The 57,224-nt window shown below is 28.1% G+C and carries 57 protein-coding genes, 1 tRNA gene, 2 pseudogenes, 1 riboswitch and 1 other annotated feature; of the genes and pseudogenes, 12 read left to right on the forward strand and 48 right to left on the reverse strand.

All coding sequences use genetic code 11. From position 1 onward, the window contains the following. The 7 genes and pseudogenes from HUU89_RS09275 to HUU89_RS09305 all read right to left on the reverse strand — a co-directional run. Positions 1-493, reverse strand: a pseudogene (locus HUU89_RS09275) (3-deoxy-7-phosphoheptulonate synthase); the annotation flags it as partial. Positions 494-531: 38 nt separating this feature from the next. After that, positions 532-764 (reverse strand) — a binding site (T-box leader). Between the two features lie 29 nt (positions 765-793). Continuing rightward, a complete protein-coding gene (locus tag HUU89_RS09280; protein WP_147579688.1) occupies positions 794-1,459 on the reverse strand; it encodes an HAD family hydrolase in 666 nt (221 codons plus the stop codon). Between the two features lie 172 nt (positions 1,460-1,631). Then, positions 1,632-2,201 carry a histidine phosphatase family protein gene (locus tag HUU89_RS09285; protein ID WP_175301596.1) on the reverse strand — a complete coding sequence of 190 codons (570 nt, stop codon included), beginning with the start codon at positions 2,199-2,201 and terminating at the stop codon, positions 1,632-1,634. Positions 2,202-2,211: 10 nt separating this feature from the next. Then, complete coding sequence (locus tag HUU89_RS09290) at positions 2,212-3,075, reverse strand: hypothetical protein (RefSeq protein WP_175301597.1); 864 nt, start codon at positions 3,073-3,075, stop codon at positions 2,212-2,214. A gap of 77 nt (positions 3,076-3,152) precedes the next feature. Next, on the reverse strand, positions 3,153-9,494 hold the full coding sequence (locus HUU89_RS09295; protein ID WP_175301598.1) for a collagen binding domain-containing protein: 6,342 nt from the start codon (positions 9,492-9,494) through the stop codon (positions 3,153-3,155). Positions 9,495-9,587: 93 nt separating this feature from the next. After that, a riboswitch (cyclic di-GMP riboswitch) is annotated at positions 9,588-9,669 on the reverse strand. A gap of 164 nt (positions 9,670-9,833) precedes the next feature. Then, positions 9,834-10,004 (reverse strand): 4Fe-4S binding protein, encoded by a 171-nt coding sequence (locus HUU89_RS09300; RefSeq protein WP_032091706.1) that lies wholly within the window; start codon positions 10,002-10,004, stop codon positions 9,834-9,836. A gap of 71 nt (positions 10,005-10,075) precedes the next feature. Then, positions 10,076-10,603: a histidine phosphatase family protein gene (locus HUU89_RS09305; protein WP_175301599.1), complete on the reverse strand. Its 528-nt coding sequence runs from the start codon at positions 10,601-10,603 to the stop codon at positions 10,076-10,078. 85 nt (positions 10,604-10,688) lie between these two features. On the opposite strand from HUU89_RS09305, the gene HUU89_RS09310 reads away from it, so the two are divergent. From HUU89_RS09310 to HUU89_RS09325, 4 genes are all read left to right on the forward strand, one after another. Next, complete coding sequence (locus HUU89_RS09310; protein ID WP_032091708.1) at positions 10,689-12,095, forward strand: amidophosphoribosyltransferase; 1,407 nt, start codon at positions 10,689-10,691, stop codon at positions 12,093-12,095. 90 nt (positions 12,096-12,185) lie between these two features. Continuing rightward, complete coding sequence (gene pyrB / locus HUU89_RS09315) at positions 12,186-13,115, forward strand: aspartate carbamoyltransferase (RefSeq protein WP_147579692.1); 930 nt, start codon at positions 12,186-12,188, stop codon at positions 13,113-13,115. Beyond that, positions 13,115-13,537 carry an aspartate carbamoyltransferase regulatory subunit gene (locus HUU89_RS09320; protein WP_175301600.1) on the forward strand — a complete coding sequence of 141 codons (423 nt, stop codon included), beginning with the start codon at positions 13,115-13,117 and terminating at the stop codon, positions 13,535-13,537. The genes pyrB and HUU89_RS09320 overlap by 1 nt, the downstream gene beginning before the upstream one ends. Positions 13,538-13,558: 21 nt before the next feature. Continuing rightward, positions 13,559-13,634 (forward strand) — tRNA-Thr (locus tag HUU89_RS09325). A 46-nt stretch (positions 13,635-13,680) separates the two neighbouring features. Here HUU89_RS09325 and HUU89_RS09330 read toward each other — a convergent pair. From HUU89_RS09330 to HUU89_RS09440, 25 genes are all read right to left on the reverse strand, one after another. After that, positions 13,681-14,043: a PD-(D/E)XK nuclease domain-containing protein gene (locus HUU89_RS09330; RefSeq protein WP_175301601.1), complete on the reverse strand. Its 363-nt coding sequence runs from the start codon at positions 14,041-14,043 to the stop codon at positions 13,681-13,683. 72 nt (positions 14,044-14,115) lie between these two features. Next, a complete protein-coding gene (locus HUU89_RS15040; protein WP_254697747.1) occupies positions 14,116-14,286 on the reverse strand; it encodes a hypothetical protein in 171 nt (56 codons plus the stop codon). A 93-nt stretch (positions 14,287-14,379) separates the two neighbouring features. Next, positions 14,380-14,514 (reverse strand): hypothetical protein, encoded by a 135-nt coding sequence (locus HUU89_RS15320; protein WP_256187806.1) that lies wholly within the window; start codon positions 14,512-14,514, stop codon positions 14,380-14,382. Positions 14,515-14,568: 54 nt separating this feature from the next. Further along, on the reverse strand, positions 14,569-15,333 hold the full coding sequence (locus tag HUU89_RS15045; protein WP_254697748.1) for an AAA family ATPase: 765 nt from the start codon (positions 15,331-15,333) through the stop codon (positions 14,569-14,571). A 394-nt stretch (positions 15,334-15,727) separates the two neighbouring features. After that, entirely contained in the window at positions 15,728-17,173 is a 1,446-nt protein-coding gene (locus HUU89_RS09340; RefSeq protein ID WP_175301602.1) for an LCP family protein, read from the reverse strand. Positions 17,174-17,349: 176 nt separating this feature from the next. Further along, positions 17,350-18,402, reverse strand: a complete 1,053-nt coding sequence (locus HUU89_RS09345; RefSeq protein ID WP_147579695.1) for a hypothetical protein — start codon at positions 18,400-18,402, stop codon at positions 17,350-17,352. A gap of 1 nt (position 18,403) precedes the next feature. Continuing rightward, positions 18,404-19,504, reverse strand: a complete 1,101-nt coding sequence (locus HUU89_RS09350) for a YaaC family protein (protein WP_117481246.1) — start codon at positions 19,502-19,504, stop codon at positions 18,404-18,406. A 64-nt stretch (positions 19,505-19,568) separates the two neighbouring features. Next, positions 19,569-20,150 carry a hypothetical protein gene (locus HUU89_RS09355; protein WP_147323161.1) on the reverse strand — a complete coding sequence of 194 codons (582 nt, stop codon included), beginning with the start codon at positions 20,148-20,150 and terminating at the stop codon, positions 19,569-19,571. A 267-nt stretch (positions 20,151-20,417) separates the two neighbouring features. Then, positions 20,418-20,666, reverse strand: coding sequence for a hypothetical protein (locus HUU89_RS09360; protein WP_147579698.1), 249 nt, complete (start codon positions 20,664-20,666; stop codon positions 20,418-20,420). Positions 20,667-20,867: 201 nt separating this feature from the next. Then, complete coding sequence (locus tag HUU89_RS09365) at positions 20,868-21,740, reverse strand: DUF5050 domain-containing protein (RefSeq protein ID WP_317992338.1); 873 nt, start codon at positions 21,738-21,740, stop codon at positions 20,868-20,870. Positions 21,741-21,939: 199 nt separating this feature from the next. Further along, positions 21,940-23,172, reverse strand: coding sequence for a nucleotide sugar dehydrogenase (locus tag HUU89_RS09370; RefSeq protein WP_147579699.1), 1,233 nt, complete (start codon positions 23,170-23,172; stop codon positions 21,940-21,942). Positions 23,173-23,175: 3 nt separating this feature from the next. Then, positions 23,176-24,339, reverse strand: a complete 1,164-nt coding sequence (locus HUU89_RS09375; RefSeq protein WP_175301604.1) for a polysaccharide pyruvyl transferase family protein — start codon at positions 24,337-24,339, stop codon at positions 23,176-23,178. A 6-nt stretch (positions 24,340-24,345) separates the two neighbouring features. Beyond that, positions 24,346-25,725 (reverse strand): lipopolysaccharide biosynthesis protein, encoded by a 1,380-nt coding sequence (locus tag HUU89_RS09380; RefSeq protein WP_158569611.1) that lies wholly within the window; start codon positions 25,723-25,725, stop codon positions 24,346-24,348. 4 nt (positions 25,726-25,729) lie between these two features. Beyond that, positions 25,730-26,956: an O-antigen polymerase gene (locus tag HUU89_RS09385; RefSeq protein ID WP_158569610.1), complete on the reverse strand. Its 1,227-nt coding sequence runs from the start codon at positions 26,954-26,956 to the stop codon at positions 25,730-25,732. Next, complete coding sequence (locus tag HUU89_RS09390) at positions 26,949-27,818, reverse strand: glycosyltransferase (protein ID WP_118347777.1); 870 nt, start codon at positions 27,816-27,818, stop codon at positions 26,949-26,951. The genes HUU89_RS09385 and HUU89_RS09390 overlap by 8 nt, the downstream gene beginning before the upstream one ends. After that, entirely contained in the window at positions 27,815-28,609 is a 795-nt protein-coding gene (locus tag HUU89_RS09395; protein ID WP_118347775.1) for a hypothetical protein, read from the reverse strand. The genes HUU89_RS09390 and HUU89_RS09395 overlap by 4 nt, the downstream gene beginning before the upstream one ends. A gap of 2 nt (positions 28,610-28,611) precedes the next feature. Then, the gene (locus tag HUU89_RS09400) at positions 28,612-29,382 is read right to left on the reverse strand and encodes a glycosyltransferase family 2 protein (RefSeq protein WP_118347773.1); all 771 of its coding nucleotides are present in this window, start codon (positions 29,380-29,382) and stop codon (positions 28,612-28,614) included. 9 nt (positions 29,383-29,391) lie between these two features. Continuing rightward, entirely contained in the window at positions 29,392-30,321 is a 930-nt protein-coding gene (locus tag HUU89_RS09405; protein ID WP_118306156.1) for a branched-chain amino acid transaminase, read from the reverse strand. Positions 30,322-30,334: 13 nt separating this feature from the next. Continuing rightward, positions 30,335-31,018, reverse strand: a complete 684-nt coding sequence (locus tag HUU89_RS09410) for a sugar transferase (protein WP_118306157.1) — start codon at positions 31,016-31,018, stop codon at positions 30,335-30,337. A gap of 12 nt (positions 31,019-31,030) precedes the next feature. Beyond that, entirely contained in the window at positions 31,031-32,242 is a 1,212-nt protein-coding gene (locus HUU89_RS09415; RefSeq protein ID WP_118347771.1) for a pyridoxal-dependent decarboxylase, read from the reverse strand. A gap of 2 nt (positions 32,243-32,244) precedes the next feature. Beyond that, a complete protein-coding gene (locus HUU89_RS09420) occupies positions 32,245-33,069 on the reverse strand; it encodes an aldolase/citrate lyase family protein (RefSeq protein ID WP_175301605.1) in 825 nt (274 codons plus the stop codon). A gap of 102 nt (positions 33,070-33,171) precedes the next feature. Continuing rightward, positions 33,172-33,615: an adenylyltransferase/cytidyltransferase family protein gene (locus HUU89_RS09425; protein ID WP_118347767.1), complete on the reverse strand. Its 444-nt coding sequence runs from the start codon at positions 33,613-33,615 to the stop codon at positions 33,172-33,174. A 43-nt stretch (positions 33,616-33,658) separates the two neighbouring features. Then, positions 33,659-33,913 carry a hypothetical protein gene (locus HUU89_RS09430; protein ID WP_254697750.1) on the reverse strand — a complete coding sequence of 85 codons (255 nt, stop codon included), beginning with the start codon at positions 33,911-33,913 and terminating at the stop codon, positions 33,659-33,661. 36 nt (positions 33,914-33,949) lie between these two features. Then, the gene (gene loaP / locus HUU89_RS09435) at positions 33,950-34,468 is read right to left on the reverse strand and encodes an antiterminator LoaP (RefSeq protein WP_175301606.1); all 519 of its coding nucleotides are present in this window, start codon (positions 34,466-34,468) and stop codon (positions 33,950-33,952) included. 112 nt (positions 34,469-34,580) lie between these two features. Continuing rightward, positions 34,581-36,458, reverse strand: coding sequence for a polysaccharide biosynthesis protein (locus HUU89_RS09440; RefSeq protein ID WP_175301607.1), 1,878 nt, complete (start codon positions 36,456-36,458; stop codon positions 34,581-34,583). A gap of 288 nt (positions 36,459-36,746) precedes the next feature. Here HUU89_RS09440 and HUU89_RS09445 point away from each other — a divergent pair, with 288 nt between their 5' ends. The 4 genes from HUU89_RS09445 to HUU89_RS09460 are packed head-to-tail and all read left to right on the forward strand — an operon-like array spanning position 36,747 to position 39,931. Further along, a complete protein-coding gene (locus HUU89_RS09445; RefSeq protein WP_175301608.1) occupies positions 36,747-37,433 on the forward strand; it encodes a YveK family protein in 687 nt (228 codons plus the stop codon). Between the two features lie 2 nt (positions 37,434-37,435). After that, the gene (locus HUU89_RS09450; protein ID WP_175301609.1) at positions 37,436-38,218 is read left to right on the forward strand and encodes a tyrosine-protein phosphatase; all 783 of its coding nucleotides are present in this window, start codon (positions 37,436-37,438) and stop codon (positions 38,216-38,218) included. Positions 38,219-38,220: 2 nt separating this feature from the next. After that, positions 38,221-38,931, forward strand: coding sequence for a CpsD/CapB family tyrosine-protein kinase (locus tag HUU89_RS09455; RefSeq protein ID WP_147579705.1), 711 nt, complete (start codon positions 38,221-38,223; stop codon positions 38,929-38,931). Between the two features lies 1 nt (position 38,932). Continuing rightward, the gene (locus HUU89_RS09460) at positions 38,933-39,931 is read left to right on the forward strand and encodes a hypothetical protein (RefSeq protein WP_175301610.1); all 999 of its coding nucleotides are present in this window, start codon (positions 38,933-38,935) and stop codon (positions 39,929-39,931) included. Positions 39,932-40,124: 193 nt separating this feature from the next. Here the strand turns inward: HUU89_RS09460 and HUU89_RS14745 are convergent, their stop codons facing one another. Further along, the gene (locus tag HUU89_RS14745) at positions 40,125-40,496 is read right to left on the reverse strand and encodes an NYN domain-containing protein (protein WP_199588523.1); all 372 of its coding nucleotides are present in this window, start codon (positions 40,494-40,496) and stop codon (positions 40,125-40,127) included. A 495-nt stretch (positions 40,497-40,991) separates the two neighbouring features. Next, the gene (locus HUU89_RS14750) at positions 40,992-41,141 is read right to left on the reverse strand and encodes a hypothetical protein (protein WP_217498466.1); all 150 of its coding nucleotides are present in this window, start codon (positions 41,139-41,141) and stop codon (positions 40,992-40,994) included. Positions 41,142-41,287: 146 nt separating this feature from the next. On the opposite strand from HUU89_RS14750, the pseudogene HUU89_RS15325 reads away from it, so the two are divergent. Together HUU89_RS15325 and HUU89_RS09475 are read left to right on the forward strand one after the other, a co-directional pair. Continuing rightward, a pseudogene (locus HUU89_RS15325) lies at positions 41,288-41,353 on the forward strand (hypothetical protein); the annotation flags it as partial. 48 nt (positions 41,354-41,401) lie between these two features. After that, a complete protein-coding gene (locus HUU89_RS09475) occupies positions 41,402-41,992 on the forward strand; it encodes a hypothetical protein (RefSeq protein ID WP_254697751.1) in 591 nt (196 codons plus the stop codon). A gap of 135 nt (positions 41,993-42,127) precedes the next feature. Here the strand turns inward: HUU89_RS09475 and HUU89_RS09480 are convergent, their stop codons facing one another. From HUU89_RS09480 to HUU89_RS09545, 14 genes are all read right to left on the reverse strand, one after another. Beyond that, complete coding sequence (locus HUU89_RS09480; protein WP_117827107.1) at positions 42,128-42,817, reverse strand: biotin--[acetyl-CoA-carboxylase] ligase; 690 nt, start codon at positions 42,815-42,817, stop codon at positions 42,128-42,130. A 48-nt stretch (positions 42,818-42,865) separates the two neighbouring features. Further along, on the reverse strand, positions 42,866-43,291 hold the full coding sequence (gene fabZ / locus HUU89_RS09485; RefSeq protein WP_022000687.1) for a 3-hydroxyacyl-ACP dehydratase FabZ: 426 nt from the start codon (positions 43,289-43,291) through the stop codon (positions 42,866-42,868). Continuing rightward, positions 43,291-44,532 carry a beta-ketoacyl-ACP synthase II gene (fabF, locus tag HUU89_RS09490; RefSeq protein ID WP_022000688.1) on the reverse strand — a complete coding sequence of 414 codons (1,242 nt, stop codon included), beginning with the start codon at positions 44,530-44,532 and terminating at the stop codon, positions 43,291-43,293. The genes fabZ and fabF overlap by 1 nt, the downstream gene beginning before the upstream one ends. Before the next feature lie 11 nt (positions 44,533-44,543). Next, positions 44,544-45,296, reverse strand: coding sequence for a 3-oxoacyl-[acyl-carrier-protein] reductase (gene fabG / locus HUU89_RS09495; protein ID WP_175301611.1), 753 nt, complete (start codon positions 45,294-45,296; stop codon positions 44,544-44,546). A gap of 1 nt (position 45,297) precedes the next feature. After that, positions 45,298-46,200: an ACP S-malonyltransferase gene (gene fabD / locus HUU89_RS09500; RefSeq protein WP_032091720.1), complete on the reverse strand. Its 903-nt coding sequence runs from the start codon at positions 46,198-46,200 to the stop codon at positions 45,298-45,300. Then, on the reverse strand, positions 46,197-47,240 hold the full coding sequence (locus HUU89_RS09505; protein ID WP_147579709.1) for an NAD(P)H-dependent flavin oxidoreductase: 1,044 nt from the start codon (positions 47,238-47,240) through the stop codon (positions 46,197-46,199). The genes fabD and HUU89_RS09505 overlap by 4 nt, the downstream gene beginning before the upstream one ends. A 1-nt stretch (position 47,241) precedes the next feature. Further along, positions 47,242-48,168, reverse strand: a complete 927-nt coding sequence (locus HUU89_RS09510; RefSeq protein ID WP_032091722.1) for a DUF561 domain-containing protein — start codon at positions 48,166-48,168, stop codon at positions 47,242-47,244. Positions 48,169-48,178: 10 nt separating this feature from the next. Continuing rightward, complete coding sequence (locus HUU89_RS09515; RefSeq protein WP_117851100.1) at positions 48,179-49,090, reverse strand: beta-ketoacyl-ACP synthase III; 912 nt, start codon at positions 49,088-49,090, stop codon at positions 48,179-48,181. A gap of 11 nt (positions 49,091-49,101) precedes the next feature. Continuing rightward, complete coding sequence (locus HUU89_RS09520; RefSeq protein ID WP_175301612.1) at positions 49,102-50,022, reverse strand: acetyl-CoA carboxylase carboxyltransferase subunit alpha; 921 nt, start codon at positions 50,020-50,022, stop codon at positions 49,102-49,104. 2 nt (positions 50,023-50,024) lie between these two features. Continuing rightward, the gene (accD, locus tag HUU89_RS09525) at positions 50,025-50,891 is read right to left on the reverse strand and encodes an acetyl-CoA carboxylase, carboxyltransferase subunit beta (protein WP_032091814.1); all 867 of its coding nucleotides are present in this window, start codon (positions 50,889-50,891) and stop codon (positions 50,025-50,027) included. Then, entirely contained in the window at positions 50,891-52,249 is a 1,359-nt protein-coding gene (locus HUU89_RS09530; protein WP_175301613.1) for an acetyl-CoA carboxylase biotin carboxylase subunit, read from the reverse strand. Before HUU89_RS09530 ends, accD begins: the two co-directional genes overlap by 1 nt. Further along, the gene (locus HUU89_RS09535) at positions 52,242-52,667 is read right to left on the reverse strand and encodes an acetyl-CoA carboxylase biotin carboxyl carrier protein (protein WP_175301614.1); all 426 of its coding nucleotides are present in this window, start codon (positions 52,665-52,667) and stop codon (positions 52,242-52,244) included. The genes HUU89_RS09530 and HUU89_RS09535 overlap by 8 nt, the downstream gene beginning before the upstream one ends. 103 nt (positions 52,668-52,770) lie before the next feature. Then, positions 52,771-52,998, reverse strand: coding sequence for an acyl carrier protein (acpP, locus tag HUU89_RS09540; protein ID WP_022000698.1), 228 nt, complete (start codon positions 52,996-52,998; stop codon positions 52,771-52,773). 161 nt (positions 52,999-53,159) lie between these two features. After that, on the reverse strand, positions 53,160-54,158 hold the full coding sequence (locus HUU89_RS09545) for a GtrA family protein (protein WP_175301615.1): 999 nt from the start codon (positions 54,156-54,158) through the stop codon (positions 53,160-53,162). Positions 54,159-54,316: 158 nt separating this feature from the next. On the opposite strand from HUU89_RS09545, the gene HUU89_RS09550 reads away from it, so the two are divergent. Further along, positions 54,317-55,339 (forward strand): YeiH family protein, encoded by a 1,023-nt coding sequence (locus HUU89_RS09550; protein WP_119362880.1) that lies wholly within the window; start codon positions 54,317-54,319, stop codon positions 55,337-55,339. Positions 55,340-55,436: 97 nt separating this feature from the next. Next, a complete protein-coding gene (locus HUU89_RS09555; protein WP_032091728.1) occupies positions 55,437-57,116 on the forward strand; it encodes a Na/Pi cotransporter family protein in 1,680 nt (559 codons plus the stop codon). The last annotated feature ends 108 nt before the right edge of the window (positions 57,117-57,224 follow it).

The following is a 57,224-nucleotide window of genomic DNA, read 5'->3' on the forward strand; positions in this document are numbered from 1 at the left end:
ATTCTGATACGATTGGTAATCCTGTTGCTTCTTTAGCTGCTACTAGAATATCTAACCCTGCTGATCCCATTCCTTGGAAAGCATATGGTGATGTTCTTGGTTTGAATGCTCCACCTCTTAATAGATTAGCTCCTGCTGCTTTGGCTGCTTTAGCGATTTCAATCACTTGTTCCTTGCTTTCTACTGAACATGGTCCAGCAATCACTGCTAGATGTCCTCCACCAATTTTAACACCACCGACATCGATAACTGAGTCTTCTGGATGAAAAGCTCTATTAGCTAATTTATATGGTTCTGATACATGCATGACCTTTTCTACAGCTGGATCAACTTCAATCGATTCTGGATCTACTTTTGTTGTATCTCCAATGAGTCCCATTATTGTTTGATTTTCTCCTTTTGAAACATGAACTTGTAGTCCTTTTTCTTCAATAGTTTTTTCAATTCTTGTCACATCTTCAGTTTTAGCATCTTGTTTTAATACAATAATCATTTTCTTTTTCCTCCTTTATAAACAAAAAAACTCATCCTATAAAGGACGAGCTCTATTCCCGTGGTACCACCTTTTTTCACTTAAAGGTCACCCTTTAAGCCTCATCAAGTACAATCATACTCTCATCATGTAACGGTGATCACCGGAGATGCCTACTCAATTCAACATTCTACTCATAGCTGTATTCACAAATGACGCCAAATCTTTTTCCACCACCCAAAGACTCTCTATATTTTAATCATTTGTTACTAGGTCTAGTCACTGTATTTATGTTTATTCTACTTGACATTGTTTCCTGTGTCAATCATTATTTAACTTCTTAACCACCTCTAATAATTCTTCATCACTATAAACAACAAAATCAATAAAAGAAGTATCCTTTTCTTGTTTTTGATGATTATACCAAATCGTCTTTACTCCTGCTTGATAAGCTCCCATCATATCTATTTCATAACCATCTCCTACATAGTAACTATCATTTCCTTGAATTAATTCAAAGATTTCTTTTTGTGGTTTTTGATAACCTACTTTTTCTGAAATTATAATAGGAAAATCAATGATTGGAAATAATGAATTAATTTTATTCATTTGTATTTTTTCTTTTCCATTAGTAATAATACCATAAGAAATATTCTTTTCTTTTAAGTAGTTAAAAAGTTCTTTCATTGTAGAAGATAATGTTAAATGTGCTTGTTGATCTTCATAGACTTTTTGAAAATCAAGTGCTTGTTGATTTGTAATGAATTGATGAAAATCTTTAAAAGCATTCTTTAAACGATAAGTAGATAATTCATCTTTTGTTATTAATTTATTTAAATATTTTGGGTAAATTTCATTACTATAGATTCTACTTTGTTTCCATAAAGCATATATATCAAGATCTTCATGAAATACTTTTTGATAAGCTTTATAAAAAGGATCATATAAACGATAAAGTGTATCGTCTAAATCAAAATAAATAACCATATCTCCTCCTAAAAGAAAAAACAGGTCACCCTGTTTCTTCTTGGTTGGTTCTCTTTTTATATTATGACAAGTGGAAAGTAAGTTTATATGAAGTAGCCAACCTCTACTATTTTTCTCACATTTATTTTACCTCTTTTGATTTAAAAAGTCTACTTTTTATCAATATTTTTTATTATGGTCGAATAATTTCAACAAACTTAAAAGTATCATTTTCAAATGTAAAATGTAATATACAACAATTAGTAAGACCTCCACTTTTTAATACTTCTCCAGGATCAATAACAGTGGATAGAAAACACATACAAGCACCAGCATGTGAAAGAGCAAGAACTGTTTGATGATCTTCTTTATCCATCACAGCTGTAAGTGTTTCTTTTAATCTTTTTTGTACATCTTCTCTTCTTTCTCCACCATAATGTGGAAATAAATCATCATAACCAAAATCATCAAACTTAGGGTTTAAATCTTCACTTTCTCCTTCAAATAAACCAAAATTTCTTTCTTTTAATCCCTTCAATCTTTTATAATAATGGTCTCCAATAATAAGTTCAATCGTATCGCAACATCTTTCTGATGTACTACTATAATAATGGTCAAAAGAAATATCCTTTAAGTATTCTTTAGCTTTTAAAGCTTGTTGTTTTCCTAATTCAGTTAATGGTGAATCACACCATCCTTGAATTCTTCTTCTAACATTAAATAATGTTTGTCCATGTCTCATTAAATATAAATCTTTTTTCATAAAAATTCTCCTATCCAAAAATTTCTTGAATGACTTCTAATAAATCTTTTTGTTCTTCATTCATGGGTATACAAGTATTAATTTCTTGATAATATTTTTTCAACAAATCATTATTTCCTATTTGTTGTAAAGTTGTCATTATTTTGTAATAAAGCATAAAGCGATATTGTGGATAATTCTTACAAAGCTCTTTTATTTCTTCATCTAAATTTTCTTGAGTATATTTTGTAAGGGTGCTTAAAACATCCATTTGAATTTCTACATATCTTAAAGAAAGAGCATACTCATTTTGTAGTTCTTTTAAAAGTGAATAAATTTTTGTAAGAAAAGAACCTTGATGTTCAACATAATCAATTTCTTGGAAAACACGTGTAAAAAATTGTTCCAAATCAATACCATAAGGACTAAACGTATTTTGTAAGTCTTGATTTTTTTCATGTTTCATTTTGATTAAACGCTTCATGATACTTTGTGTTTGTTCAAGCAAATCATAATAATCATGATCTTTTTGAATCAAATCAATAATATCACTAGCTATATAGTTTTTATCTGGAACTTGATGAATATCTTCATGATGTTCAATGACTTTAACAATATAATAAACAAGTGCATCATCGTCAAACATTTCATTTTTTTCACCTAATCGATCTAATTGTTGATCATATTTTTCATCAAAATATGCAATTGTTTCATCAGTATCTTTACAATCATTATAGTAATTTAAAACTTCTTCATAATTTATATCAATATCATTATGATGAAGTTCTTTTTCTATCATATGATATGTCAAATTTTGAAAAAGCTTTTGTTTTTCATTTAAGTAAGTTTGATTATCTTTGTATTCTTTTTTTAATGTATGTATTGTTGTCTTCATAAAAAACCTCCTGCACTATTTTAACACATTTAAAATAAAAAAAATACGATAAATCATTACCGTATTTCTTCTAAAAATTAAAACTCATTTTTTCTTCTATAAAATCTAAGTCCAAATAAAATTCCACCCAATGAAGATATCAATAACATAAGATTTTCTAAAATTTGTGTATCATCACCCGTTTTAGCTTTTTTAGATTCTTGCTTTGGAGTTTGATCAGATTTATTTTCTTTAGTTTCTATTTTGTTTTCTTCATAATTATTTGTATATTCAATAGTTGTTGTTTCATCTTTTTCTACATTGAGATTTGCTGCTACATCACCTTTTTCTTTTCCATCTATGATAGATACTATATGAGTAAGCTTGTATCCTTGAACATCATCAGTAAGCTCTTTGACTGTATATTTACCAGCAACTTTTGTTAACTCTAACATCCACTTTCCACTATTTTCATCATACTCAAAATCATTTAATGAATAGACCTTTTTATCTTGTGTATCTTTGTCTATGACTTCAAATTTTACAGATTTTTCTGCTTGTTCTTTTGAAATATTACCTTTTATAATTTTAGCAATCACAAGTTTACCTGGTTTAGCTTTATCTTTCATAATAATCTTATTGTTTTGATAGTCAACAACTTTACCATCTTCCCCAACAACAAATGTTATTGGCTTAGCTATTTCATAACCTTTTGGTACGTTTACTTCAATTAATGTATAAGTTCCAGGTACTAATTTTAAATTATAAGAATTTTTACCATCCGTTATCCAGTGAGCAATTTCTTCATTTGCTTGATTAATAACTTTAAGCTCTGCACCTGCTATTTTTTCATCATTTTCTTTGTCTACTTTATCAACTTTTACATCATAAGTTGTTAATTCATAAGTATTTTCAAAAGCTACTGTTGCTGCAGTTCCTTTTTCTACATCAATATCTACACTTTTACCTTCATTTACTTCATTTCCTATCATGTAGATTGTTTTTACAAGGGTATAACCATGTATATCATCAACAAGTTCTTTGACAGTATAACCTCCTGTATTTTCTTCTAATTCTAGAATCCAACGATTTCCATCATAAATAAAATCATTTAATGAATATATATGAGATTTTTGTGTATCATTTTGTGTTACTTCAAACTTTATTGAATCACCAATTTGTTCCTTTGATAAATTTCCTTGAATTGTTTTAGTAATAACCAATTTACCTATAGGTTGATCTTTCATGATAACTTCATTGACCACTTTATCATTGATTTTTACTTTTCCATCTTTTGTAACCACAAATTCGATAGGATTCGCAATTTTATAACCATCAGGTGCAGTTATTTCAGTTAAAATATAATTTCCATATCCAAGATTAACCTTTTGTCCATCCTTTGATGAATCTATACTAATAATTTCACCTGTATCCTTATTTTGGATTTGTAAACTAGCGCCCTCAATATCTTCATTATTTAAGATATCTTGTTTACGAATAGAGACTTCATATAATTTTGGAGTATAACTATTTTTAAAAGCTACATTTCCTTCACCTTGATCTTCAATTTGTATACTTTCTGTTTTTTGATCTTCTACTTCTTGTCCGTTTATTATATAAGTGGTTTTAACTGTATAACCTTCTATTGATGAATTTGTTTCTTCAACTGTATATTCTCCAGCTAAAACATCCAATTCTTTCGTCCAAATTTTTTTTACTTCATCATAAGAAAAATCATCTAAAGTATATTTATCTACTTTGTTTGTTTTTTGATTTGTTACTTTAAAAGTAATCTTTTGTGCATCTTTTTTGGGAATATCCCCTTCTATTGTTTTAGTAAGAATTAATTTAGCTTGTGTTTTTTCATCTTTCATAGTGATTTTATTTTCACTCATGCCTTCAATCTTACCATTTTCATTCACTGTAAAATCAATAGGATCCGCCACTCTATAACCATAAGGAGCTTCTTCTTCAATAAGAGTATATTTCCCAGGAGATAATTTTAATTTATGCGTTTTTTCATCATCTTGACCAGAAATCCATCTTTCTACTAGATTACCTTCTTCATCAATTACTTTTAACTTCGCACCATCTACTTCTTTTGTACCAGAAATATCTGTCTTATCTATTTCAACATCAAACACATTTAAATCATAATTATTTTCAAATTCAATAAATGTCGTTTTATCTTTTTTAACAGTAACCTTTTCTGCTATTTTATCTGTTACCTTTTCTTTTATTTCACCATTTTCATTTATTTGATATTGAGTTAAAGATAATTTATGCCCTTTTATAGACGTTACTAATTCTTCAACTTTATATCCTCCTGCAACTTGTATTAATTCCTTTGTCCATTTTTTATTACTTTCATCATAATTAAAGTCTTTTAATGAATACGTATTTACTTCTTTCGTTGAATTATTTGTTACTTTAAAACTTATAACTTTTTCAGCTTGTTCTTTATTGATTGAACCAGTAACACTTTTACTAATTACTATTTTTCCAGGTTTTGCCTCATCTTTCATGATGACTTTATTTGTTTTACTATAAGTACCATCCTTACCTTTTATAGATATTTCTCCATTTTTAGAAACTTTAAAATAAATATCATCTGCTTTTTTATAACCGTCAGGTACTACTTCTTCAATAAGTATATACTCACCAAACGGTAATGAAACAGTATGTGTCTTATCTTTTTCACTGACCCATGAAGCTACTTCTTCTTTTGTTTTTTGATTTACTATTTTAAGTGTTGCTCCAGCAATTTCCTTTTCATTTGTTAGATCTTGTTTGCTTATAGCTACTTCATATGGTTTTGGAGTGTAACTATTTTTAAAGGCTACAGTTACTTCACCTTGATTTTCAATTTGTATACTTTCAGTTTTTTTACCTTCTATTTCTTGTGTATCAATTTTATAAGTTGTTTTTACTGTATAACCTTCCACTGACGAATTTATTTCTTCAACTGTATATTCTTCAGCTAAAACATCTAACTCTTTTGTCCAAGTTTTACTTGCTTCATCATACGAAAACTCATCTAAAGTATATTTATCTGTCTTCTTTGTTTCTTGATTCATTACTTTAAATGTAATCTTTTTGGCATTTTCTTTAGAAATATTCCCTTCTACTGTTTTAGTTAGAATAAGTTTACCTTTTTCGATATGTTTGTCTTCCATGATTATTGTATTTTGATCATTGCCAACTATATTACCATCATTATCCACAACAAACGTAATATCATCAGCTACCATATATCCCTCTGGTGCTTTGGTTTCTTTTAAAACGTATGTTCCTGGTTCTAGTTTAACTTTTCCTGGATTATTATTTTCGCCAGTTATCCAACTTTTTACAGTTTCATTTGTATCTTTATTAATAATACTTAGGTGTGCGTTCTTCAATTCAGATTTCGTCTGTGCATCTATTTTACTAATTTCAATAGTATTTTCTTTTGTTGTTCCTTTTTCGTTAGAAATTGTATAAAAATGCATTGCTTGTGTTTTATCAATAAGTGTTACAGGATAAGTATTATCTCCTTCTTTAATAGCTTCAGGATAATTTTCTTCACTATTTCCTTTAAATATAAAATAATGTGGTGTAGCATCTAATTTATAATTATCAGGTGCTTCTGTTTCAACAATTCTATAAAGAACATTTCTACTCAACCCAGAAAAAGTAAGATAACCCGTTGGTAATGTTTCGCCCTCTGCTTTTAATTTTGTAGCAGTTGTTTCAAAATTATTATTATATGTTACTTCACTACAGCTAAATTTGGCTTTTTCTAAGGCTTTTGTTTGATCATCTTTATCACATTTATAAAGTTTTATACTGACGCCATTCCCTGTGGAAGCTCCTGAACTTTCAAGTACTTTTCCTTTCAAAGAAACATACGTCTCTAATTCAGATTGATTTGGTATTCCTTTTAAAGAACACTTATTGTAGGCATTTGTTTCATTTAATGCGCTACTATCTTCACCTACTGGTAAATTAATAGTTGCTTCATATTCAAGAACAACTTTCTTTTCATCAGGAATTATTATTTTTAATACATGTTTTGTTTCATCATAGCTTACTTGATTAGCCGTAGCTTTATTACCATTAATTGTTAAACTATTCATATAATAATCAAGAGCACTTCCCATTTCATCAACAAGTTCGATATCTTTACCCTCATTTAATTTAATTGCACCTTCATTCACCGTAATTTTATATCTAACATTTGGTGCTGTATCTTGATTATAAGTATATTCTTTCTTTAAAATATCGTTTTTTGATAACCCAAACCATCTTGTAGCTGTTGCTGTTGAAATATTGCCATCAATAGATAAAGACGCCTTATTGTCATAGGCTTTATCTCCTAGTGCTTTTGAAACATCTATAATGCTTGCTTTATATGTTAGATTTAAAGAATTTGTTTTCAAATAATCTAATGCTGCATTTGTAAATATAAACTTAACTTTTCCGTTTTCTTTTTCTACTTGAATATTCTTAAGAATCTCTTCATTTGTTATTTGACTATCCCATTTTTCAATTATATCTAATGAGTTATCTACATACTGTGTATTTTCAGGAAGTGTATCTTCAATAAAAACATTTTTTGCATCGGTTGGTACTTTTTTTACAATTAATTTCCAAGCCATTTCATCTTTATTACAAGAGCTACCCCAATAACCTTCTTTTTCAAGAAAAGTTTCAATTTTATAATCATAATTAGCATTACTTTCCCCTAATTTCTTTGTTTCATTAAAACATTCACCTTTATTTGCATAAGATGTTGTTGTTGATGGAATATTATCTAGAGATGTAATAACTTGTATAATAATAGTTCCTTCATTTACTTTTCCAAAGTCAAAAGTTAATTCTCTATCCTTTTGACTAAATATTGGTGTACCATTATATCCACTTTTAACTTGATATGATTTATAATTCATTCCTTCTGGCGTTGTATCTTTAACAATTAAATGATTTATACCATTTTCAGGAACATTAATTTTTATTTGCCATGCAACCTCTTGTGAATTTCTTATTGTTAGACAAGTTTTTTCAATAAATTGATAATTTTCTTTTCCTACTTTAAATGAATCTGTATAATCCGTGTTTTGTGTATTACCAAAAGGATTAATAGTGAACGTATTACTCTTTGTAATAGCTGGCGCATTACTAGGATCTTCACCAAATTTAGTTTGGTAAGTCATCTTATACTCCTTATCACATCCAGCAGGTACTTGGAAATTTCCAGTTGTTAAACTTTCCCATGTTAATCCTTCAATAGAAGGACTACATTTAAAACTTCCATCAATATATTCACCAATATTATCACCTAACGAGTCTTTAATAGTAGAACCACCAATATCAAAATTACCCCCAGGATTTAACGTAACTTCCCAATTGATAACCTTATTACTATCATCACCAGTAACACTATGCTTTTTTTCTGCCCAATTTTTCTTAGTATATTCTAATTTCTTATAAGAATTTTTTTCATTTGTTTGTGTATCACTCTTTACAGTTATGTTATTTCCAACTTTAGAATTCCAATCATCCGGATTATATGCAAAAACATCTTTTTTTACTTTTACTTTATATTTAGCATATAAAACTTCTTTATCATTCATACTTCCAATTGTATATTGAAATTTATTAGTTTCTTTTAAATTATTTGTAACTGTACCAGTATAAGAAATTGTACAGGCTTCATCTGTGTAAAATTGAACATCTCCATCTAATGTCATATTTTCATCCATTTGATCAGTCACAACAACGTTTGTTTGTGGACCAGTTGCTGAAACCTTTAATTTAAATTCTGCAGAAAGGTTATCCCCCTCACTTATAACTTTTCCACCTGTTTTTTCAATATCTACCTTATCGTTAGATTTATCACGATCCATATCAATGATAAATTGACCAACACCTGGTAAGTCTAGTTTCCCTTTTCCACCTTCATGATTGTTTGTAAATGAATCACTCAAAGTTCCATTGATGATAAGTGAACCATGTCTATTTGATTTACTAAAAAATAATTCACTTTGATCTCCTGCATTATATTTAACTGTAATTGTATTACCTTTTATTTCAAAATGTCCTACAGTTTCCGCACCTTCTTTTAGTTCCTTAATTCCTTCTTCCATGGTTATTCCATCAGGCAAAGTATAAACCATTGTATTATTATCTTTTGTTGGAAACTGATTATCAATAAATCCCCATACTAGTTTGATAGAAATTGCTGAACCATACGGTATTTTGTTTTCTATATTCGGCTGTAAAAGATGGTCTCCAATTTTAATATAACTTCTATCAACTACATCACTTGGTAGATTTTTATCAATAAATTGAGATAAATCTACCGATTCTTCAGCAAATGCACTAAATACATTTGTTGAAACTGCTGTTACTATCATGGCTATCACCAATAATAGTGAAAACAACTTCTTCTTTCTATTCATTATTCTTCCTCCCAATTTTACAAAACTATAAAAAAATATTGACGATAAATGATAATTATAAAAAAAGCCGCAAGAAAAGACTAAGTACACATCATCTGCAACTCAGCCAACTTCCTTACGGTTCAGTTCTGTAGCTTTGCGTCACTATTTTTCAATAGTTTTGCCTTTAAAATATATAATTTTTATAAACTAATATTATCACATAATTTCAACAAAAAATATCTTTTACGACCAAAATATGCTTTTTTTCGACCGAAAAATTTTCAACATAATAAAAAGGACTTTTTTGATATAACCATATATCATAAAAAGTCCTTTATAACTATTAAATTTATCTTATTATTCAGCTGAAATAGCTTCTACTGGACAAGTTCCAACACATGCTTGACATCCAATGCATGTATCTTTGTCACATTCCATTTTTCCTTCGTCATCAAATGCTAAAGCTTCTACAGGACAAACACCAGCACATGCTCCACATCCGATACAAGTATCTTTATCTACGTTCATATTTAACTCTCCTTTTCCTTTTTTCCTATAATTAGTATAACACTTTCCACTTTTCAGTCAATACAAAGTCACTATTTTTCATAGCTTTGAATACAACAATTTTCGGGTAACCATGTCATTAATTCTTCATTTGTCATATCATTAAAATAACTATGAATGACACGCACGATACCTCCATGACAAACAACTAAAATGTTTTTATCAGGATATTTATTTTCAAGTTCTTCTAAAAAACTATACACACGATGGACTACTTGAAATAAAGATTCTCCGCCTGGATAATGGAGTCCATGATTTTGTTTATAATATTGAAATTCTTCATTATTAACAATTCCTTCAAATTTGCCAAAATTGATTTCTTGAATTCTAGAATCTATTTTAATTTCTAATTGATGATTTTCATTTATGATTTTTGCAGTTTCATGTGCTCTTTGAAGTGGTGAGGCAAAAATCATATCTAATGAAATATCTTTTAATTGTTCACTGGCCATTTTAGCTTGTTGCTTTCCTAAAGATGTTAATTCCACATCCGAAATGCCACAAACTTTATTATCAATGTTATAACCTGTTTGACCATGTCTTACTATATATAATTTCATTTTTTTATGTCCTTTATCTTCATTTTGTTTTATGTTATCATATTTTTGGCATTTAGAGAACAAATGAAAAAGGAGAAAATTACATATGGGTGGTATGTTTGGCGTTGTCAGTCGTAAAGACTGTGTCACTGATTTGTTTTTTGGTATTGATTATCATTCTCATTTAGGAACAAAAAAAGGTGGGATTGCAGTTTATGGAGAAAACGGTTTTAACCGTGCAATTCATAATATTTCAAATTCACCATTTAGAACTAAGTTTGAAAATGATATTAAAGAAATGTCTGGAAAAATGGGGATTGGTTGTATTTCAGACAATGAACCTCAACCTCTTTTAATCAATTGTCGTTTAGGTAGTTATGCAATTGTTTCTGTAGGTAGAGTTGCAAATATGGAAGAATTGATTCAAGATGCTTTTGATAATGGGCATACTCATTTTCTAGAGATGTCTGGGGGAGAAGTGAATCAAACTGAATTGATTGCTGCAATGATCAATCAAAAGGATACTTATGTTGATGGAATTATCAATGTTTTAAGAAAAGTAAAAGGTTCTATTTCTTTTATGTTGATGACAAAAGATGGTTTGTATTTAGTACGTGATAAATTAGGAAGAACTCCATTAAATATTGGTAAGGGGGAAAATGGATTCTGTGCTTCGTTTGAAAGTCATGCTTATATCAATTTAGGCTATTCTTTATATAAAGAATTAGGACCTGGTGAAGTTTGTTTTATGACCAGTGAAGAAGTGAAAACACTTGTAGAAGCCAATGATAAAATGAAAATTTGTTCATTTTTATGGGTATACTATGGTTATCCAACAAGTTGTTATGAAGGACGTAATGTTGAAGAAATGCGTTATGAATGTGGTCGTTTAATGGCTCAAAGAGATGATATTAAAGATATTGATCTTGTAGCAGGTGTTCCTGATAGTGGAATTGCCCATGCGATTGGTTATTCAAATGAATCACATATTCAATATGGAAGACCTTTTATTAAATACACACCTACGTGGCCACGTTCATTTATGCCACAAATTCAAGCGGATCGTAATTTAATTGCAAAAATGAAATTAATTCCAATTGCTAGCTTGATTAAAGGAAAATCATTATTATTAATTGATGATTCAATTGTTCGGGGAACACAACTAAGAGATACAACTGAATATTTATATAACTCTGGAGCAAGAGCAGTCCATATCAGACCTGCTTGTCCTCCAATTATGTATGGATGTCCTTACTTAAACTTTTCAAGAAGTACAAGTGATATGGATTTAATTACACGTCGTGTTATTAGAAAACGTGAAGGAGAAAATGATATCAATATGTTAGAAACATATAGTGATCCAGATACTCCTGAATATAATGCAATGGTAGAAGAAATCCGTAAAGAACTTAATTTTACTTCTTTACGTTTTAATCGTTTGGATGATATGCTTCAAGCTATTGGACTTGATAGTGATAAGATCTGTACTTATTGTTTTAATGGTAAAAAATAATACGGAAAGAAATTTCCGTATTTTTTTAAAATATATTTAATAGCTTTCTAAGGAGTGCTATAATATTGAAGAAAAAAAAAGGAGACTATTATGAAATATTTAATTGACCCAATGGATTTAAGTGTAGAAGAAATTGATGAACTAATTGATATTGCGAATGATATTATTAAAGATCGTACACGCTATCAAGATGTTTGTCGTCATAAAATTCTAGCTACACTCTTTTTTGAACCAAGTACACGTACAAGACTTTCTTTTGAATCAGCTATGTTATCACTTGGTGGAAGTGTTTTAGGTTTTTCAAGTGCAAGCAATACAAGCGCTTCTAAAGGTGAAAGTGTTAGTGATACTATTAGTGTTGTTTCAAGCTATTGTGATATTATTGCAATGCGTCATCCAAAAGAAGGAGCACCTCTTGTTGCTACAAGAAAAAGTACAGTACCTTTAATCAATGCTGGAGATGGTGGTCATAACCATCCAACGCAAACTTTAACTGATTTACTTACTATTTATAGAGAAAAAGGTAGACTAGATAATCTAACAATTGGTTTTTGTGGAGATTTAAAATTCGGACGTACAGTTCATTCTCTTACAAAAGCAATGTCACGTTATAAAAATATTAAATTCGTGTTTATTGCACCACCTGAACTTAAAATTCCTGAATATTTAAAACATGATTTATTAGATGCTAAGAATTTAGATTATAAAGAAGTTGAAACTATTGAAGAAGTTATTGAAGATTTAGATATTCTTTATATGACACGTGTTCAAAAAGAAAGATTCTTTAATGAACAAGACTATATTCGTTTAAAAGATACATATATTTTAGATTTAAAGAAATTAGAAAAATCAAAATCTGATTTAATCGTTATGCACCCATTACCCCGTGTTAATGAAATTGCTATTGAAGTTGATGATGATCCAAGAGCTAAGTATTTTGATCAAGTTCAAAACGGACGTTTTATGCGTATGGCACTTATTTTAAAAATGTTAGGATTGGAAAATGAGGTAGAAAGATAATGAAGATAGATAGTATTAAAAACGGGATTGTTCTAGATCATATTACTGCTGGTAAATCTTTAGAAGTTTATAAAGCACTAGGATTAGATAAATTAGATTGTAGCGTTGCTATTATTAAAAACGTTAAATCTAATAAAATGGGTAAAAAAGATATTTTAAAAATAGATGAAGAGTTCACTTTAGATTTTGATGTTTTAGGATATTTAGATCCTAATATTACTGTTTGTATTATTAAAGATGGTAAACTTGTTGAAAAGAAAAAATTGCAACTTCCTCAAAAAATTATTAATGTAGAAAAATGTAAAAATCCTCGTTGTATTACATCTGTAGAACAAGGATTAGATCATGTTTTCTATTTAGCAAATAAAGATAAACGTATTTATCGTTGTCTTTATTGTGAAACAAAAGTTGAAAAAAAATAGAAGCAATGCTTCTATTTCTATGCTGGAGTAGCTCCAACGGTAGAGCAACTGACTCGTAACCAGTAGGCTGTGGGTTCAAATCCCATCTCCAGCACCATTATTAAAATCAACAAGCGTTGATTTTTTTATTATAATAACAAACATCAAATATAAACCTTTTCTTCCCATTTCATCATGACATCTTTACCATGATGCGCTAATCCTATATAAATCACTTTTCCTTTTAAATCATAGTCATATCTTCTATCTTTGATTTGTTGGATGGCTTCATTTGATAATTTATCCAATGCTTTTTCAAAATCTTTTTTATCTTCTTTGAAATACTTAAATTCAATAATAAACGATGTTTTCTTTTCATCATGAGCCTGGATAATGAGATCACATCTTCCTTTACATTCTTCTCGATTATAAATAACTTTATAGTTATCTGATAGACATAAACACATTCCTAACATCATCATATGATAACTGTTTTCATTATTTAAATCATGATAGCTTGGAATCATTAATACATTTTGATAATTTTTGAAAAAATCATTTTTGTTTTCAGCAATCAAATTGTCAACAATGCGATCATATTATCCATTGTTCATTCCTAGTTGATGTTCCGTTAATCTTATAAATTCTCTTCTTACCTCATAATTTGGTATCGCAATTCTAAACTTTTCTTTTTTTGAATCAATTGCTTTTACTACTGTTAAATATCCAGCACTTACAAACATCCCCCATAAGTTAGGTGTATTTGCCACTTCATAAAAGCTTGTTTGAAGGACAACTCTTGTTTCTAGATAGTTATTCTTTATAAGTTTTTCATATTGTTTTTTAAAGTCGTAGTCTGCTTTTTATATAGCTTGTTTAAGCATTGTATTAGCACTCGTATTGACCCAATAAGGAACAAGTACTTTTCTTCTTGCATAATTTAAAATAGACCATGGATTATAGATTTCTTTATCTCCCATTTTATAGCCATCATACATTGCTTTGACTTCATCATTTAATTCTAAATCATAATATTCAAGTAATTCTTTGGTTTATTCTATACTGAATCCAAAATATTCACTATAATCATTATCAATTACTGTATACACATCTAAATTATTTAAATCACTGAAAATATTTTCTTTAGCCACTCTTTGAATTCCTGTAAACATCGCATATTTTAAGCTGGTTGATGTTTTAAGAGAATTATGAAGCAATCCTGCAGGTCCTCCTCTTACTTCATCATAGAACCCTCCTGTATGTGCTTCTACAAATGGTGTATCATATTCATCTATAAATATCATAACTTCTTTTCCATAATAATCTTCCATTCTTGCCATCAAGAATGAAATTGCATCATCTATTCCCTTAAGATTATTCTTGTTATTATCAGCTAATACTTCATAAAGTCTTTCATAATTTGTTTTCCTAAATCCCTTAAGATTTTCAAATACAAAATCATATTTATCCCATTGATTTTGTATTTGTGTTCTTATCGTCGAAACAACTGTTTCTTTATCTCTTTTGGCATCCGCAAAAGAGATAAAGATTGTTGGATATTGATTGATTTCAGCTGCACAAGGTGTTTCCATGATTTTTGTACCTTTAAAGATTTCTTTAGAGTCTTTGGTAATATCAAAGAATTCAGCCATCATTGACATATTAATGGTTTTTCCAAATCTTCTAGGACGAGTAATCAATGTTACATCTGTTACTCTATCTAAGAACTCTTTGATCATCAAGATCTTATCTACAAAATAATAATTTCCTTCTACAAGTCTTGAAAAACTTTTCGTTCCTATTGGTATTTTCTTCATTTCTATCACCCTTTCTTTACATATTATAAACTATTTTAGAGATGTTTACTGATGAATATAAATTCAATTTTTAATTTGATCTATATTGAATATTTCATAGTTATGATTTTTAGCTTATCTAAATCTAATGGAAAATGGTAGTTGATCAAGTATATAGGAAAACTAGAGTAGAAAAATCACGATAACAATAAAAATAAAGGAGGAAAACCAAGACTGATCATCAGCCTAATTTTCCTCCTAAAAAACATTAGATATTTTAGAGGGGATATTGATTTCACATCAATATCCCCTTAATAATTTAAAGTGATTTTTCTAAAACACGCGATTATTTAGAGCGCTATATAATCAATGTTATCTATTATTACTCAACGATCACTTTTAGCAACTAAAATAACTATTTCCCATTTAAGACATCTTTAATTGCTTGTAGATTTTCTTTAACACTATCATCATTTGGAATCATATAATAAAGTTTGCTATCAGGCATGTAAGCTCCACCTGTTTGCATAACTCCTGTTCCAGTAAATTGTTTTTGTTTAAATGTCCATGAAGCATTATCATTTATTTGCATTTTGATTAAATCTGTAATATCACTAGCTGCCATATTTGTTTCAAAACATCCTGATACTGCAGTTAAAACACTTGTATAATTAGTAATAACAGCTGATGACATCATTTTATTAAGCATAGCCATTAAAACATCTTGTTGATGTTTTACACGTACATTATCTCCATCAGCAAATGAATGTCTTTCCCTTGAATAAGCTAATGCTTCTTTACCATTCATTTGTTGAAGACCTAATTTATAGGTATAACCACCCGCACTAAAATCTCGATCAACATTAACAGTAATACCACCCAATGCATCAACCATTGTGACCAATGATGTAAAGTTAACTCTTGCATAGTAGTTGATATCTGTTCCTAAAAACTGAGCCATTGTTTTAACCGTATTTTCAGGACCAGCAATACCTGAATGCGTTAACTTATCCTTTTTTTTCATATTTGCAAGAGTTACGTAGTAATCTCTTGGAATAGATGTTAATAAGATCTTCTTTGTATTTGGATTAACAGTAACGATCATATTAACATCTGATCGAGATACTGTTGTAATACTTCCATATGTATCAATACCACTGATATAAATAATAAATGGTGTATTTGTTACAGAAACTCTTGTTGAAAAGTCTTTGACTTTTGTTTCTATGTCACTTGTCCATATTTCTTTAACTTCATTTTGAAAATCTGGATGATTTTCTTCAAACATACCATTATATGCTGTATTAATTAATATAGCATTAACGGTATTATTATAAAGATCATCCCCTAGTTTTGAATATGTCATAGCAACATCAAAATTCAAGCTTGATTCTTTCTTTTTAGCTTCAGCAATAACTTGATTCATATCTTTTTCTTTATCATATTGTAAACAATATTCAATCGATTCATTTTGTAATTCAGATAAACTGTCTATTTTACTACTTTTTAATACAACAATTGCATAATGTGTAGATTTCGTATTAGAATTCGTAATATCATCTAATGTTGAATAACCTTTATTGATCATTACTGATCCAAATACCATTAATACACTTAATATTAAACTTAATACTTTTCCAATAATCTCTCTTGGTTTTGTTTTACGATGATGTTCTTTTTTATTAGGTTTCATTAATGCATAATTAATAAAACCTAATAAAACAAGTATCATCCCAACCATAACAGCATATGTTGTTGGTAAAATATTAAGCTTAAAAATAAAAAATAATAATACTACTGTTGTAATGACCTGTATTCCTAATATTACAGGCCAAGATATAATTTTCTTTATATTTTCCATAATTCATTTCCCTTTTATTTCTATGATGGTATTATTATACACATAAATAATTAAAAATTAAACCCTTTTATGATTCGTATACTTTGATATCAGCTAAAGCAATATTCCTCGCCATTATATTTCATAAATATTATCTTTTTAACAAGATTCCTTATTTTATGTTCAAAAATGATAAATCAGTTTTTATAATCGATTGAATCCATCAATATAAAATATGGGTTTAACAAGTTATCAACAACTTGTAATGTCATATTACTTGTTTCACCTGTTTCTTGGTTAAAGCTCGATGTACATGTATGGATTATTCCAAATTCATGTATATTGTAATCTTGATTAGGATTACAATGAATTAATGCAATTTCACCTGCAATATTCGAATATTTTTTAGAAAAAAAGCCCAATAAAGTTACTTGAATAACTTTATTTATTACATTTTTATAATTTTTATCAATACTAATAATATTATCTTCACTAAATACAATAAGTTCTTCTCCTACAAGAGCTGTAAACAGTAAACTACAAGCATTTTCTAATGATTTTCTTAATGCAAAGAGCATTAAAAAATGTGCTATCAGTAATTCTGATTTTTCAAAATCTATTGGTCTTTTCTTTAATATGATTTTTGCACAATTGGGTACCTTATCTAAGGGGCACCTATCCATTTCTTTCTCTAATGACATAAACATTTTTTGAATCTCAATTTGGTCAATTTTTTCAATAAACATATTAACAGCAGAGTTTTTTACTTTTTTATATAAATCAGAATTTTTAAAAGAATCTACTGCATTTTTATATAAATCCTTATTTAAATATCCATTTTCTTTGATTGGAGAAATTTGTTTATACTTACTATACGGATCTAGCACTTTTGCAATCTTAGGATAATTATTTCTCATATCCTCGGTACAAAGTTTTATAAGAGTATAAATTGTTGCATGCGCTTTTTCAAATACTTTAATATCTTCTTTTATTGGAGATTTTGCCATTGGAAATATATCTTTATACATATCAAAATTTTCATTTGCAAAAAGATAACCATAAAATTGATTATTTCCATGTTTTGCTATTTGATGAAAAAAAATATTACTTGGAATTTTTTCTTCAATATTTTCACACATAAACAACTTTTCAAGGGTTTCTTGAATAATATGTAGAGAATCATTCTTTTTTATTTCATTACATAATTTAAAAATTTCTGAACGAAAATCATTAATATTTTCTTTCTTCATGTTATTTCATCATTCTCCTTTTTTCTTCTATATCATATATTTCATTTCTAACTAATTCTTTTACATCATGTTCATTAACATGCTTTATTGTTTCATTTGTAGAATAACGTTGTGTAACATATGTAATATCATCATTATTTATAATATTTAAAACAATATTAGGTATTATTCTTCTAGAATAATATATGAATTTTTCAAATAATAATCGTTCTCCTGTTTCATCGTTCAATACAAATGGTCCCCATATTTCTGGATGATAACGACATAATGAACCCATGATAAAAAGTGCTGAGTACATATTAAACAGTTGCGGTAAAGTGATCAATTGTCCATTTTTTTCTATTCCAGCTTGTAAATATGGTTGCCCAGAAAATGAAATTTTCTTTATATTTTTTCCTGTCATCCTTTTTCTTAAAATCAAGTAATTTCGATTTGTTTCCTTTTCATATCCTGTTTGATAATCTAAATAATTTTTTTTAAAATCCTCTACATTATTCAAAACATTCAAAATAGATTCCATTATTTCTTTTTTTGCATATATTTTCTCAATCAAGCCCGTAGATGTATTATATAAATCAAGTAATAAAGTATTTCCTATTTCTTTTTCATAACATTTCTTATAATCACGATCAATCTCAACAATAGCTGATAAAAATTCTTGCATTTTCCATTCACCGTATTTTGTTAAGTCCTTATCAAATCCAATAATTTTAGCAAATTGATGAATTCCTCCAAAATTATAGTCGTTAAAACGTACACTTGCTTCAGATATATAATTATCTATTGTTGTATGTAATGTAGCCATTCCATGATTTTTTATTTCTGGTCTAATACCTTTTTTTAGAGAACACAGTCCTAGAAGTAAATTAGTAGATCCATAATATAAAAGAAGTGGAGATATCTGTAAATTTACAGTTTTACTTGCTTTAAAATATTCATTCGCTTGTAAAAAAGAACCAATTATCGTATTAATTGTATCTTCACTTTTCACTAAATTATGTTCTTCTAAATATCTTTCTACATTTGCCTTATAAGAAAATTGCATGAGCTCTTGCCATAGATCATTTTCTGGATTTTCAGTAAAAATTTGTTTATTTGGCATATTTAATTTCCTCCATCAAATTTTTTAATAAAGAAAATAAATTTTTTCTTATTAATTTGCTTTTTTATAACTTTGAAAACGTTTTTTTAATTATTCTTATTATAAAATCAAATATACTATTCTTTTCCTTTATTTCATTGTTAATACTATTAATCCTACTTGACATATGATTCATTTTTTTATTTAAATTTTTAATTTCATCAAAAACATTATTATTCGAAGAAATCATATCGTCAATTTTTTGTTTACATTCATTATTTTCATTGGTGTTTTTTCTTGTTTGTTGAACCGAGCCTCCCATTCCAATAAGTGAAACACCAAATGCAATTATTGATAATCCATCAATAATTGCAGATAATTTTGCATTTATTAGCATTTCATTTAATCCTATAATACTAAACAATAAACCCGTTGCAAAAAATATACTTGGCAAGTATTCATTTATAAATATACAACAATTTAAAATTATTTTATTTTGTTTTTTGTTGTCTTCTTTTGAATATTGTTTACTAAACCAATATATAAAATAAACATATATTGAAATTATTAAAACAGTAGAAAATACTGGATGCATCCCAAAATTGATAACTAATTTATATTTATTCAAAATAAAAAAAATAATAAAACTTGATATAACAATTCCCATAGTATTCTTTCCTTTCATATAAAAAGTATAATAACATTTTTACAAAAATCCTCTTGTTGCCATTTACATTTTGTACAAAACAAATAGCTAACATTTTCATTATATAACCTGTGTTGTCTTTTTTCTATATATTGTTACCTAATGGACATTTTTAGCAACTAAAACAACTATTTACCATCTAAGACATCTTTATTTGCTTGCCCATTTTCTTTAAGTAAGTGCAAAATAAAAAGCTAAATAAAAATATAGCGTTCTAAGAACTGATATCTATATCAAATACATCAATTTCTTCATCTTTATAAAGTAATCTTTTAAAAGTACTTTAAATAATTCTAATTTACTATTATATTTAGGATAAAAGATATCATGAATACCTGATGCATTTTTTTTTGCTAATTGATCATTAGCTAAATTCGTTTGATCTGTTTCTACATGATTATCTTCATTTGTAATCGTAAAAACATCACATGGAACATGTAAACTAAATCTTATAACTAATAAAAATAAACATGCCATAAATTTTTATCTTTTCATTTTCACTTCTATATAGGAGTCAAAAATTAATACTCTTTAAACATATACCCGCTGTCTTCTTTACTTTCCCTTTAGCCTCATTATCTTTTATCTCGATAAAAAACACAAAAACATGCAACCGCTTATATTCATGTGTGAAAAATAGGTGTATCTTTTGTGGTGATACACCTAGAATATTCAATTTCATTCCAAAATCTCTTTGTTATTGCCATCAACACCTATTTTATACGTAATACCATTCTTCCTATAATAGATGTATTTATCTTCTACTTTTTCTATTTCATAATCAAAGGTATCCTCTCCATCTAAAACTACACGTTGTGAACCATCTTTTTTAGCTTTTATCAATTGATTAGTAATATAATAAATCCAATCATTGTCACCTATATCATTCATTACTATTTTTTCAAGCCCACTTGCAGGATTACCTAATTCCATTTTAAAATTCTTATAATAAACCCATCCTTTTTTTATCTTATAATCAAAGTGACTACATTTTAAAATATCACTTGACACTTCATACGCTGCAATTATTTCATTAGACCCATCTAAATTCATTCTATGAAGAGCATGTCCTTCAATACCAACTCCTGTAGTATCAAAACAATAAACATAATAAATATATTTATCATCAACTATTTGAAAATCATATAATTCTGTATCTAGTAATTTTTGGTTTTTTCCATCTGGTCTTGCAACATATAAATAACCATGTGATTGAACAGACAATGTCGAATCTAAATAATAAACACAATTTTTAGAAACCGTATAAGTATAACAAGCTTGTTCATTTACTTTTCTAGCAATATATGTACCATTTTTGTATCTATACAGAGCAGGATAGTATATTGGCTTATCAGCGTATTTACTTCCAATTGTATCCTCAGTATTGTATATAAAATACGTCCAATTCCCAACCTTCTTCTTCATTTTCATATCCACTTCAATTGGATAATTTTTTTTATTATTATCATCCATAAGGATGATATCTTTTTTATTAGTGGAAGAATTAAAAAAAATTGAAAAATCTGAATTACCTATTATGCAAAACAACACTATAAGTACAATTATTACTCTTTTTTTATTATTTTTAAAAAAATCATATATTTTCTTAACCCATTTCCATGATAATTCCAATGAATTAAAAAAATCACCAAATTTAATAACTATTAAAACAATGAAAATTACCCAAATAAAGACTTAGGCTTTATAGAAAAATTCTTATAAAATAAATCTAAAAAATCCATATTAGAAACTAATCTCTTCTAAATAAATCTCTTGTATATACTTTTTCTTCTACATCATCTAGACAACTATCATAGCGGTTCGCTATGATTGCTTGACTTAGTTCTTTAAATTTATTTAAGTCATTTACTACTTCACTTCCAAAGAATGTTGTTCCATCTTCTAATGTTGGTTCATAGACAATAACCTTAGCTCCTTTAGCTTTGATTCTTTTCATGACTCCTTGGATTGATGACTGTCTGAAGTTATCGCTGTTTGATTTCATTGTTAATCTATATACTCCAACAATTACTTCATTTTCTTTTTCTTGATTATATGAATCATTTGCTTCATACGCTCCTGCTTTTTCTAATACTTGATCTGCAATGAAATCTTTTCTTGTTCTATTACTTTCTACAATGGCTTCAATTAAGTTTTGTGGGACATCTGCATAGTTAGCTAATAATTGTTTTGTATCTTTTGGTAAACAATATCCCCCATATCCAAATGATGGATTATTGTAATGTGATCCAATTCTTGGATCTAGACATACTCCATTAATGATTTGTTGTGTACCTAATCCTTTTAGTTCTGCATAGGTATCTAATTCATTGAAAAAAGATACTCTTAATGCTAGATATGTATTAGCGAACAGTTTTACTGCTTCTGCTTCTGTAAATCCCATAAACAATGTATCAATATCTTCTTTGATGGCTCCTTCTTGTAATAGTGATGCAAATGTATGTGCTGCTTCTACAAGTCTTTCATCATTCATATCTGTTCCTACAATGATTCTTGAAGGATAAAGATTATCATACAATGCCTTTGATTCTCTTAAGAATTCAGGAGAGAAAATGATATTCTTGCTTCCTGTTTTTTCCCTGATGCTTTGTGTATATCCTACAGGTATTGTACTTTTAATGACCATAATGGCATTTGGATTGATTTCCATTACCTGTTCTATTACATTTTCTACTGCACTTGTATCAAAGAAGTTCTTCTTTGAATCATAGTTTGTTGGTGCAGCAATGATAACAAAAACAGCATCCTTATATGCATCTTCTGCATTTAAGGTTGCTGTTAGATTTAATTCTTTTTCTTTTAAATATTTTTCGATATATTCATCTTGAATAGGACTAATACGATTATTAATCTTATTCACCTTATCTTCTATGATATCCACAGCCATCACTTCGTGATGCTGTGCTAATAATGTAGCGATACTCAATCCTACATATCCTGTTCCTGCGACTGCTAGTTTCATTTTCTATTCATCTCCCTTAAATAATTGTTTAGTCTTCTTTTCAACGTTTGGAAGAATAAAATTATAATATCTTGATTTTAACATATCACTTAAATCATCTCTTTTAAAAATAATAGATTCAAAAAGATTACTTAAATTATTATTAGAGTATGCATCTAGATTATTTAAATTAATAACATATTCTTTCATTTGCGAATAATTAGCTACTTCATTCATTTTATTCTCATATGAAAAAGTATAAAAAGGAATAAAATTTTTAGAAGCTAAAACACAACCATGATATCTCATTGATACTACAAATAGACTTCTAGAAATTTCATAATCATATTCTTGAAATTTTGTTAATCTAGGAACTACTATATTTCTTTCATTAACTCCATTTTTTATTAGCAATTCTTTCATATAATTACAATATTTATATTCACTTTCTAAATTGAAATGAGGCAGTATTTTTATTTTTAAATTATTTTTTTTTATAATTTTGGAAATAATCGGCAATACTTTACTATTAAATTTTTCATCTATATTATTTTTTTTAAAATAAGGATGCCAATCATCAAAATGAGCAGGAATAAAACTAATATAACTACTTTTACTCATATTCTCTAATGGACTTAATAAAAAAGCACTATCAGTTCCTAGTGTACTTTCAATGCCTATACTATCCAAGTATAATTTAGATTTCTTTTCTCTTACATTTACATCTGATCTATTTAAAATATATTTTGCAATACTGTCAAATATTATACTTTTACTTGAATTAATAGTATTATAATGAAAAACTGGTATTTTTTTTTCTTTAACAACAATCAATAATCTTAATAGATATCGATAATCTTTATATATTCCTATACTTGCACCACATGGGGAAACAAAAATTATGTCAGAATTATTAATAATTCTAATCCATTCATTTAATTTTTTATTTTTTACTATTTTAGACCCAAACAAATAATAAGTAATTAAATTTTTTAAACCTACATTTTTTAAAGAAATATCTGGTTTATGTATAATTCTAGAATCAGTAATTGGTAAAATTGAATCAGATGCATAAAGAACAGTCACATTTTCTACTTCTTCATATTGTAGTATTCTGTTAATCAATCCTGCTCCTGCTGCTTCATCTCCAAAATTGTGTCCTTGTTGATTTACAATTGTTATATTCATAATCTTCTATTTTTTCTCCTTAAAACATATATTTACTAACGATAGAATGAAATTTTTATTTATCATTAAAACAAAAATAATCAAAAAAACATTTATAATCATATATACAATATTAAAGTCAAAATATCTAATATAAAAATAAGAAAACATTAAAAATAATAATTGTATAATTAATGTTTTAAAATAAAATGTCTTTTTTACTATACTTTTTCTTTGGTTAAAATATCTAATAGTATAAAGAATTATATATGAAATCATTGTAGAAAATGATGCGGCAAATAATCCAATTTGTTTTATTAATAATAAATTAATTAAAATATTAAATATTGCTGAAATTGTTGTAGAAATGCCTACTATTTTATTTTTTCTATTTGAAAGTAACATATTTCCTAAATATTGTGATAAACAAAGAAATATGGTACCTGATAAAAGAGATGGAATATATTTCATACTAGCAATATAATCATGAGGTAAAAAAACACCATATACAATCGGTACAAACATTATTATTAAAAGCCCAACACAAGATAAAATTCGAAATAGTTCATTAAATAATTTATCATAAAAAATAATATCACTTTCCTCATTTTCTAAAAATGCCATTTGTTGAAAAGATAAATTAAATACAGAAAAAAAAGAAGTTAATAGTGTAGGGATTTTATAAGCCATAGCATATAATCCATTATATTTAACACCTAGAAACAAATTTATAATCAACCTATCTGATGCATTTGTAACCCACCATGAAATTCCATTAGGTATAAGTGGTAATGAATATGATAGCATTTTTTTTAAATTATAATCACCTTTATTAGTAATTCTAAAAATATCATATTTATAATATACAATGCCAATGCATATCAAAAAAGAGATTGAATATGCTAAAAGGACATATTTTATATTATGTTGAAAACATTTTAAAAATAATGGAGCTAGTACTAAAAAAGTAAAAGAATTAATAATATTACATATAGAATATAATTTAAGATTTTGTAAGCCTCTAACATATTCAATAGTAAAGTTAAAAATTATTTGTAATAATGTATAAATAAAAATATAAAATTTATACTGTGTATTAATAAAAATCAATATAACTATAAAAATAATAACATTTAATAATATTGACATTATGGATTTTAAATAATATTCATTTGCATTTTCTGGATTTTCTAATATCTTTCTATACATTGCTTGAGATAATTCCATAGTAATAAAAGGCAGTGCTAAACTAACATATGTCAAAATAACATCCAAACTACCATATTGTTTTGTTGATAAAAAATTTGCTAATACAAAAGCAATTATAAATGCTGCACCTTTAGAAACAATAGCTCCCATACCAATTATTAATGTATTTGTTGAAATGGTTTTTAATTTATTATTCAATATTTTATCCTCCATTCTTAATCATAATCATCTTTTCAACATAAAAAACAAAAATAGGGAATATCCAATAAAAAGTCATTCTTCCCATCCAAGTAAAAAATGAAAGTAATAATGTCATATTAAATATTAAATACATACACAAATTAAATAAAGAAAATTTCTGAAAAACTTTATTATATGTTTTTGAAACTACGAAAGAATAAAAAAATAATAATAATATACATCCAATATAACCAAAATCAGCAAAAAACATTCCTGGCAAAGTATAAACAGTAGAATCATCAAAACCTACATCTATATCTCCAAATGTTTCATAACTAAATCCAATAAACTTATATATTGGGCTAAATGTTTTGCTTCCATAACTATAATCAATTTCTTGATCCATTAAGGATTTAAATGCTAGACACGGTGTTACAAAATACGAAACTGTTTTAGCTACTATAACATTATCAATTCCCTCAATTGAACTATCTTGATTTTGATATCCTCTTTGCGTTCCTGTTACTATCAATGAAAGGATAATAAATACTATTACCAACACTATTAATCTTTTCTCTTTACGATTTATTTTGATTATATTTGAAAATATAAAAAAAATTCCTATTACAAATATTAAGTCAATAAAAAAAGCCATTTTTGATAATGTAAAAATAGCATGAAAAAAGGATAATATAATATTTATTAGTAAGTAGAAATATTTTTTTTCACAGAAACATAAAAATGCACTTATTATTAGTCCTAATTCAGCAAAATAATTTAAAATATTTGTGATTAATGCAAAAACTATTCCTATGTTATTTGAATAATTCAAATATGCAAACCTTAACCATTCAACATTACCAAATAACATATTAATTGATGCACCTAATCTATTAACAACATAAATATCATAAAATATTTGCATAATACGAAATAACAAACAAAAAATTATCATTTTTTTCATTTTACTTTTATTTGTTGAATAATACTTATGAATTTGTTTATATAAATCATCATTATTGTTTCTTTTCGAAAACATTAAAAAAAATAAATTCCCACTTATAAAAATTAAAATAACAAATATATTTGTTGTCATACTAAATTTTTTTGTTGAAATTAAAGCTGAATTAACTATAACAGTAATCCAAATCCAATTAAACAAAAGCAATGGTGAAAAATATGTATTTGTTTTTTTCTTTAAATATTTATATAAAAATACCATAAATATTATTAATATAATATTAATCAAAATTATCTTCATTTTTTTCCTTTCTATCAAGCAGATAAGCAAATCCATCATTAATACCTAAAAAAATCATTTTTAATTTTGTATATTTTTTCTGTTCAAATAATAATTTTATAAAATCTTTTACTAATGATTTTATAACTTTTATTATCACAACTCTATCCTTATAATCTTTTATCATAAATAATAGATTTCTTGTTCTGTAATAATATCGCATAGGTGATTGATGATAAATGCAGATTTCTCTTCCAAAAATCTTTCTCAACTCTATTTTTCCTATTTTATGTTCCATATCGATACCATTCAATATAACTATTTTATATCCGTTTACTTTTAGCCTTAAACAATATTCATTATCTACTTGATCTATAAAATAATCCTCTCTCATTTTTCCTATTTTATTAAATATATCTATATTAATCAAAGACCCAGAACTTATAGTTTCATCAACAAGTATTTCACTTTCATTAAATACAAATTTTTGCTTTTGTGTACCTATATCGTAATAATTAGTACTTATAATTCCTATATCATCAAGTTTTTCTTTTTTATCTAAATACTTTATATACTTATTACTTAATGAATATGTAATTATTGTATCTTGATCTAGTGTAATAGCCCATTTTAATCCAATAGAATTTAAATAATCTAATCCAATATTCTGAGCTTTGGCTATTCCTAAATTTTTACAATTTGGAATATATTTAAATTTTTTTCTATCTAAATTTTCAAACTTTTTATTTCTAAAATTTGAATTATCGACAATAACTATTTTTTCATAATTATTATCATTTGAAATATTATCTATCAACTTATCTGTTCTTATATCTGGGTTATAACATACAATTACAATTCCTATTTTCATAATTTTCTATACCTTTTATAATAATAAATAAACGAGTCCCTTAAGAAATTATATTCATTAATATTTGAAATACTCATTGATCCGTCTTCAAAATGTCTTACTATAATATTTTTATCATACTTTATTTTTATATTGTTCTTTTTAGCAAATAATCCTAACAATGCCTCTTCATAAAATAAAAACATTTTATCATCAAATTTAAAATTGTAGTATTTTATAAAATTATAATTCAAGATTATACATGCACCATGACATGCATAGATATAATTATTATGATTTCTAAATAAATACTTTATAATCTTATTTATAAAAATACCCACATACAAAAACAATTTAATATCATGTTTATACCCTATATACATTAATTTTTCAGAAAATATATTTTCTTTCACCCAATATGGATTTTGCAATTTATTATTATTGGCAATTATTTGGGGAGCAATAATCATTTCAGAATCGCATAAATTTTCTATTCTTAATGTGCTAATAAACTCAACATCTGGATTACAAATAATAATATATTTATATTCATACATATTATTTGCATATTCTATTCCAACATTATTCCCATATCCATATCCTTTGTTATCAATCTGAATGTATACTAGTTTATTTTGAAAACAAATATTTTCTATATCTTTGGATACTTCATCTGAATATTTGGCATCTATAACAATAATTTTATAATTACACTTTACTTTAGATTTCGTATTAATAATAAAGTTTTGTAAATCATCTATATTTCTATAAACTAAAACCACAAAAACTATTTCAACATCAATTTTTCTCATCTCTATTCTCCTAAATATTTTTTTAAAGCATTTATTATAAATCTAAATGTATTCAAACAAACACGTAATTTATTTATTTCTTCATCTTGTGTTTGAATTTCCCAAATTTGTTTAATGCTTTTAAATTTATTTGATGATAATGAATTACTACTTATACGATATTTAACAAGTGCTTCATTAATGCCTCTAGCAATGCATCCATTTCTTAATAACATTAACCAAGTTGCATAATCTTGTCCACCTCGCCTTAAAGGCATTCTAAAGTCACCTAAAATAGTTCTATCGATAATAACTGACGATGTAGCTATTATTGTATTATGTAACAAATATTTGTAATCACACGTTTCTTTAATATTTCTTTTATTCTTTAAAAGATTGTCATTTTCATCAATCATTTCAATTGCCGTATATGAAAATGGACAATTTCTTTTCTTCATTAACTCAAGTTGTTTAGCAACCTTATTTGGATACCAAATATCATCACTATCTAAAAAAGCAACATATTGACCAGTTGCTAATTCTAATGCTTTATTTCTTGCTGCGCCTGCACCTTGATTTGTTTCTTGTAAAAAGTAAACAATTTCTGGATATTTTTGTATATACTCTTTAATAATATTAGCTGAGTCATCATTTGAACAATCATCAACTAAAACAATCTCTATGTCTTTGTATGTTTGAACAAGAATAGAATCTAATGTTTTTCTTAAATACTTTTCTGCATTATAAATTGGTATAATTACAGATACTTTTCCTTCTATAAATTTTCTATCCATAACTAACCTCTATTCATAAATTGGAGTTACCCATTGCTTAAATTCTTTATCTTTTCCTTGAACAGCATCTAAATATTTTAAATGTATATTTTTTGTAATATTTCCAGTATCACCATTTCCAATTGTATATCGATCAATACTTAAAACAGGGGTAATCTCCATCGCTGACCCACATAAAAAGGCTTCATCACATGTGTAAAGTTCTGTTCTATCTATTGATCTTTCAATAACTTTATATCCCATATGCTTTGCTAATTGAATCACAGTATCTCTTGTAATACTTTCTAGAACACTATCTGTAAGTTGTGGAGTAATAACTGTATTATCCTTAATCATAAAAAAGCATGATCCAGGTCCTTCTGCAACCTTTCCAACTTCATTTAAGAAAAGACAAGTATCATATCCATTTCTTAAAGCTTCTCTTTGTCCTACTCTACTATTAATATAATTAGCGCCACATTTAATTCTTGGTGAAAGAGTTTCATCACTAATTCTTCTCCAAGAAGTAATACAACAGTTTAACCCTTTTTTATTATATTCAGCACTTGTTCTTCCTCTAGGAATTGGTGCAACAAACATTTCTACTGGTCCCTCTGATCCCCATGATCCAAAGCCATCAACAAATAAAGTTTGTCTTACAGATAAATTTTCATCATATTCGTTTGCTTTAATGACATCTTTTAAGGCTTTTGTAAAATCTTCCTTTGTATATTTACAATCTAATTGTAACAATTTTGCTGATCTTAATAATCGATTATAATGATCATCTAAACGAAATGCATATAATTGATTTTCATCTTCATTCCAATAACATGGAATTCCTTCAAATACATTTAAACCAAATTGTGATGTTGGTGATAATACATTGATTTTTGCATCATTGACATTTAATATTTCACCTTTTAACCATATTCTTCTATTTTCTACATCATATTTCATTGCTTATCCTCCTCTAATCTGGTAAGTGTGCAATTCTAATAATTTCTTCTTCTGCTAATTTCGCAGCTTCGATATCATCTAAAGATTCATCTGCTTTATTTTCATAAATATTTTCTTTTTTAAACACTTTTATTACTGAGTCAAATAGAATCTTTATATCTAATAAAATTCCATACTTTTTAAATCCATCCACATATTGATTATCATAGGTTACTTTTTCATCCCAAGAAATATCATTGCGACCCTTTACTTGAGCCAAACCAGTTAAGCCTGCTTTGACTTGAAACCTTTTTTTATACTTTTTATTTAATGTTTCAAAATCGCCCAATTCATAAGTAACGCATGGTCTGGGTCCTACGACAGACATATCTCCAAAAAATATATTAAACAATTGAGGTAATTCATCTAAACTACTCTTTCTTAAAAATTTTCCTACTTTTGTTACTCTTGGATCATCTTTATAATTAAATAATCCTGCACCCATTTTTTCAGCATCAACTATCATTGAGCGAAATTTATACATATGAAATACTTTTCCATTTGTTGTTCTTCTACCTTGTTTGAAGAAAATAGGTCCTTTAGAATCTTTTTTTATAGCAATAGCAATTATTATCCATAAAGGAATCAAAATAATAATTGCTATGCCTGATGATACAATATCAAACAGTCTCTTTAAAAATTTATTAATAGCTACCAAATCTATTTCCTCCTATAATTCAAACGTATGAAAAACATCTTCGAAATTTTCAGCACGTTTAATAACTTCTGTTTTACCTTCTGAAATATCTAATACAGCGAAATTAGGTAAAATAAACGGAGGTTTCATAACTAAGGAATACGATCCGCAATTACTAATAACAATCGCATCATTTATAGCTAATTTTCCATTAAAATTTCTATAAATAACATCAGACTCAATACATGTAAATCCGACAAAATCTAAATCTTTATATTCATCTTGCTCATTTGACATATTGATTATTTCTATAGGAGGATTAACACCAGTCATACTAATATTTTTTTGACTTCCTAATACTGTTGCAAATGATTTTCCTCTTATATTTTTTATTGTTTTAACTGTCCCAACGAATTTCATACAATCACCAACTAAAGCTGAACCTGGTTCTATAATTAATTCTGGTTGATTATCTTTATCAGAAAATCTTTCAGCAAATAATGTTGCTACTGCATTTGCATAATCTTGATAATTAGGAATATTAGATGTAAATTGTTCTTTCAAAGAATTTTCCATTTTCCCAAACAATCCACCACCAAGATCAATTCTTTGTGGGACAATGTTTAACCTGTCAATCAAATCTAACATTCCTTTTGCTTTTTCAGGCCAATATTCTAATTGTCTTTTAGCAAAATGGCATTGTAAATTGATTAGATATAAATTATCTCTTTCCCTAATTAAATCTAATACATCTTGAAATTCTTTACTCTCTACATCAAAACCAAATCGAGAAATAACACCATCTTGAACATCATAATTACAACGAACACCAACATTAAATGTTACATCTTCATGCTTTTTTGATAATTCATAGATATATTTTCCTTCATCAATAGAATCAATATTAACTGTGCCACCAGCTAATAAAAAAGATTCTAGTTTTTCTTTATTTTTAATTGGACCATTCCAAATAATTCTATTTTCCTTAACCCCAATTCTCATAGCTAATGCAGCTTCCATTTCAGAAACAACTTCAGCATATCCACCTAATTCATTAACAATTTTACATAATCTAGGTGTATAATTTGTTTTATAAGAATATGCAATATTAAAATTAGAATAAATACTTGAAAAAGCATTTTTTAATTCAGTATAGTTACTTCTAAATTGTTTAGAATCTAACAAATAAAAAGCATCTCCGTATTCTTTTCTTAAATCACTTATAATTTGTTTGTTTAATTTCATTTTTATGCCTCCATTTGTTTAACGATTTTTTCTACACAATTGCTTAATTCATCTTTATTATTTTCAAAATCTTTTTTAGACATTTTCATTACTTTCTCTTCAAATAATCTTTGAGTTTTCATATTTTCTTTAAATATTTCTTTTACTTCATCAAGTGATGCTGTCTTATCTACATTACAGAAACTTCTTGAAAGAATTGCTCTAGATGAACCTAATCGATAATGTTCCATAATAATTTTTTCTGCTGGTAATGTTCCTTCTCCAAGTCTAGCAACACCACCAAAACCATACGGAATATTATAGTTTTTGATTTTATTACAAATCTTTTCTACTGTTCCATTGGCAAGCAATTCAAACATAAATTTTAAATGATAGCTTAAATGCAAATCATTCAATCCTATATGTATTTCATCAAATCCACCATTTTCTAATACTTCATCTAAACATTCCACAGCCTCTTTAGTTTCAAGAAGTAATGTTGTTTTAACACGTGTATCCACAATTGTTAAAAAATTTTTGACATCATCTAATGACTTCCACATCGGTAGCATAATAATATCTGCTCCAGCTTCAATTACTTTGTCTATTTCTTCTTTGCTACATGGATTTATTGGATTAACCCTTACTAGCATTTCAGATTTTGTTAATTTTGGCGATATTTTTTTTATATCATTGATAGAATGCTTTGATTTTACAGAATCAATATGTCCTTGTCTTTCTTGCTTCCCTAAAGTTTCTAAATCAATCCAAATTCTATCAACTCCATATTTTTCAGCAATCAATGCAACATCAACGCTATTTGTAATATACATTAATTTTAAAAACATGATATTATCCTTTCTAAATCACTTAAATTTTTGAATACTAATTTTAGTATTCAATTTTTATCAATTAAACTAAAAAAATAAAACATACCTTTTATGATTATGTTATTCAAAATTTTCTATATTAATTTTTTGTAATATTTCTGATAAATATGTAGAAGAAATACCATCTGTGTGTGGAAGAAATACAACATCTACACCTACATTTGAAAATTGATTAATCATATTATTGTACATATCACTTCCTTGCCAATCAGAGCCATGGAATAACACATTAAAATGTAACTGATTCCATGCTTCCATCTTATTCATACTTGTTTGAGGAACTACCTTATCTACACATTTCAATTCATTTACTATGGCAATACGTTCTTTAAAAGGGATTATAGGTGTTTTATTTTTATAACTTTTTACAACTTCGTCAGTACTTACACCAACAATTAAATAATCACATCGTCTTCTTGCATTTTTTAAAATATTCAAGTGTCCTATATGAAACATATCAAACACTTCTGTTGTATAACCAATCTTATACTTTTTATCACTCATAATTTTTTCCTTTCTTTTTCATATAAAAAAAGCATACGTTCTGTTATGATTTTGGTTGATATGTAGGCACAATATCTTTGATAAGGTGTCTGATATCATTTGTTTCGTCATAAGCTTCCTTCTTCAAATGAACAAGTTTTTCTAAGAAGACCTCTTCATCCATTTCTATTGGTTTTCCAATATGAATTAGATGGTTCAGTGTATCCTGTAAGCCTTCTTCTTTCATAAGAAGTTCTTCATACAACTTTTCTCTTGAAATATTTTTATATACTAAAAAAGGCATAACAAAGTTATACATAAAAAATGTATATAAAAAAGCACATTTCTGTGCTTTTTATGATTTACTAATAATTTCTAATCCTACTTGAACTCTTGTAAGCTTTCCAAGTAGTTCTACATCAACATAAGCAATACGTTTATGTCTGTCTATTTTTGTAATAAGTCCTTCTAAACCAACGAGAGGACCTTTATTAATAATGATTTTATCGTTTTCAATAATACCATTAGAAATATCAACAACATGATCTTTATTTGAAAATTTTGTTAGAAACATAGCTTCTTGTGGATAGATGGGATAGATTTCTTTTCCATCATTTCCAAGGAGTTTTGTAAGATATGGTACTTTTTTGAGTTGAGTATAAAGTTGTTCTACTTGATTGGTGATTATAAAGATATACCCTTTAAATAAAATATCATCAACAATATGCCATGTACCATGATACTTCTTTTTCTTTTTCGTGATTGGAATAAAACAATCAATTAAAATATCATGGTCTATATAGAATTGACATTTTTTAACAATTTCTTCTTCTTTTCCTGTTCTTACCTGAACTACATACCAATTATCAAACATAAAAAACCTCCATTTGAGTATGCTTCGCCTATCCAATAGATTTATTGGACTAATTTCTAATATATGAGATAAAGGAAACGAACGCGACAAAGCGACGATTCGTTTAACTTCTTTATCCTTTGTTTTTCACACCATGTGTTGTATTTTCATCATAATGGTAAGTATCTACCATATATTGAACATCTTTTCTAATATCACTATCTTCATCAAATGCACTTTGACGTAAATCTTCTAATTGATCAAAGAAATCATCAGGTAATTGAATTGGTTGTCCAATATGAATCATCTTATTAGGCGTTGTTTTCATTCCTTCTTCTTTCATCAACATTTCTTCATAAAGTTTTTCACCAGGTCTTAACCCAATAAATTCAATTTTAATATCTACATCTGGTTCTAAACCAGAAAGTTTAATTAAGTTTCTAGCCATATCTAAAATCTTAACCGGTTTTCCCATATCTAAAACAAAGATTTCTCCTCCTTTAGCATAGGCACCTGCTTGTAAGACAAGAGAGACAGCTTCAGGTATTGTCATAAAGTATCTGATGATATCTGGATGTGTAATGGTAATTGGTCCACCTTCTTTAATTTGTTTTTTAAATAAAGGAATAACGGATCCATTAGAACCTAATACGTTTCCAAAACGTACAGCAACAAATTCTGTTTTTGAAATCTTGTTATAAGATTGTACAACCATTTCACATAATCGTTTTGAAGCACCCATAATATTTGTCGGATTAACTGCTTTATCTGTAGATATCAAGATAAATTTCTTAACACCATATGTATGACTTGCTTTTACGACATTGTATGTACCAAAAACATTGTTTTTAATTGCTTCATGTGGCGCATCTTCCATTAATGGTACATGTTTATGTGCTGCTGCATGATAAACAATATCTGGATGGTAATAAGCAAATAAATCATTGATTTTAACAGCATCTCTTACGGAAGCAATCATGGTTTCAAGATTTAAGTTTGGATATTTATGTTGTAATTCTAATTGAATGTTATAAGCATTATTTTCATAAATATCTACAATAATCAATTGTTTTGGATTACTTGCAGCAATTTGTCGACAAAGTTCAGACCCAATAGATCCTCCTCCACCAGTAACCATAACTACTTTATCTTTTACATAACCCATAATTTCTTTTAAGTTTACTTGGACAGGATCTCTTCCAAGTAAATCTTGAACTTCAACATCTTTTAGTTTTTCTAAAGTAATTTCATCGTTCAAGAATTGATACATACCAGGTAATTTTTTTATTTTACATTTAGTTTCTTTACAAATATTTAAAATCTTAGATATTTCTTTATCATCTATTGATGGTAAAGCTACATAGATTTCATCAATTTTATATTTTTCAACTTGTGTAAGGATTTCATTTCTTCCCCCTGCAATAGGAACATTGTGAATGCATCTATTGTGTTTTGTTGCATCATCATCAATGAAACAAACAACTTTTTTATGAAGTTTTGTCGAAACAAGTGTTTCTCTTAAAATCTTTTCACCTGCTGAACCAGCACCAACAATCATGACTTTGCTTTCATTATCATCACTTCTACCAAATAAGTAATGTCTTGAAGCATAAAGACGAACAAACCGATAACCAAATCGGCTTCCACCTACAAAAACAAGTAATAATAATAAATATAAAAATATTGTACTTATCGGCGGATGGACTGGAATGAGTAAACATAAAATACAGTATAAAATTGAACTGCATATTGAAGCAATAATAACATTTAATAATTCATTAATGGAAGCATAGCTCCATAAACTATCATAAAGCTTCATTATAATAAAGAAGAATAGACTTCCTATGAGTAAAATAGGTATAAAAAAATAAGTATATTTTAAAAAGCTTAATTCCATAGAACCGTCATATGCAATAAATGCTGATAAGAAGAAAGATAAAATAATACTTATTATATCTACTACTATCAAACATAGTCTTCTAAATAATAATTGACTCTTATTTTTGTACATATTTGTACCCCCCCCCCCCTCAATTTTTAAAGTTAATACGACGTATTTTGGAGTTCATCTATAATCAAACGTATTATACCGTGATTTTTTAAATTATCAATAAATAATTACTGAACGGTCGATTTTTATAACCAAACGATCAAATTTATGACTTTTCCTTTCCATATATAATAAGACTTCTATAAAAAAATCTAATTCTGTTGATTTTTAAAGGCTTTTGTTAGATAATGAGCCTCGACGTAGTATCTATAATTGTTTATAAAAATATGTATTAAAGGAGATTAAGTAATGGATAATCAAGAAATCCAAAATGAAGAGATTGAAATTAATTTAGCTGAATTGTTTCAAGTATTAAAAGAACATTTACATATCATTATTATTTCAACACTAATTTGTGCGATTTTAGTGGGAGCTTTTACTATTTTCTTTGTTAAAAAACAATATGCTTCTACAGCTAGAATCTTCCCAAAACCAGAAGTTAACGAGGGTGTTGTTGATTACTCACAAATTAACTCAAATAATTCGATGACTAAAAACTATGTAGCTTTACTTGGAGGAAACAATATTCAAAGTAAAGTTGCTAAAGAATTAAACGTTGATACAAATGTTGTTTCTTCTGCTTTATCTATTTCAAATGAAACAGATACCCAAATTATTTCTATTTCAGCAACAACAACTGATCCACAACTCAGTAAAAAAATTGTTGATACAACGGTTAATGTCTTCACAAATGAAGTAAAAGAAACTTTAAATATCAACAATATTACAACAGTTGATGATGCAAGACTTCAAACATCACCTGTTTCACCAAGTGTTCCTAAAAATATAGTTATTGGTGGTTTAGTAGGTGCTATTTTAAGTATTGGTATTATCTTTATTAGATTTATGTTAGATAATCGTTTACATACTAAAGAAGACGTTGAAAAATATTTAGAAATTCCAAATCTTGGCGTTATTCCTTATTTTGAGGATTAGTTATGGCTTTTATTGATATACATGGTCATTATGCATGGGATATAGATGATGGAATGCCATCACTTGAAGATGCTAAAAAGGCTTTAGAAAAAGCTAAAAATAATCGTATTTCTACGATTGTCGCAACACCTCATGTTGTTTCTGGAAAACATACTTTAAAAGATTTAGAAATTATTAAAGATAGAATTCATGATTTAAAAGAGCTTGCTAGAGTTTATAATATTGAAGTTTTAGAAGGCTGTGAACTCTTCTTAAATCATGATTATCTAGAAGCACTTGAACAAAACATCTTTATACCTATTGAAAATACCCATTATTTACTTGTAGAATTTGATGTTAGAAAAGAATTAGGAAATGAAAATGAAGTAGAAGATCGTCTTTATGAAATTCAATATAAAGGATATACTCCCGTTATTGCTCATGTTGAAAGATACTTTAAAGATTCTTTAGATATCGAAAGAATTCAAGATTTTATAGATAATGGTTATCTTATTCAAGTTAATGCAACAAGCTTTTTGGGATATCATGGTAAACATGCTCAAAAGTTTGCTTATCAATTATTAAATCAAGGATTACTTCATGTAATTGCAACGGATACTCATCGTTGTGACGGACATCGTTCTCCTTGTTTACAAGAAGTCTTTGATTTACTTGTAAAGAAATATAGTTATGAAGATATTCATACATTAATGTATGAAAATCCTCTACATATCATCAACAATGAAGAAGTTGATCTTATTGAAGGAAAAACATCCTTCTTTAAAAAAATATTTAAAAGGAGATAATTATGGCAAAAAAAACGAGTAAAAGAAAAACATTAAATATTTTAGATAAAAATAAAAAACATAGCCAATTTGATTATACTGAAATCTTTCGTCATATTCGTACAAATATTGAATTTTCTACAGTAGACAAAGACATTAAATCAATTTGTATTACTTCATCACAAGCTAATGAAGCAAAAACAACACTATCTATTAACCTTGCTTATATTTTTGCAACAAAATATAATAGAGTTTTATTAATTGATTGTGATTTAAGAAAAAATACTTTACATAAATATATGGGATTATCAAACAAACATGGTTTAACAGATGCTTTACTTGAATATCGTCAAACTAAAAAATTAAATGTTGAATACTTCCAAAGTGTAAAAGATCCTTCTTTTGCAGGTACTATGGCTGTTTTAACAAGTGGGATTCATATTCCTAATCCTTCTGAATTATTAGGATCACATGTATTTAAAGATTATATTAATGAATTAAAGAAATCCTTTGATTTCATTATTATTGACTGTGCTCCTATTGGAATGATATCTGATGCCATTCCTGTAGGAAATGCCGTTGACGGGACTATTTTTGCTATTTCTTCACAAGATACTAATAAAAAAGATGCTGCAAATTGTGTAAAACTACTTCAAAGAAATAATGTAAACGTTTTAGGAAGTGTTTTAACAAAAGCAAAATCTATATCTGGTAGTCATTACTACTATTACTAATATGAAAAAAGTTACTTTTTCTATTACTGTTGTTGTTTTACTTGCTATGATTGTTGGTTTAATTGGTTATGACCGTTTTTCAACAAGTCAAAACGCTAAAAAATACCAATCAGAAGAAAAAACAACAACTACAACAAAAGAAGAAACAACAAAAACAAAAACAAAAAAAGAAAAAAATAGTCAACGTATTTATTGTATTGGTGATAGCTTTACCTTGGGAAGTGAATTTGCTAGTTACCCACTTAATTTAGAATCACTTACAAATAGTGAAATTATTAAATTCGGTGGAAACCAAGATACAACTTTTGATTTATCTATTCGTGTAGGAAGAACAAAGATTTTCGCTAATAATATCACCATCCCTGGTGATAAAGAAGCTGTAGACCTTACTTTCTATAATGAAAAAGGTGAACAAGTAGAAGCTTTAAAAAATAGTGGATCAAACTTCGATGAAGTTACCATTCAAGGTATTAAAGGAACTTTAGCTTACGATTCATCTCGTAATATTCATACATTTACAAGAGACAAATCTGGAAAAGCTGTTACCCTAACAGCTCCTGCACAAATCGAAGCAACACTTCCTGAATTTAATGAAAATGATATCGTTATTATCTTTTCTGGAAACTATGATAAACAAAACAACCAAGATGTTTATCGTACAATCACTTATCAAAGAGCTATTTTAAACCAAATTAAAACACAAAAATATATTGTTGTATCAATGACATCAAAAAGACAAAACAACCTTGTAAGAGACGATAATAACATCTTAAAAGAAGAACATAAAGATCATTTCTTAGACTTTAGAACTTATCTTCTTACAAATGGCTTAAAAGATGCAAATATTACAGCTACTGAACAAGATCAAAAAGATCTTACAAATAGCTATATCCCATCAAGTCTTCTAAAAGAAGACAAATTCGCAGGTAATGATACATTCAATCAATTACTTGCAAACCAAATCTATCAAAAATTACAAGAACTACACTATATCAAATAAAAAATAATAATTAATCAAATTATTTAGTGTATTTTGTAAGAAATATTTTTGAAAATCAACAACACTATAACAATTAAAAAAAGTTAACAAAAAGAGAACAATCGTTAATTGCGAACCGTTCTCTTTTTAAATGTAATATCTTTTATTAAACCTAATTATAAAATATAACAACTTGTAAATGTAATTTTTTTTGCTATTTTTTATCTGAAATTTTAAAATTTGAATCGCATGTTCTTAACCCATCGATATGCTCAAATAAATCAGGTTTTACAGGTGCTCCAAGTGGATCTAAAATAAAATCTATACCTTCTCTTCTTGCAAGCTTAGCTGCAGAAACGAAATCACTGTCTCCTGATATTAAAACAATTTGATCTACTTGCTTTTTATATGCTAATGAAGCAATATCTAACCCAATCCTCATATCTACTCCCTTTTGTTCAATTTGAAGAATACAATCTTTTTCTTCTAAATCTTCAAATTTAATAGTACCATTACATAATTTTTTAAATGTTTTTTCTGTTAATGAATAATGAGCTTGTCCTTCCGCCAATTGCCCATATCTCAATGCAAATTTTCTTTTTTCTTTTAGAAAATCAAAAAATTCTGTTGCCCATTTATATGTATCCGTTTTAGATAAATCAACTTGTTTTTTTTGTTAAAGGATTATATATATTTTTGGAAACTGGTAAACAATCATAATAAAAAATTCTATATAATCTATGAGATGTCTGAATTCCATATATTTTTTCATTTAAATGTCTTTTACAATATGATTCTAATTCATCAGCTCTTTCTTTTGGAGATTTATCTCCTAACCGAGCATAAGCTCTACGTCTATAAAATCCTCCATCTACCAATATTGCTGTTACTATTATATCTTTTACAAATTATTTACCTTTTGACATAATTTTCTCCTTTTTATAAAATAAAAGCTCTAGTCTCACCTAAACCCTTATAACGGGAGGTTACTACTAAAGCTTAGTTAACAACTTGTGCACTCATTAAGTACACTTATATATTATGCTCATTTTTATAAAAAATCAACAAAATTTATAAAAATTTAAAATTCCAGATTATTTTTCTTTCCATCTTGATTTTTTTCTCCTAAAATCAGTTTTTGAAATAAAGGAGAAAAATCAACATCTTTAATGGCTCCATATTGTGAAACAAAATAGTTTTTCATATAATCATCTGATTTTCTAACCCCCATCTTACCAGCTGTTTTAAAATCTGAAAGAGAATAAAGTTCACTTATATTATCATTGTTTCTTTCAACAAACTTTATCTCATCTCTTCTAAATAAATTATTATTTAAAAAGATAGGGTAATGAGTATTTTGGCTTTACAAAAAAAGAAATCTTACAATTATTAAAAGATTATAATCTAACAGATTATGTAGATGAAGTTAAAGAATGGTATGATGGTTATTTATTTGGAAACATAGAAATCTATAATCCTTGGAGTACACTTATGTATGTTGATTGTAAATTAAATAGCTCAGATAACAAACCTATTTCCTTCTGGGCAAATACCAGTGGAAATGATCTTGTTGTCAACTATATTCAAAATGGCAGTGATGAACTTCATGAAGGATTTGAACAACTCATTCAAGGAAAGTCTTTAACGAAATATATCAAACCTGAACTTACTTATCGAGAAATGGATAATATTAATAATATCTATAGTTTTCTTTTACTTACAGGATATTTAAAGATAAAAGAAGATTTAGGAGAAAATAAGTATAAACTGATTATTCCCAATAAAGAAGTCTATGAAATCTATAAACAAACATTCTTGTCTTATTTTGAAGACTATACTTTTGTAAGAAAAGAAAATCTTTATCAAAGTCTTGTTAAAGGAGACGTTGATCATGCAAATGAAATACTAGGAGATATCTTATCTAGAAGTATTAGTTACTTTGATAATGAAGAATCTTTTTATCATGGTTTTCTATTAGGACTCTTTAGTGGTAAAAAGATCAAATCAAATCAAATCGAGAAGCGGTGCATGGAAGATTTGATTTATGTATCTTTCCTAAACAAATCTTTCAGACAGCACTAATCTTAGAATGTTTACATTCTAAGATTGTTAAGGATTCCAGTGAAGGAGCCCAACAAATCATTGATTATAAATATGAAGAAGAAATCATCAATGAGAGATATCTTCATGTAAAAGTGCAAGCTTAAGCCTGCACTTTTATTTATTATGTAAAGATATTTCATTAATTACCTGTTTATATGTTTTTCCTTGTCGATCAACAAATAAAACAGAACCATCATCTAATAGCTTTTGAAAACAAACTTCTCCATAATCACCATATTCTACCCATTGATCTTTTAAATAAGAAATACTATTAGCGTATTCTAAAACCTTATGAAACTGATTTGTTTGATATAAATTATAATAAATCAACATAAATGTTTTCAGTCCAATAGCAAGTTTAGATATTTTATACTCTTTATGAGTAATTTGTTTCATTGATTGAAAATCTTCATTATTAACATTCAATCCTATTCCTACAATGACTCCTTTTAAATCAGGATCTAAAATCGTTTCTACTAAAATACCACAAATCTTTTTTCCATCGACATAAATGTCATTAGGCCATTTAATAGTTGCTTTAATACGATAACGATCAAGTAAACCAACCACACTACACGAAGCTAATTGTGTCATTTTCCAAGCATCTTCTATTTTATGAAAATCTTTAAATAAAAAACTCATAATCAAATTCTCATTTGCATGACTTTCCCAAACATGACCATTTCTACCTCTACCTTTTGTTTGATATTTGGCAGTGACACATGTTTGCATAGGTAAATTTTGATATTCTCTTTTTAAATAATCATTTGTTGAATCAACTTCTTCTAGCTCTATCAGTTTCATAGTTTCACCTCTTTATCATGATAAAATAAAAAAAATTGCAATTCAAGATTATTGAATTGCAAATGTAAGTTCAGCTTTGCAAACAACTTTACCATTTACTTTTGCAATAGCTTCACCAATTCCTACAGGTCCTTTTTGTTTAGTAAGAACACATTCCATTTCTAAAACATCCCCTGGTGTTACTTGTCCTTTAAAACGACAATTTTTAATACCACCAAAGAAAGCAATTTTTCCTTTATTTTCTTCTTTTGATAAAATAGCAATACATCCTACTTGTGCCAAAGCTTCAACAATCAAAACTCCTGGCATGACATGATGACTTGGAAAATGTCCACAAAAATGCATTTCATTAACACTGACACATTTGATTCCTTTAGCATACTCACCTGGTTTATAATCTGTAATTCGATCTACTAAAGCAAAAGGATAACGATGAGGATTGATTTCTTGTATTTGATTACTATTAAGTTCCATTACTCTTCTCCATATTTCTTAAAAATAATTGAGGCATTATGCCCTCCAAAACCTAATGAATTTGACATTACATAATTTAATACTTGTTTTCTTCCATGATTTGCGACAATATCTAAATCGCATTCTTCATCAAAATTTTGATAATTAATAGTTGCTGGAATAAAGTTATCTTCTAATGCTTTAACACATAAAACACCTTCAATTCCACCAGCAGCTCCTAAACAATGACCTGTATTTCCTTTTGTTGAAGATACAGCTACTTTATGAGCATGATTTTTAAAAGCTTTTTTGATTGCAGCTGTTTCTAACTTATCATTCATCGGTGTTGATGTTCCATGAGCATTAATATAATCAATTTGATTAGCTTCAAGAGAAGCATCTTGAAGTGCATTGATCATGGCTTTAGCACCTCCAATACCTTCAGGAGCTGGAGCTGTCATATGATAAGCATCACAACTAACACCATAACCTACCATTTCACAATAAATATGTGCCCCTCTTGCTTTAGCATGTTCAAGTTCTTCTAAAACAAGCATTCCTGCTCCTTCGCCCATGACAAAACCATTTCTTTCTTTATCAAAAGGAATGGAGGCACGTTTGGGATCATGTGATTCACTTAAAGCTTTCATTGATGTAAAACCACCAATACCAAGAGGTGTAATGCTTGCTTCGCAACCTCCAGCAATGGTTACATCTAAATAACCATCACGAATATTTCTAAAGGCATCACCAATAGCATTTGTTCCTCCCGCACAAGCTGTTACAGGACATGTAGCAAGTCCTTGTGCTTTAAAGGCAATGGCAATTTGACCAGCTGCTAAATTAACAATGGTCATAGGAATAAAGTATGGAGAAACACGATCAAATCCTTTCTTTAAACCACGTTGATGATTTTCTTCAATAGATCCTAATCCTCCAATACCACTTGATACTACTACCCCAAAACGATCATGATTTATAGAATCTATCTCTAATTTAGAATCTTTGATAGCTTCTTTAGCTGCAATCAGTCCATATTGAATAAATTTATCCATTTTACGAACATCTTTTTTATCTAAATATTCAGTAGCTTCAAAGTTCTTTAATTCACCTGCTACTTTTACCTTCATATTTGAAGTATCAAATGATTGAATCAAATCAATCCCACATTGATGATTTAAAATACCCTTCCATGTATCATTTACATTATTTCCAATAGGTGTTAAAGCACCTATTCCTGTTACGACAACTCTTCTTTTCATATGCTTCTCCTTTACATAGCCATGCCGCCATCAACATGCAATGTTTGTCCAGTAATGTACTTTGCTTCATCACTTGCTAGAAAAACAACTGCATTTGCAATATCTTGAACACTTCCAAATTCTCCTAAAGGAATTTGACTTTTCATTTGTTCTTTAATATCATCACTTAAAACATCTGTCATTGCTGTTTGAATAAAACCTGGTGCTACTGCATTAACAGTAATACCACGACTTCCAACCTCTCTAGCAAGAGACATTGTCATTCCAATAATTCCTGATTTACTAGCAGCATAATTGACTTGTCCAGCATTTCCCATAACGCCTACAACAGATGACATGGAAACAATACGTCCATATTTTTGTTTCATCATTAATTTTGTCGCATGTTTCATACAATTCCATGTTCCTTTTAAATTGACATCAATAACTGCATCAAAATCATTTTCTTTCATGCGTAACATTAAGCCATCTTTTGTAATTCCTGCATTATTAATTAAAATATCCAATCTTCCATATTCATTTTTAATTGTTTTAAACATCTCTAATGTTTCATCATAACTTGCTACATTTGCAGGTAAGATTTCACATTTTCCTCCAAGACTTTCAATTTCATTTTTTGTCATTTGAGCAATTTCTTGATTATTCCCTAAATCTATATAATTAATTAAAACAAAAGCACCATTTAAAGCTAATGTTTTAGCAATTTCTTTACCAATACCTTGTCCTCCACCTGTAACAAGAGCAATTTTATTTTCTAATCTCATTTTATTCTCCCTTCAAAGCTTTCACTGTTTTTTTCAATGATTCCATATCTTCTATTTGATAAAGCTGAATACTTCGATCTATTTTTCTAACAAAACCACTTAATACCTTTCCTGGTCCTACTTCAATGATCGTATCAACACCTTGATCTATCATATAGCGAATACTTTTTTCAAAGTAAACAGGTGACATCACTTGCTTTTCTAAAATTTCTGGTATTGATTGATATTCGATTTCATGACCTAAAGTATTAAAAATAACAGGTATTTTCATTTCATGAAAAGTTTCTTTTTTAAATCTTTCTTTTAAAGCAAGTGACGCTTCTTTTAATAAAGACGTATGAAAAGGTCCACTCGTATTTAAAGCAATCACTCTTCTCGCTTTATTTTCTAAAGCTAATTCTTTAACTTTTTCCACAGCCTTCTTTTCACCAGCAACAACAAGTTGACCAGGACAATTATAATTAGAAATAGAAACAACCCCTAACGAACTTGCTTGATGACACAAATCTTGTAAAAGTTCTTCCTTCATTCCTAAAACGGCAATCATTTCACTTTCAATTTCTGATACTGCTTCTTGCATGACTTTTCCTCTAAAACGCGCAAGATCAATCACTTGTTGTCTTTTAAAAACACCTGCACAATATAATGCTGAATATTCCCCTAAAGAAAGACCTGCTGTATAATCAGGCACAATTCCATGTTCTTTTAATAAATCTGTAATGATTGTTGCAACCATCACCATACATGGTTGGGTATATGGTGTATAAGATAGTTTTTCAAGTGGTCCATTAAAACATAATTCCTTTAAATCTTCATTTTGATCAAAGATTTCACGAGGATAAAATGATTTTCCCATCCCCACAACTTGACTTCCTTGACCAGCATAAATAATTCCTAATTTCATTTGTCATCCTCCATTAATTCATGAATCACTTCATCAACATGCATCAAATGATCTTGCCTATAACCATGAGCTCCTGTAAAAATAAGACCATCCTCTAAATTTCCTTTAACTGCTTCTATTAAAGCTCTTGAAATACAATAAGGTGTATTTTTAACATCACAAGGAATTAAACATTGATAACATTTTTTAACAGGTATTTTTTCTTTCTTGGTTTTTTTAACAAAACTATTTTGCATTGCTCTTCCTGGCATTCCAACAGGAGAAGAAACAAAACCAATATCTTCCTTTCTAGCTTTTAAGAAGGCTTCTTTATATTTGATAGAAGCATCACATTCATAAGTTGTAATAAAGCGTGTTGCTACTTGAATACCATCGACACCTAGATCAAAGAAATGCTTAACATCACTTCTTTGACTGATTCCTCCTGCTACAAAAATAGGAATGTTCAATTTATTATTTTCTACAATTTCTTCAACATCTTTAAAAATTTCTTCTAAACTTTGGCATGTTTGATTTTCTAAATCTTCTTTTTTAAACCCTAAATGTCCACCTGCTTGGCTTCCTTCAATAACAATAAAATCTGGTGTACGTTGATATTTTTTGAGCCAATGTTTTATGATTACCTTACAGGCTTTACCACTTGAAACAATTGGAGCAATTAAAACATCATGATCTTTTACCAATTCTGGTAAACGTAAAGGAAGTCCAGCTCCTGAAATAATAGCATCAACTTTACTCTCTAATGCTGCATTGATCAATTCATCATAATCTTTTAAAGCAACCATCGCATTGATAGCTACTAAACCTTTTCCTTGAGAAAGCTTTTGTGCTTTTAAAATTTCTTTTTTTAAAGCACGAATATTTGCTTGACGATGATTACTTTCAAAATCATCTTCCTTGTAACCTGGATGCGCTGTAGAAATAACCCCCATCGCTCCACACTTAGCAACATGCCCTGCCAAACTTCCTAGAGAAACACCAACTCCCATTCCTCCTTGAATTAAAGGAACAGTTAAGCTTTTTTGATTGATTTCTAACATTTTAAATCTCCAAATTTGAATAAGTTTCTTGTAACTCACTCATCATTTCTTCTAAAATTTGTTTAACGGGTTTAATTTCATGAATCATTCCTGCAACTTGTCCTGCCATCAAAGAACCTTCATCAACATTTCCCTCAAAAACAGCTTTTTTTAATGAACCTAAAGTATATTTTTCAAGTTCCATCATATCTGCTCCTGCTTTTTCTTTTTGAATATAAGCTTTTGCCATTTTATTTTTTAAGATTCTTACTGGTGTTCCATTAATTCTTCCTGTAACAGTTGTCGAAGTATCTTTTGCCTTTAAAATTGCTTGTTTATAATTTTCATGGATTGGACATTCTTTACTTGCGAGTAAAACTGTTCCAATTTGTACACCACAAGCACCTAAGGCATAAGCCGCTAACATTTGCTTGCCACTGGCAATCCCTCCTGCAGCAATAACAGGAATAGAAACATTACTTACAACTTGAGGAACAAGCGCCATAGTCGTTGCCTCACCAATATGTCCTCCTGCTTCACAACCTTCAACAATTAAACCATCCACACCTGCACGTTCTAATCTTTTAGCAAGAGCCACACTAGGAACAACAGGTAAAACTTTAATTCCTGCTTCTTTCCACATTTTTATATATACACCTGGATTTCCAGCACCAGTTGTCACAACTGGGACATGTTCATCAATAACGATTTGTGCCATTTCTTTGGCATCTGGATTGAGTAACATAATATTGACACCAAAAGGTTGATTTGTTAATTTTTTACATGCTTGAATTTCTGCTTTTAACATTTTAGCATTCATTCCTCCTGCTCCAATCAAACCCAAACCTCCTGCATTAGAAACACTCGCAGCAAAGGCACCGGTAGCAATATTGGCCATTCCTCCTTGAATAATAGGATATTTAATATTTAATAACTCATTTAATTTCATTTTGTTCTCCTTACCATTCCATTAAAATTGCACCCCAAGTAAGTCCTCCACCAAAGCCAACGAGAATGATTTTCATTCCTTTTTGAAGTAACCCTTGTTCATTCATCTTCGCTAAAGCTAATGGAATACTCGCTGCTGAGGTGTTTCCATATTCTTGTAAGTTCATATAAAACTTTTCACTTGAACATTGATATTTTTTATAAACATGTTTAATAATTCTTTCATTTGCTTGATGACAAATCACGTAATCAATATCATTTAATGTCATTTTTGCTTGGTTTAAGACATGATCAATACTTAAAGGAATTGCTTTAATAGCAAATTTAAAAACATCTTGACCTTTCATTTTTAAATAATCATTTCTTTTAGAAAATAGTACTTCTTCATTTCCATCACTATCTAAATAACTATAAAAAAGCTTTTGACTTTTTTTAATCAGCGTAGCGGCTGCACCATCTCCAAATAAAATACACGTATTACGATCTTGATAATCTACAATAGAGCTTAATTGTTCACTTCCAATAACAAGTCCATATTGATTTTCTTCTAACAAGCTTTGAGCAACTTTTAAAGCATAAACATAACCACTACAAGCAACATTAATATCAAAACACATCATTGATTGATGATTTAAACCTAAAGCTTTTTGTACAAGACAGGCATTACTTGGCGTATTATTTTCTGGTGTCATCGTAGCTACAATAATTAAAGCAAGTTGACTTAAATCTTGATTTTGAGTTGCTTTTTTAGCAGCTTCAATAGCTAGAAAGGCACTTGATTTATCTGAAAGATGTCTTTTTAAAATACCCGTTCGTGAAACGATCCATTCATTAGATGTTTCTACCATTTGTTCAAGTTGTTGATTATCTAAAGTCTTTTCAATTTTGGCATAACCTGTAGAAACAATTTCAATTCCATTCATCTTTTTCTCCTTTAAAATACTTGTCCTATCTTTCTATATTTTTCATAACGTTTATTAATCAATTGAGATGTTGATAACTTTTGTAATTCTTTAAGATTTGTATTTAAATATTCTTTTATTTGTCGATAAACTTCATAACTTTCAACAGTAGCCCCTTTTAAATCTTCATCTATGATATGATCAATAATATGACGCTCATAAAGATCCTTAGCTGTTAATTTCATTAAGCTTGCAGCCTCTGCAACACGCTTTCCTTCTTGATCTTTCCATAAAATAGAAGCAAATCCTTCAGGAGATAAAATCGAATAAACACTATTTTCTAACATGACTAAGCGATCACTCACACTTAAAGCCAAAGCTCCTCCAGAACCTCCCTCACCAATAACAATAGTAATAATAGGAACTTTTAAAAGAGACATTTCTAAAAGATTTCGAGCAATTGCTTCTCCAATTCCATGCATTTCTGCTTCCATTCCTGGATAAGCTCCTGGAGTATCGACAAAAGCAATAATAGGACGTTTAAATTTTTCTGCCTGTTTCATTAAGCGCATTACCTTTCGATAGCCTTCTGGTGAAGACATTCCAAAATTACATTTTAAATTATCTTCTAAAGTTTTTCCTTTTAAATGACCAATAATTGTTACAGGTTGTTGATTAAATAAACCAATACCTCCAACAATTGAACCATCATCTTTTGCTAAACGATCTCCATGTAATTCAATAAAATCATCAAAGAGATGATTGATATAATCTTTAATATTTGGTCGTGTACTTTTTCTAGCAAGATAAACATGATCATAAGGTGAAAGATGTTGATAATATTCTTCTTGTTTTTTGATTTGACTTTCGATTTCTTTTTTTCTTTCTTGATTGCAATCAAGAAGTTCTTTTTGTAACTTTTCAATTTCTTTTTCTACTTGACTTAAAGACATCTTTATGCCCCCTTACCATGCATTTTTAAAATTCTAATAAGTGTTGAACGCATTTCTTGACGTTTCACAATTAAATCAACAAATCCTTGTTCTTCCATAAATTCTGTTGTTTGAAAGTTTTCCGGTAATTTTTGTTTAAGCGTACTTTCAATGACACGTCTTCCTGCAAATCCAATCAATGCTTGAGGTTCACCAATAATAATATCTCCTAAGCTTGCAAATGAAGCTGTTACTCCTCCTGTTGTTGGATGGGTAATATAGGAAATATAAAGTAAACCTGCTTGATGATGTCTAGCAAGAGCTGCGGAGGTTTTTGTCATTTGCATTAAGGAATAAATTCCTTCTTGCATTCTAGCGCCTCCTGAAGCTGTAAAAATAATGAGTGGATACTTTCTTTTGGTTGCATGTTCAATAGCTTTCGTGATTTTATCACCTACAATAGAAGACATACTACCCATTAAAAAACGTGAATCCATCACACAAGTAATCACCTTTGTCCCATTTATTTTTCCACTTGCTACAACAACAGCTTCATTTAAACCTGTTTTTTGTTGTAGAATTTCTAATTTTTCATCGTATCCAGGAAATTCTAAAGGATTTACTCTTTGTGTACTTTTATAGAGTTCTTTATATTTTCCTTGATCATAAATCATTTCTAATCTTTCATAAGCAGTGATCTTTAAATGATTTCCACAGTGAGGACAAACTGACATATTTTTTTTAAGTTTACTTGTAAGAATCAATTCTTTACACTTTGGACATTTTGTATAAAGTCCTTCAGGAACTTCTTTTCTTTCATTTTCTCTTTTTTTTCTTAATGACTTAAATAAATGAAGTTTTTCTTTTCTTTCCTTAAATAACTGTTCCATCATCTTTCATTCACCAACTCATCTAAATGTTTTTCAATAAAACTTGTATCAAAATGTCCTTTGACATAATCACTTTCATGTAAAATCAAATACTGTAATTCTTGATTCGTATCAATACCATCAATCACTAATTCACTTAAGACCCTACGCATTTTACGAATTGTTTCAATACGATTTCTTCCATGAACGATTACCTTAGCAATCATTGAATCATAATGAGAAGACACTTGATAACCTTGATATAAAGTTGTATCAATACGTACCCCAAAACCTCCTGGAATATGTAAACTACTAACAATCCCTGGTGAAGGTCTAAAACCTTCTTGAGGATTTTCAGCATTGATACGACATTCAAGGGCATGTCCCTTTAATTCAATATCACTTTGTTTATAATTCAATTTTAAATGTGCAGCGATTCTAATTTGTTCACGAACCAAATCAACCCCCGTTACCATCTCTGTTACTGGATGTTCAACTTGAATACGCGTATTCATCTCAATAAAATAATATTTTCCATCCGGTGCTAAAACAAATTCAATCGTTCCTGCATTAACATATCCTACTTTTTTAGCTGCTTTGATAGCATCATTTCCCATCTTTTCTCGAAGCTCTTGACTTAAAGCTTTACTTGGAGATTCTTCCATCATCTTTTGGTTTCTTCTTTGAATTGAACAATCTCTTTCTCCTAAATGAATAACATTACCAAAATGATCAGCTAAAATTTGAAATTCAATATGTTTAGGATTTAAAATCAATTTTTCCATATACATATCATCATCACCAAAACAAGCCTTTGCCTCCGCTTTAGCTGTTAAATAAGCATTTTCAAAATCTTCTTCCTTAAAACATTTTCTCATACCTCTTCCACCACCACCGGCAGAAGCTTTAATTAAAACCGGATAACCAATCTTTCTAGCAATTTCTTTTCCTTGACTGACAGATTCAACACTGCCATCACTTCCAGGAACAACTGGAACTCCTGCTTCAATCATCATTTGTCGAGCAACGCTTTTATTCCCCATTTGATCAATCACATCACCACTTGGACCAATAAAAGTCATACCACATTTTTCAACAAGTCTGGCAAACGTCGAATTTTCAGATAAATAACCAAATCCAGGATGAATTGCATCACACCCTGATAAAGTAGCTACTGATAAAATATTTTCCATATTTAAATAACTCTCACTACTTTTAGCAGGTCCAATACAGTAAGCTTCATCTGCTAATTGAACATGTAAAGAAGTGGCATCTGCTGAAGAATAAACAGCAACGGCTTCAATTCCCATTTCTTTACAACAACGAATAATTCTAACGGCTATTTCACCGCGATTAGCAATCAATATCTTTTTAAACATTTTCTTCAATAACCATTAAAACTTGATCATATTCTACAAGCGCTTCATTTTCTACAAGAATTGATGTAACCGTTCCATCACATGGTGCCTTAATTTCATTCATCACCTTCATTGCTTCAATAATACAAATAATATCTCCTTTTTTAACTGTCTTTCCAACAGTAACATACGGATCACTTTCAGGTGAACTTGCACCATAGAAAACACCTACAATTGGTGATTTTACAGGTGTACCTGTAGACTCTTTGGTATTAACTTCTGCAACCATTTTATTTTCTTTTTCTAATGGTTTTACATATTCAACTTTTTCACTTTCTTTTTCTAATTCTATTTTTAAATCATCTATTTCTACTTTCATTTTAGTGACATTTGATTGATCAAACTCACTCATAATTTGTTTAATGAAATCTAATTTCATAGCATTCTCCTTTGTTTGAAGTTCAAAGCATATAGTAAAATAATAAGCTTTGAAATTCAAAGCTTATTATAAAATATATAGTCGCCTCAGCGACACCTCTTTACTATTTGTTTGCTTCAATATAATCTACGATATCTTTAACAGTTTTCATGTTAGAAGCAACTTCATCTGGAATTTCTACTTCAAATTCTTCTTCAATTTGCATAATTAATTCAACAGCATCTAAAGAATCAGCTTCTAAATCATCTTTTAAATTTGCTTCCATTGTAACTTGACTTTCATCACAACTTAATGAATCAACAATGATCTCTTTTACTTTTTCAAAATCCATTTTACTTTCCTCCTTGAATACGGTTTGTATTATACACGAAGAACATAAAAAGTAAATACTTTGAAGTTCAAATTTATTTATTTTTTTAATTTTCTTTGATTTTATCAACATTTTTTATTTAAAATATTTTTTTAAATAGGATAAATCATTGATTTATCTTATTATTCTTTATGAAATACCCACTTTGTTTGTGCACTATAACTAAGTAAAAATAACAGTAAATCCCCTACTGGTTTCGCAAGTTTTTCTGACATGATATTAAAAATCGATGCCACATAAACAAATAAAGTAGATAAAATTGTAATAATAACTGTTAGAATCAAAAAACGAATAGCTGTCTGTCTATTGTTTGTTTTTCCTTTAAAAACATATTTTTTATTAACTACATAATTAACAATTGTAGAAATAACTCTAGCGATAAGACTTGCTAGAGCAATACGCCAAAAATCACTTGTCATCCATATTTTTAAAACATCTAATAAAATCCACGCTAATAAAACATCTATTATAGAACTAATAATAGAGGAAGATACAAAGCGAATAAGATGTAAGAAGATAACATAAATAATTTGAGAAGTTTTATTTTTTGGATGAAAAGCTTCTTGTGATAATTTTTTAACCTTGATTTCTTCTATATCATGTTGATTTTGTACTTGATCTATTAAAGCTTGTACTTCATAACAGTTTTCATCAACTTCTAGCATTTCATCTAAATAAGATATTGAAAAGCCAAACAATTCACTGTCGACATTGATAAATTTTTGATTATAAATAAGTGAAAATAATTGAGATAAAATCTTTTTCCCTTGATGATGCACAAAATAGAATTTAGATGCATCCTCATTAATTGATTGACTCATTTGATCAACTAATTTTAAATCATATTCATTTTCTAAAATAAGAATTCCTTTTTTATCCTTTAAGTGTTCTTTAACATACTGATATCCTTTTTTTAAAGCATAGCCTTTTCCTTTAAAATGTGGATAATTAATGATTTTACAATCATAGACCATCCTTTCAAAAACAGCATGATAATTTTCATCAGAGCCATCATTAATTACAATAACATCATAATTTTTTTCTTTTAACTTTTTAACATAGTTTATAATCCTCTCCCTAGGATTATAAACTGGTATTAAAATAACCATTTTACTAAACATATTCATCCCTCATCATATCTATGATACATGAATGTGTTTTAAAGTACAAACTTATGAGAAAAAATTATTCTTAATTTTTCTTAATAATTAATTTATGAGTTTCTAGTTATTTACTATTTTTTATGCTAAACTACTTTTGTTTAAAAGGGAGAGAGTTTATGAATTTTAAAAAGAATTATAAAGGAATGTTATTATGTTTGATTATTGCCATTCCTTGTTGGTTTTTAGGAAAGAAGTTTCCTATTGTAGGTGGTCCTGTCTTTGGAATTATTCTTGGAATGATCATTACTTTATTTATTAAAGATAAAAATGAATTACAATCAGGCATCACTTTTACATCCAAAAAAATCTTACAGTATGCGGTTATCTTGTTAGGATTTGGAATGAATTTATCGGTCGTGTTACAAACAGGAAAACAATCTTTACCAATCATTCTAGCTACTATTTCTACATCTTTAATTGTCGCTTACCTGTTACATAAAATCATGCATATTCCAAGTAAGATTTCTACTCTAATTGGTGTTGGTTCTTCTATTTGTGGTGGTTCAGCCATTGCGGCTACAGCACCTGTTATTGAAGCCAGTGATGAAGAAGTAGCTCAAAGTATTTCTGTTATCTTTTTATTTAATATGATTGCTGCTTTATTATTTCCTACACTTGGAACACTGTTAGGTTTTTCTACAAAAAGCGGTGAAGCTTTTGGAATCTTTGCTGGTACTGCTATTAATGATACATCTTCTGTAACAGCAGCAGCTTCTACGTGGGATTCAATGTACCATCTACAAAGTGCTACTTTAGATAAAGCCGTAACTGTTAAACTTACAAGAACACTTGCAATCATTCCGATTACTTTGGTTTTATCTTTTTTTAAGTTAAGAAAGAATAAAGATGGTCAAAAAATTAATTTAAAGAAAGTTTTTCCATTTTTTATCATTTATTTTGTGTTAGCTTCTATTATTACAACAGTTGCTATTAAAATGGGAGTCTCTGCTGATTTCTTTACACCCTTTAAAGAATTAAGTAAATTCTTTATTGTTCTAGCAATGGTGGCTATTGGTTTAAATACAAATGTTATTAAATTGATTAAAAATGGTGGTAAACCAATTATTTTAGGTTTTATTTGTTGGATATGCATTGCTTGTATGAGTTTATTCATGCAACATCTTCTTGGAATATGGTAAAAAGCTCTTAGGAGCTTTTTTGTTAAGTTAATGTTAAGTTTATTTACTTCACATTAAGAAAGTGTTAATCTACTTACGGATTGTGAGGAATATATATATGGAACTATCGAATATTTTTTCAATGTTAGGTGGTTTAGCGCTTTTCCTTTATGGAATGAATATGATGTCCAATGGATTAGAGCTTGCTGCCGGAAATAAAATGAAATCTATTTTAGAAAAATTAACTTCTAATCGTATTTTAGGAGTTTTAGTTGGAGCTTTAGTTACAGCTGTTATTCAATCTTCTTCAGCGACAACTGTCATGGTCGTTGGATTTGTTAACTCTGGATTGATGTCTTTAACAAGTGCTGTTTGGGTAATTATGGGAGCCAATATTGGAACAACAATTACAGGTCAATTGATTGCTATCAATATTACTGCACTTGCTCCATTATTTGCTTTTATTGGAGTTGCCATGATTGTTTTCTTTAAAAGCAAGAAATTAGATGCTATTGGTACGGTTATTGGTGGTTTAGGGATTTTATTTATTGGAATGGAAACAATGTCAAAGGCTATGGTGCCACTTAGAACAATGCCTGAATTTGTAGGATTGATTTCTAAGTTCCAAAATCCACTTATTGGTATTATCGTAGGGGCTTTATTTACTGCACTTATTCAAAGTTCATCAGCATCTGTCGGTATTTTACAAGCTTTAGCTAAAAGTGGTGTTATGACTTTATCATCATCTATTTATGTATTATTTGGTCAAAATATTGGAACTTGTATTACTTCTGTTCTTGCTTCTATTGGAACAAGTAAGAATGCTAAAAGAACAACAATTATTCATTTATCTTTCAATATTATCGGAACTGTTATTTTTGTAACGATTAGTTTATTATTCCCATTTGCTCATTTAATTGAAAGTATTACACCAAATAATGTAGCTGCTCAAATAGCTAATGTACATACAATATTTAATATCACAACAACTTTATTATTACTTCCAATTGGGACTAAATTGGTTGATCTAGCAACTAAGATTTTACCTGAAGATAAAGAAGAAAGCGAACATATGTCTCTTAAATATTTAGATTTCAGTATTTTTGAAAATGATTTTCATATTGGAACAAGTGCTATCGCTAATACTCAATTATTTAATGAAACTCAACATATGTTAAATGTAGCGAATCATAATGTTAAAAGAGCATTTGAACTTTTAAATCATTTTGATCAAGAAAAATACGAACGTCTTCTAAAAGATGAAAACTATATTAATTATTTAAATCAACAAATTATTGATTTTACAACTGCAGCTATTTCAAACGAGTTCCCTACAGAAGGTTCTCAAACAATTATATTATTTTTAAAACTATCTTCTGATTTAGAAAGAATTGGTGATCATGCAATCAATATTGCTAACAGAGCTCAAAGATTAGCAGAAGATGATACCCATTTTTCTCAAGATGCTTTAAAAGAAATAAGTATTATGGAAAGTTTATGTAATAATATTTTAGATGAATTAATTATTTTAGATTATGATGAATTTAAAAATATTGTCGATAAAGTAGATATCATGGAAGATAATATTGATAAGACACAACATCAATTCGCAGTTAATCAACTTATTCGTTTAAAAGAAAAGAAATGTTCAACTGAAAACAGTATTATTTACACAAAAATCTTAACTGATTTTGAAAGAATTGGTGATCATGGTTTAAATATTGCTGAAAGCTTATATCATATTCGTAAAATCATGAAACAAATGAAAATGATTAAACCAGAAATAGAAGAAGCATAAAAAAATAGGTTATAGCGATTTAATTCGTTATAACCTATTTTCATTAACAAATAATTTTTAAAACATCTTCTTCACTATTGATGTTAAAAATATTTAATGTAAGTTCAT

The sequence above is a fragment of the Faecalibacillus sp. H12 genome (genome assembly GCF_013361255.1).
Taxonomy (GTDB): Bacteria; Bacillota_I; Bacilli_A; order Erysipelotrichales; family Coprobacillaceae; genus Faecalibacillus; species Faecalibacillus intestinalis.

Coding starts and splice junctions, on each gene's coding strand:
- HUU89_RS09280 (WP_147579688.1), bottom strand. CDS start 1,459: ATGGTTATTTATTTTGATTTAGACGATACACTTTATCGTTTATATGAT.
- HUU89_RS09285 (WP_175301596.1), bottom strand. CDS start 2,201: ATGAAAAAAGATTTATATTTAATGAGACATGGACAAACATTATTTAAT.
- HUU89_RS09290 (WP_175301597.1), bottom strand. CDS start 3,075: ATGAAGACAACAATACATACATTAAAAAAAGAATACAAAGATAATCAA.
- HUU89_RS09295 (WP_175301598.1), bottom strand. CDS start 9,494: ATGAATAGAAAGAAGAAGTTGTTTTCACTATTATTGGTGATAGCCATG.
- HUU89_RS09300 (WP_032091706.1), bottom strand. CDS start 10,004: ATGAACGTAGATAAAGATACTTGTATCGGATGTGGAGCATGTGCTGGT.
- HUU89_RS09305 (WP_175301599.1), bottom strand. CDS start 10,603: ATGAAATTATATATAGTAAGACATGGTCAAACAGGTTATAACATTGAT.
- HUU89_RS09310 (WP_032091708.1), top strand. CDS start 10,689: ATGGGTGGTATGTTTGGCGTTGTCAGTCGTAAAGACTGTGTCACTGAT.
- pyrB (WP_147579692.1), top strand. CDS start 12,186: ATGAAATATTTAATTGACCCAATGGATTTAAGTGTAGAAGAAATTGAT.
- HUU89_RS09320 (WP_175301600.1), top strand. CDS start 13,115: ATGAAGATAGATAGTATTAAAAACGGGATTGTTCTAGATCATATTACT.
- HUU89_RS09330 (WP_175301601.1), bottom strand. CDS start 14,043: ATGATTCCAAGCTATCATGATTTAAATAATGAAAACAGTTATCATATG.
- HUU89_RS15320 (WP_256187806.1), bottom strand. CDS start 14,514: ATGTATGATGGCTATAAAATGGGAGATAAAGAAATCTATAATCCATGG.
- HUU89_RS15045 (WP_254697748.1), bottom strand. CDS start 15,333: ATGAAGAAAATACCAATAGGAACGAAAAGTTTTTCAAGACTTGTAGAA.
- HUU89_RS09340 (WP_175301602.1), bottom strand. CDS start 17,173: ATGGAAAATATAAAGAAAATTATATCTTGGCCTGTAATATTAGGAATA.
- HUU89_RS09345 (WP_147579695.1), bottom strand. CDS start 18,402: ATGAAGAAAGAAAATATTAATGATTTTCGTTCAGAAATTTTTAAATTA.
- HUU89_RS09350 (WP_117481246.1), bottom strand. CDS start 19,504: ATGCCAAATAAACAAATTTTTACTGAAAATCCAGAAAATGATCTATGG.
- HUU89_RS09355 (WP_147323161.1), bottom strand. CDS start 20,150: ATGGGAATTGTTATATCAAGTTTTATTATTTTTTTTATTTTGAATAAA.
- HUU89_RS09360 (WP_147579698.1), bottom strand. CDS start 20,666: ATGGCATGTTTATTTTTATTAGTTATAAGATTTAGTTTACATGTTCCA.
- HUU89_RS09370 (WP_147579699.1), bottom strand. CDS start 23,172: ATGAAACTAGCAGTCGCAGGAACAGGATATGTAGGATTGAGTATCGCT.
- HUU89_RS09375 (WP_175301604.1), bottom strand. CDS start 24,339: ATGAATATAACAATTGTAAATCAACAAGGACACAATTTTGGAGATGAA.
- HUU89_RS09390 (WP_118347777.1), bottom strand. CDS start 27,818: ATGAAAATAGGAATTGTAATTGTATGTTATAACCCAGATATAAGAACA.
- HUU89_RS09395 (WP_118347775.1), bottom strand. CDS start 28,609: ATGAGAAAAATTGATGTTGAAATAGTTTTTGTGGTTTTAGTTTATAGA.
- HUU89_RS09400 (WP_118347773.1), bottom strand. CDS start 29,382: ATGGATAGAAAATTTATAGAAGGAAAAGTATCTGTAATTATACCAATT.
- HUU89_RS09405 (WP_118306156.1), bottom strand. CDS start 30,321: ATGAAATATGATGTAGAAAATAGAAGAATATGGTTAAAAGGTGAAATA.
- HUU89_RS09415 (WP_118347771.1), bottom strand. CDS start 32,242: ATGAAATTAAACAAACAAATTATAAGTGATTTAAGAAAAGAATACGGA.
- HUU89_RS09420 (WP_175301605.1), bottom strand. CDS start 33,069: ATGTTTTTAAAATTAATGTATATTACAAATAGCGTTGATGTTGCATTG.
- HUU89_RS09425 (WP_118347767.1), bottom strand. CDS start 33,615: ATGAGTGATAAAAAGTATAAGATTGGTTATACAACAGAAGTGTTTGAT.
- HUU89_RS09430 (WP_254697750.1), bottom strand. CDS start 33,913: ATGTATAACTTTGTTATGCCTTTTTTAGTATATAAAAATATTTCAAGA.
- loaP (WP_175301606.1), bottom strand. CDS start 34,468: ATGTTTGATAATTGGTATGTAGTTCAGGTAAGAACAGGAAAAGAAGAA.
- HUU89_RS09440 (WP_175301607.1), bottom strand. CDS start 36,458: ATGTACAAAAATAAGAGTCAATTATTATTTAGAAGACTATGTTTGATA.
- HUU89_RS09445 (WP_175301608.1), top strand. CDS start 36,747: ATGGATAATCAAGAAATCCAAAATGAAGAGATTGAAATTAATTTAGCT.
- HUU89_RS09450 (WP_175301609.1), top strand. CDS start 37,436: ATGGCTTTTATTGATATACATGGTCATTATGCATGGGATATAGATGAT.
- HUU89_RS09455 (WP_147579705.1), top strand. CDS start 38,221: ATGGCAAAAAAAACGAGTAAAAGAAAAACATTAAATATTTTAGATAAA.
- HUU89_RS09460 (WP_175301610.1), top strand. CDS start 38,933: ATGAAAAAAGTTACTTTTTCTATTACTGTTGTTGTTTTACTTGCTATG.
- HUU89_RS14750 (WP_217498466.1), bottom strand. CDS start 41,141: ATGGGGGTTAGAAAATCAGATGATTATATGAAAAACTATTTTGTTTCA.
- HUU89_RS09475 (WP_254697751.1), top strand. CDS start 41,402: ATGTATGTTGATTGTAAATTAAATAGCTCAGATAACAAACCTATTTCC.
- HUU89_RS09480 (WP_117827107.1), bottom strand. CDS start 42,817: ATGAAACTGATAGAGCTAGAAGAAGTTGATTCAACAAATGATTATTTA.
- fabZ (WP_022000687.1), bottom strand. CDS start 43,291: ATGGAACTTAATAGTAATCAAATACAAGAAATCAATCCTCATCGTTAT.
- fabF (WP_022000688.1), bottom strand. CDS start 44,532: ATGAAAAGAAGAGTTGTCGTAACAGGAATAGGTGCTTTAACACCTATT.
- fabG (WP_175301611.1), bottom strand. CDS start 45,296: ATGAGATTAGAAAATAAAATTGCTCTTGTTACAGGTGGAGGACAAGGT.
- fabD (WP_032091720.1), bottom strand. CDS start 46,200: ATGAAATTAGGAATTATTTATGCTGGTCAAGGAAGTCAAGTTGTGGGG.
- HUU89_RS09505 (WP_147579709.1), bottom strand. CDS start 47,240: ATGTTAGAAATCAATCAAAAAAGCTTAACTGTTCCTTTAATTCAAGGA.
- HUU89_RS09510 (WP_032091722.1), bottom strand. CDS start 48,168: ATGAAATTAAATGAGTTATTAAATATTAAATATCCTATTATTCAAGGA.
- HUU89_RS09515 (WP_117851100.1), bottom strand. CDS start 49,090: ATGAATGGAATTGAAATTGTTTCTACAGGTTATGCCAAAATTGAAAAG.
- HUU89_RS09520 (WP_175301612.1), bottom strand. CDS start 50,022: ATGTCTTTAAGTCAAGTAGAAAAAGAAATTGAAAAGTTACAAAAAGAA.
- accD (WP_032091814.1), bottom strand. CDS start 50,891: ATGGAACAGTTATTTAAGGAAAGAAAAGAAAAACTTCATTTATTTAAG.
- HUU89_RS09530 (WP_175301613.1), bottom strand. CDS start 52,249: ATGTTTAAAAAGATATTGATTGCTAATCGCGGTGAAATAGCCGTTAGA.
- HUU89_RS09535 (WP_175301614.1), bottom strand. CDS start 52,667: ATGAAATTAGATTTCATTAAACAAATTATGAGTGAGTTTGATCAATCA.
- acpP (WP_022000698.1), bottom strand. CDS start 52,998: ATGGATTTTGAAAAAGTAAAAGAGATCATTGTTGATTCATTAAGTTGT.
- HUU89_RS09545 (WP_175301615.1), bottom strand. CDS start 54,158: ATGTTTAGTAAAATGGTTATTTTAATACCAGTTTATAATCCTAGGGAG.
- HUU89_RS09550 (WP_119362880.1), top strand. CDS start 54,317: ATGAATTTTAAAAAGAATTATAAAGGAATGTTATTATGTTTGATTATT.
- HUU89_RS09555 (WP_032091728.1), top strand. CDS start 55,437: ATGGAACTATCGAATATTTTTTCAATGTTAGGTGGTTTAGCGCTTTTC.